Here is a 47,629-nt window from a genome sequence, read left to right on the forward strand (position 1 = left end):
TTGAGGATGTCTGTATCGTTCTTGCTAAGAAGGGCAAGAAAGGACCTTGACGTAAGTGTTTCTGAGGCGAGGTGCCTTCTAGATTCATGTCGGTCTTGGAAGCGCTTAGTTGGTGTCCACTATCGACCTATATTGAAAAGTCATGTATGTGATTTGGCAGCTTTGTCATTCTTTAAAATTCACCTCGCGTGGGAAGAGTTTTTAGAGGAGGCCTTCATAACTCTCCTGGTTGGAGCGAAAAAGGGCACTAGGGGAGCGAGGTCTTTACTTGATGTGCAGACCAGAAGGCAAGCTTTTGAAATCTTGAAGGGAGAACGTAATTCATTCGTCGAATGGTCTGTTGCGGATGCCATAAGAAACAGGGCCAAAAGGTTTTTCTGCGATGGAAGGCCATTTGAAGGGCCGCTTACAGCAGGCTCAGTGTACATTGAGCAGATGAGGAAAATCCGGAACCGTATAGCACATAGATCGAGCCATGCGGAGGCGCAATTCCGGATCCTTATTAGAGACCTGTACGGCGCGTACAAGCCTGAGACGCCCGGCGGTTTTTTGCTTCGCAAAATACCTTCAAACTTTTCCATAGTCAGCCAGACAACACCGATTACTTTATTAGACGCGTATAGTGAAATAGTTAGGGCAATGGCGGACAATATTTCACGATAAAGCTTCAAAATTCGCATTAATCTCAGCATGCCCGTATCAACTGAAAACGTCATCGCCAGGCACAATCTGACGGACGACAAGTACAAAAAGATCGTCGAGATTCTCGGGTGCAAGGCGGTACCTCTGTTGCTGAAAGGGCTGACTGATGAAGCCGATTGAATTCGATGCCATTATCTTCCAAGAAGGCAAGTCTTATATAGCGTATTGTCCGGAATTGGATGTCTCAAGTTGCGGGAAGGACGTCGATGAAGCGCGGCGAAATCTAAAGACCGCCGTGCGGCTCTTCATCGAAGAGGCTGATAAGTTGGGAACGTTGGACGACATCTTAAAAGAAGCAGGATATCAACGTGCTGCTGATGGCGGATGGAAGTCCCCCCGCATTGTATCAACCGAAGTGATGTCCTTATCGGCATAAGGCGATGCCGCGGATCATTTCGATACCGGCATCGAGACTTCGTAAGGTATTCGAGAAAGCAGGATTCAAACTTGTGAGAACCATCACTTCTGTACGTAAAGTTCGGCATCCCGAGGCCCGTCGTAATGCCCGATTGAGATGAAGTGCCTGTGTTCATCATCAAGAACAATTTGCGCACGGCTAGCCTTTCGCGAGACCAATACTTCTTGCTGCTGGATCAGGTGTGAAGAGCGTGCGTATCCGAGCCTTTGGCCAAAGAAGCCGCAATGTAACTGCTCGGTGAGTATGGGGAATATACAGAAATGATCCAAGATTGTAGCGCGCAGCCTGATCAAGAGGACGACGAGCTGACGGAAGAAGAAGAAAATGGAATTCTGGCAGCCCTGGCAGAGGTAGATGCAGGGAGAGGTCTTCCACTCTCTCATGTGATCGAAATGATCGAGGGTGGCAGCAGGAGGAGCTAACCATGGAGATCTATCCGGGAATCTCGATGGATCCTCACATTAGATTCGGGAAGCCATGCTTAACCGGGACACGAATCGATGTGGCAACGGTGATCGGGGCGCTTGCCGTGGATGAAACGCTTGAAACAGTAGAAGAGGCCTATCAAATCAGCCGCGATCAGATACTCACTGCGCTCCGGTATGATAGGAGGACGTTATGAGCAAAGCCACGGTCAAAGAAGAAATGAGAAAGATGCTAGAGGCGCTTCCTGAGGACTGCACCTGGGAGGATATTCAGTATCACATCTATGTGAGAGAGAAGATCGAGCGGGGAATGGCAGCTGCGGATGCCGGTGACATCATTTCCCAGGAAGAGGCGGAAAAGAGGGTTGATCAGTGGCTAAAGTCGTCTGGACCGGGCCAGCATTAAAGGATTTAGAAGTCATCGTCAGATACATTGCCATGGATTCTCCGCGCTATGCGGAGCGGTTTTCAAAGCGATTGGTCCAGGCACCGCGAGTTTTAAAGGAATATCCGTCTCTTGGCAGAGTTGTTCCAGAGTACGAGATGCCCAACCTGCGCGAACTCATTCACGGCGCCTATCGGATCATTTACGAAATTCGTCAGGACACGTGCTATATCGAGGCCATCATTCATGCAAGTCGTGACCTCATGATGCATTACAAGCCCGGCCAATGGGACGTAACGGAATGATTATCACCAAAGACCTCATCGCGCAGCACAATCTGACGGATGAGGAATACCAGAAGATTCTCGACATTCTCGGGCGTGAGCCGAATCTGACGGAGCTCGGCATGTTCTCCGTCATGTGGTCGGAGCATTGCTCCTATAAGAGCTCGCGCGTTCATTTGAAGAAGCTGCCGACGACGGGGCCGCGGGTCGTGCAGGGGCCCGGCGAGAACGCGGGCGCGGTGGATATCGGCGACGGGCTCTGCGTCGTCTTCAAGATGGAGTCGCACAACCATCCGTCGTTTATTGAACCGTATCAAGGCGCGGCGACGGGGGTGGGCGGTATCCTGCGGGATATTTTTACGATGGGCGCGCGGCCGATCGCGTTGCTGGATTCGCTCCGGTTCGGCGGCCTCGATACGCCGAAGAACCGGCATTTGATGAAAGGCGTCGTGGCCGGCATCGCCGGTTACGGGAACTGCATGGGGGTGCCGACGGTGGGCGGCGAGGTCGTGTTCAACGACATCTATTCGTTGAATCCGCTGGTGAACGTCTTTTGCCTCGGCATCGCGCACAAGGACAAGATCTTCCGCGGGACGGCTGCCGGTGTCGGCAACCCGGTCATCTATTTCGGCTCGAAGACGGGACGCGACGGCATCCATGGCGCGACGATGGCGTCCGACTCGTTCGACGATGAATCCGAACAGAAGCGGCCGACGGTCCAGGTGGGCGATCCCTTTACCGAAAAGCTGCTGCTGGAAGCGACGCTCGAATTGATGGCGAACGATTTGCTGGTCGGTATTCAGGACATGGGGGCCGCCGGCTTGACGAGCTCCTCCTGCGAAATGGCGTCGCGCGCCGGCAATGGCATCGAGCTGGATCTCACCCACGTGCCGCGCCGGGAGCCCGGCATGACGCCCTATGAGCTCATGCTGTCCGAATCACAGGAACGGATGTTGATGGTGGCCAAGGCGGGCAAGGAAGACGAATGTATCCGGATCTGCAAGAAGTGGGACCTCGATGTGGCGGTTGTGGGCCGCGTGACGAGCGACGGTCTGTTGCGTGTCAAGGACCAAGGGAAGGTCGTCGCCGGGATTCCGGCGAAAGCGTTGGCCGACGACGGCCCGCGCTATGAACGGCCCTATTCTCCTCCGGCCTACCAAGACATGTTGACCGCCTTGAACTATGACGCCCTGCCGGACGTGAAAGATGCAAATCAGGCGTTGCTCGCCTTGTTGGAGTCGCCGACGATCGCGAGCAAGCGGTGGGTCTATGAACAATACGACCATATGGTGCGCACGAATACGATGGTCCGGCCGGGATCGGATGCCGCGGTGGTCCGCATCAAAGGCACGAACAAGGCCGTCGCGATGACGGTGGATTGCAACAGCCGGTACTGCCTCCTGCATCCCTATGAAGGCGCGCGCCTGGCTGTGGCGGAGGCGGCGCGGAATCTGGTGTGCTCGGGAGCCGAGCCGATCGGGCTGACGGATTGCCTGAACTTCGGCAATCCGGAGCGGCCCGACATCATGTGGCAGTTCGTGCTCGTGATCGAGGGGCTGAAAGACGCCTGCGAATCTTTCTCTGTCCCGATCGTGAGCGGCAACGTGAGCTTCTACAACGAGACGAACGGACTGTCGATCTATCCGACGCCGATGCTCGGCATGGTCGGATTGATCGAGGAAGCCGATCGCGCCATGACGCAATGGTTCAAGCAGGAGGGCGACGATATCATTCTGCTCGGCACGACGCGCGAAGACTTGGGAGGGACTGAATACCTCAAGGTCATGCATGCCAGAGAGCAGGGTTCGCCGCCCTTCCTCAATATGGACACGGAGAAAGCGCTGCAGGCCTGCGTCTTAGCCCTGATCCGCGGCGGGCTGATCCGCTCCGCGCACGACTGCTCGGACGGCGGGCTGACCGTCGCCTTGGCGGAAAGCTGCTGCTCCGGACCGAGTGGAATGCGCGGCGCTGTGATAAGATTAGCGCCTGGGCGGCTGCGAAGAGACGCGCTGCTGTTCGGTGAAAGCGCATCCCGGGTGGTGGTGTCAGCCGATCCGGGCGGGCGACAAGCGATCCTCGACGCGGCGTCGAGGGCCGGGGTCCCAGCCGCTGTGATCGGGACGGTGACGGGCGAGCGGTTCGTGATTTCGATCGCAGACGGAGCACCGAACCCGGCCGTCGATCTGCCTGTCGCGACGCTGTATGACCGATGGGCGTACTCGCTCGAACGAACGCTCAACCAAGAATAGCCGGCTGCCGATAGAGTGACATGAAGAAAGAGCTGCCGATCATCACGTCCGATAAATTCCACGACGAATGCGCCGTCTTCGGGATCTACAACCATGAAGAGGCCGCGAACCTGACCTACCTCGGCCTCTACGCCCTCCAGCATCGGGGGCAGGAGGCCTCCGGCATCGTCTCGGGCGACGGCGATCAGTTTTTCGTGCACAAGGGGATGGGGTTGGTCGCCGACATTTATAACAAGACCGTGCTGGACAAGCTGCCCGGTCACATGGCGATCGGTCACAACCGGTATTCCACGGCCGGCGGGAACGATCTGAAAAACGTCCAGCCGCTCACCGTCAATTTCGCGTTCGGCAATCTCGCGCTCGCGCACAACGGCAATCTCATCAATGCGCAGGTGCTCCGCAACGAGCTGGAAGCCTACGGGGCGATTTTCCAATCCACCTCGGACAGTGAGGTCATCATCCACCTGATCGCCCATTCGCGGGCCGACACCTTTCTTGCCCGCGTGGTGGACGCGCTCAGTCAGGTGCGCGGCGCCTTCTCGGTCGTGCTGATGACCGACAACGGCCTGATCGCCGCCCGCGATCCACACGGTTTGCGGCCCCTGTGCCTCGGCCGCGTGCGCAGCAGTTGGATCGTGGCCTCCGAGACCTGCGCGTTCGATCTGTTGGATGCGGAATATGTGCGTGAGATCGAGCCGGGGGAGCTCGTCGTCATCAGCGATCAAGGGCTCGACAGCCACCGGCCGTTCGCCAAAACGCATCCCGCCATGTGCGTCTTCGAGTACGTCTATTTCGCCCGGCCCGACAGCCGCATCTTCGGCGCGAACGCCGTCTACGCGATCCGCAAGGCGCTGGGGCGGCAGCTGGCCCACGAATCCTGGGTGCCGGCCGATATCGTCATTCCCGTGCCGGACTCCGGCGTGCCGGCCGCGCTGGGCTATGCGGAGGGCGGCGGCATCCGGTTCGAGACCGGCTTGATCCGCAACCATTACGTCGGGCGGACGTTCATCGAGCCGGAACAGTCGATCCGGCACTTCGGCGTCAAGGTGAAGCTGAACGCCGTGCCCGAAGTGCTGGAAGGGAAGCGGGTGGTGGTCGTGGACGATTCGCTCGTCCGCGGGACGACCAGCCGGAAGATCGTGAAGATGATCCGGCAGGCCGGCGCCAAGGAAGTGCACATGCGCATCAGCTCGCCGCCAATCGTCTCGCCCTGTTTCTACGGCATCGATACTCCCACGAAGAAAGAACTGATCGCGTCCAATCATTCCGCAGAGGAGATCCGCAAATACATCACCGCCGACTCGTTGGCCTATCTCAGCCTCGACGGCATGCTCAAGGCTGCGCCCGGAACACCCGATCAATACTGTAATGCCTGTTTCACCGAAAAGTATCCCATTCCCTTTACGCGCGCGGAAGAGCTCCAACTCGGGCTCTTCGAGTCCGCGCATTGAGCAGTCGGCAGTGCACGTGCGTCTCATGAGGCGGTGACAGCATGCACCCACGGATCCGGCCGCGCGTCGGCGTCGATTACGCCGTGACCTTTACCAGCGATCACTTGTCGGGCGGCGGCACGCTCACGAATCTCACGATCGCGGGAGCGGAGATCCGCAGCGCGGTCGACTGTCCGATCGATGCGCACCTCTGCCTGCGCATCCAGTCGTCCGGCGCCCGTCCGCCCATCGTCGTGACCCTGGCTGTGGTGCGGTGGAAGCGGGACGACCGATTCGGCGTGGAATTCGTCCGGTTCGAAGGCCAATCGAAACAGCAACTCGAAGATATGCTGAATCCCCACGACTCCTCCGCCTTGGAATAGAGGCGGGAGCCGGTGGCCTGCTCGCCTCCGCCGGCGCCGCTGTTGCCCCTGTAAAAATCTGCGTGTTAGGATATCGCCAGTCTTTGTCTCACCATCAAGGAGGCCGCGATGAAAGTTTCACTCGCACTCGGCGCACTCATCCTTCCCTTGATCGTCGTTCCCGGTGTGCTCACCGTCTGGCTGGCCGCAGCCGGTATCCAGGCCGGCCGCCGCTACGCGTTCACACGCCGATAGTATCGGCTTCAGCTCGTCGCAGACGGAGGAATGGCCATGAAACGACTGTCCGTGGCGCTCGTCGCCCTGATGCTTCCGTTGTGGTTCGTGCCGCTGCTCCTGGCCGCTGGATTCTTCAAAGTCGGTGAAAAGGCGCCGACGTTCACGCTGACGTCGATCACCGGCGACACGGTGTCGCTGGATGCCCATAAAGGCAAGGTCGTGGTCTTGGGCCTGTTCCACATTTGCGATCCCTGCATGATGCAGGGGACCAATCTGCAGAAAGTCTATGAGGCCACGCAGGGCAAGAACGTGGCCGTGATCGGCGTCAACTCGGCGGGGAATTCGAAGAAAGACGTGGGAGAGTTTCTCTCCGCGTTTCCGGTGAAAGTCACCTATCCCTACCTCCTGGACCCCGGCAAGGTGACGGACAAGCTGTACGGCGGCGGAAAATTCATCCCGAACGTGTACGTTATCGATCAGCACGGCGTCATCCGCTGGCAGCGCGTGGGCAATATGGATCTGGCCGGCGCCGACGTGATCGTCGCCGAGGTGGAAAAGCTGCTCGCAGGCGGTTCCAGCAACATGTAGCTCGGCTCATCCGACGCAGGGGCGCACGATCATGGACGAGATGGAAGAGGGCAAGCAAAAGTTCCTTGAGGTCGTACAATCGGTGGATGGAGCCGTGCAGGTCGTGATTCCGGTGACGCCGTCCAACAGCATGTTTTTGATCTCCCTCACGAAGGGTCCGAACCGCAAGTTCATCACGGTGCCGGAAGACGACATCATCGACCTGCCCAACGACGCCGGCATTCTGACCAAAGTCACGAAGACCGTGAAAGACGCCGTGGCGGCGCTCTAAGAGCCGTTCAAGGTTCGAGGGTCAGGACAATGCCGCTGGTTCCAACTGCGAACGTCGAACTTCGAACCGATAGCTGTCGATGAAACAAATCCTTCCCGGCATGTGGCAGTGGTCGTGGTTTTCGGAAGAGAAGCAGCTCGACTTCAACGGCCTGTTTCTCATGGTGGGCGAGCACAAGGTGCTGGTCGATCCGCCTCCCATGACGCCGGAGGCCGGCACGTTCATTCGCCGCAACGGTCCGGTGGATTACATCATCGTGACGAATCGGGATCACACCCGTGAAGCGGCGACGTATCAGGCCGAGTTCAAGTGCCACCTGTACGTCCCGGACGCCGACGCATCCCAGATGGATGTCAACCCCACGAAAACGTACAAGGATGGAGAACTGCTGCCCGGCGGGATATGGGTCATCCAGCTCAAGGATCAGAAATCGCCGGGTGAGTCGGCCCTCTTCATCCAGCAAGGGCGCGGCGTCTTGATCGTGGGGGACGCATTGATCGGAAAGCCTCCCGGGTCGGTCGGCATGCTGCCGGCGGAGAAGTATGCGGATGCGGGCAAGGCCAAAGAAGGCTTGCGGCGCCTGTTGAAATACAATTTCGAAAGCCTGCTCGTCGGAGACGGTACCTCCATCCTGGCCGGCGCCAAACAGCCGGTCGAACAACTCCTGCAAGCCTGACCATGCCCCTGCGCCACGGATTGTCGGAAGAGCTCAATCGCCAGGGCAACGAGCATTTTTCGCGCGGCCATTACACCGACGCCTACGCCTGCTATGCCAAGGCGCTGGAGTGCGACCGGCTCACCGGGGATCAGCGCGCGTTGGTCGCCACGCTGGGCAACCTGGGCAATATTTGCGCGGTCAGCGGGCGCCGTGAGGCGGCGCAGGCCCATTACCAGGAAGTGTTGGAGCTTCAGAAGATTCTGGGCGACGAAAAGGGGATCGGGACCACGCTGGCAAATCTGGGCAACCTCCGGGCGGACGCCGGCGAGTGGGACCGCGCGCGGGCCTACTACTTGGAAGCCCTGGACCTCATGACCAAGACCCATGACGAGGCCGCCAAGGCGGTGCTCTATTCCGATCTCGGGTTGGTCGCCCGCGAAACCGGCCAGTTCGACGAAGCGATCCAGTGCTACGAGCGGTCGTTGGTGCTGATGCGCCGGTTGGGCAATCACGGAGGTGTGGCCGACGCCTGGCGGATGATCGGCCGAACCTTCTTGATGCAAAAGCGGTACGACGAGGCGGTGGCCTGCTGCCAAACCAGTCAATCCATCGCAGAACGGTGGCGGGACGAGCTTCGCGCGGGCGGCGCCCGTTACGTGCTGGCCGACTGCTATGAGGCCATGGGCCGACTGCGTGAGGCGGCGGATCTGCTGGAGCAGGTCGTGTACATGGACCGCAAATACCAGTTGCCCAAGCTGGAGGAAAATCTCCGCCGGCTTCAGCACCTGCGCCAACGATTGTCGGTCGCCGAGCATCAGTCGGCCATCCGTGAGTCCAACCTATGAACGAGCCTGTTTCCCCGCAGTGGCCGGAGGCGAAGGCCGCGCTGTCCCAATCCTTTCCGCAGTTCTACGAGCTCGAGCCGGGCGGCCCGCTGGTGCTGGATCTGAACGACGACGGCTGGCTGCTGGAGGTGAAACCGGACGGGACGGTGCTGTGCCAGTACGGCGTCGCCATGGACGACGTCATGAGCCTCATGTCGGACGGGACTCCGGAGGATCTCGGCACGGATGAAGTGGCCAAGCAGGCCAAGTATTTCATCCAACCGGCGGTGTCCAAGTTTCGGCCGCTGCTCCTGCAATCCGGTTTCACCGAGCAGACGGAGATGAACGAGTCCTTCGTAGCCGCGACCTTTTCGCGGCCGGCGGACTTCGGGCAGGTGTCCAAGCTGCTGGATCTGATCCGCTGGTGCCGCCGTCACATCGGAGGCGGCGGGGCGGGATGAGTTCGGCGATCACCACGTTCGAAGAATTTCGCGACGCCGTCGCCGGCTATCGGTTGCCGCGCGTGCTGCTGGCCGCGCTGGAACTGGACCTGTTCACGACCGTCGGCGACCGAACCTGGACGATCCCTGCATTGGCGCACGAGATGAAGGTGAGCGAGCGCGGGCTTGCCATCCTCTGCCGGAACGTGGCGATGGCCGGGCTGTTGCGGAAGAAGGGCGACCGGTACAGCAACAGCCGCCTCGGCGCGACGATGTTGAATGCCCGGCATCCGGCCTATCGTGGCGGCTATCTGGATCTGATCAAGAGCCATTGGACGGATTGGATCAGGTTGCCGGAATCGGTGAAATCCGGGTTGCCGATCGATCACGACACGGCGGACGATCCGGATTGGCGGCGGCGCTTCACCTGGGCCATGCATCACCGCACGTTGGACAAGGCGCCCGCTATTGCGGCGCAGGTCGATCTCCATGGCGCGGCTTCTCTGCTCGATCTGGGCGGCGGTCCCGGCACCTATGCCCGGGCTTTTCTCGCGAAGAACCCGAAACTGCACGCCACGGTCTGCGATCGTGAGGCGGCCTTGGAGGTCGCCCGGGAGATCGCGGCGGGAGATCCGGCCGGGCGGCGTCTGTCCTACCTCCCGTTGGATTTTGCCAAGGATCCCGTTCCTGGAACCTACGATGTCATCTGGTACTCGAACGTGCTCCATATCTATTCACCGGCCGACAATCAGGCGATCTTCCGCCGCGCCTTGGCGGCCTTGAATCCCGGCGGGCGGCTGATTATCCAAGACGCGTTGCTTCACGACCGCGAAGGGTTATTTCCGGCCGACGCGAGCCTCTTCGCCGTGTCCATGTTGCTGTTCACGGAAGGCGGCGACACCTACTCGGCAAGGGAAACCGCTCGCTGGCTGAAGGCAGCCGGTTTTCGGCTGGTCCGATCGCTGACGATCAAGGGAAAGACGGCGGATTGGGAGGACGGACTCCTGGAGGCGCGGGCGCCTGGGCCACGTCCAGAAAAGCCTGCCCGGCGATCGCGACCACGAGAAAGTTCAAGACGCCGCTGATGCCGCTCGTCACCAGCGAGGAAGACCGATCGGCCTGTGCGGTGAGGATCTGCACAACGGTCGCCAGATCCAACGCCAACCCCACGGTCCCGTAAATCACGCAGGCCATGGCCGCCCCTCGGAGGCGCAGACCCACCACGACGGCCAGTCCGACCGGAATCAGCACGAGGAAGCCGATCCACATCGCGTCCGAAATCGGCGACGGCTCGGCGCCCAGCCGCAAGAGAAACGTGCCGAGCTGAACCAGGACCAGACCGGCCAGGACGGCCAGCAACGCATTCCGTCTCATGAGCGAACTATAAACGTTGCCCCGAGCCGGCGGCAATGACTCCTTGTTCGCCCGCGAGCCGCGGTGGTACGCTTCCGTCATGGCTCACGAGGCACGAGCGCAGGACGACGTCGCTCCCCCCTGCCTGCTGATTTACGACGGAGACTGCCGGCTCTGCGTGGCGACCAAGGAAAAGCTGGAAGAATCGGCAAGGGCCGATCATGCGGGCGTTGCTTTCATCCCCTATCAGAGTGAGCAGGCGAAACGGGCCTTGGGCAGTCTGTATCAAGCCGGACGGCCCGATATGGCGTTTCTCGTCGAACCTTCCGGCGCGGTGCGGCAGGGGTTGGACGCGTTCTTGCCCCTTGCGCCCGGCTTGCGCGGCGGGCGGTTCCTGATCTCGTTGCTGCGGCTACCCCTCGCGAAACGCGCTGCCGAGTGGGCGTATCGAATGGTCGCACGCCATCGATATAGGTGGTTTGGATTCGTCCGACATCGGTAAGACCCGCCTCAACTCCTCGGCCCCCTCTTTCGGGGGGACTCTTCCTACAGTGGGGAATTGAGCCGATTCTCCAGCCTCCAGCACAATGCGGCATCTTCATTACGGAGGAGCTATGCCGCCGACCTACTCGAACTCGTTCAGACGCTCTCTTCTGTTGCTGGGAGGCGCCGCCTGGGCCATCGGGTTGTTCTCTCCTCCGGTCTTCAGCGCAGCCCTCGAAGATCAGGACGAGGCAAAGGGCACCATGGTCGCGGCCGGGTTCGGATACCAGATCGGGGACGTCTCGACGATCACCGTGAAGGTCTACGATGCCGCGAGCGGCGACGTGTTGTCCGACGACACGTTCGAATTGAATGTCAAGGACGGTGAAACAGGCAGCGCACAAGAGCGGATCTTCGCCGGGGGCGTGGGGCTTGGCGCGACCGATCTCTCCCATTTCATGTTGCGGGTCTATGATGCCAGGACGGGGCGGTTTCAATGGGAAGGCGAGCTGAATCTGCGGCCGAACGGCGGTAACGGGGGGACGCAGACGGTGTCCACCGTCGTTCCCCGACGCGCGACGGTGACCAAGGTCCATGCCGTCGAGACGCCGGCACGCCACCCGCTGTTCGTGCTGCGCGCGCTGGATCCCGCGACGGGCGGATTGGTCTGGCAAGACGAGTTCTCCGCCGATTCCACCCGCTTCCCGACTATCGAGCGAATCGTCCATCGTCCGAGGCCGGTCGCCGGCGATTCAGCCGATGTCTCGCGTACCTTCGACTTCCGGATACGGATGCTCGACGGCGGGAGCGTGCTCTGGGAGGATCTGTTCGCTCAGGAGGAGGCGGAGGAGGAGTCCCATGAGGCGGCGGATGATCACGCGTCCATGCTGCCGGTCTGGCCGCGGCTGCTCGAGCCGGAATCCGCTCCGCAGCACCTGTAATTACGTGCGTCTCTGCTGAAACGTATCCAACCACCGGCTGTGGAACTGTTCGTAGGACACGAAGAGTTTCGCCTGCAGGGCCGCCGCGACCGACTCCCGCGCCTTGAAGGACGTCAGCAGCTCATCGACCCGCGACATCCCCCACCGTTCGATCAGGAAATGCGTGGCGGAGTTCGCCTCCAGGTAGGCGAGCGTCGCCACGTTGTGCGGGAGCTGGACCCACGAGCCTTCCAGGTATTGCAACGGAATGACCTGCATCTCTCCGCGCATCACCTGATCCAGGTCCGGCCATTCGTTGCCGGCGAGTTGCATCGCCAGTCCCTCGTTCAGCCAGGTGGGCACGAATCCGCCGCTGCCGCCCACCCGATCGTGCAAGAGCGCGTGCACATATTCGTGACGCAGCACGTTGGTCAGCCAGTTCACGTTCGTCGTGGCGCCTTGCGTGGGAATCTGAATCCGTCCCAGGACCGAGTCGAACAGGCCGTCCGCCCAGGCCGGACTGCCGGTCGCGCTCTGGAACGTGTCCTTCGTATGGAGGACGACCGTGATGGGTTTGGAAGGGAAATGGCCGATCCGCTGGCCGATGTCGCGATAGGCGTCCTCAAGGATGCCCAGTACGGTAGTCCAGGTGGCCTGATCTTCTCCGCCGTCGAACTTCACGATGAAGTGGGTGCTGTTTCTGGCCGCCATGCGGGATTCGGCCTGGTCTGCGCGGCGCACTTTGGCGGTGACCATCTGATAGTAGGACTGCAGGCCGGGATCCTGTTTCATCCGTTCGGTGGCCTGCGTCAGATGGGCGGCCGCCTGGTCCAGCTTGTCCTGCTCGTAGAGAAGATCGGCCATGGCGAGATGCGGAAAGGGCTCGTTCGGCGCCAGCGTCGCGAGTCTCGACAGGAAGTCGATAGTCAAGGCAGGATCCCGTTGCTCCCAATAGGCATGCGCCAGATTGAGTTGGATCACCGCGTTCTGTTCATCCAAGGCCGCCGCTTTCTTGAACGGCTTGAGCGATGCCGCCGTGCCGTTGAGACGCTCCTGCTGCAGACCGAGGTTGTTCCACAGGATGGCCACGAAGGGCTTGGCCGCCGGATCGGCCAGCAAGCCCGGCGGGAGGGTCATGAGTTTCGATTCTGCGACCGCGAGGTTGCCCGTTTCGATGGCATCGCGAATCGTTTCCAAGAAGGCCGTATCCTGCGTCGCCGGCACGGCAGTCTGATCCAGCGCACGGACCGGTTTGGCGTCCTCCCCCGCCGGCATGGGGTGCGTAGGCGCGGGCTGTTCGGGAGCCGGCTCCGAAGCGGATTCCGCTGAGATCGAGTCGGGAGACGTCGCCCGCACCAGCGGCTTGACGAAGTGGTGGTAGGTGACGAACAGCGTCAGGGCCACCCCCAACGGCAGAAGGATATGGGTAATGTTCCGTCGATACATAGGGAGCCTCGACGTGTGAGTGTAGCACCCTAGGCAAAGCCGGCAAAGCGATCGCAGGTTTTACGCCGGGCGCCGGATGCCGCGTCCGGCGTCGGCCGTCATTGAGGAGGCCCGGCCCCTATGCTACGATCGGCGCCGGTATGCGGACTCCTGTCGAGTCGGGCCCGGCGACGCCGTTTCAGGATTGGGTGGAGCGTCTTGCGCGCCCGATCGAATTCGCGAGCCGGGACCACTACGCCCACCTGGGAGCCGTCAAGAATCTCAGTTCTTTCGTCGCCACCCAGGTCCTTTCCGCACTGGCGCAACAAGTCTATCCCAAAGGAATCGAGGCGCGGCTGCTCTCGCTCCGGGATCTCTTCATCGATTTTCACCCGGCATTGTCCGCCGACGAACAGCGCCGCCGGCTTCAGGCCGCCGCGAGCATCGTGACGTCGTTGCGCGAGTCGGCGAGCGCGATGGCGCGATCAGGTCCGGCTGGGGGCGACCGGTCATCGGCCGCGCGCGAGCTCTGGAGTATTCCGATCCGCTACGTTAAAGGGGTCGGGCCCAAGCGGACCGGTCTCTTGCAGCGTGTGGGGATCGAGACGGTCGAAGATGCGCTCTGGACCGTGCCCTGGCGCTACGAAGATCGGTCCGTGATGACCCCCATCGGCAAACTGGTGCCCGGCATGACGGCCTCGATCAGCGGCACGATCGCCAAATGCGAAGCCAAGCGGACGAAGAATCGGCGGCTGACCGTGGTGGAAGTCGGGGTCGAGGATCCGACCGGCCGCATGCAGGTGGTCTTTTTCAATCAGGGCTATCTCGAAGACGTGCTGTCGGTCGGGAAGCGCGTGCTGATGAGCGGGCGGGTGATCGCCGGGCGGCAAGGCTGGATGGCGCCGCGCATGGACGTGGCGCAGTACGAAGTCCTGGGAGAAGACACCGAAGCCACCCTGCACGTCGGCCGCATCGTCCCGATCTATCACGAGACCAAAGGATGGACATCGCGACAGATGCGGGTGCTGATTCATCTTTTGCTGGCCGAGCACGCGCCGGCTTTGCGCGACCACCTGCCGGTGCAGATTCGGGCCAGGCAGCGATTAGTCCCCATCCAAGCGGCGCTTCAGGAGGTGCATTTTCCTTCGTCCGGGACCGATCCGCGGGCCATGGAGCGGGGGAAGACGGCCGCGCATCGTCGCCTGGCGTTCGAGGAGTTTTTCCTGCTGCAATTGGCCCTGGCCGCCCGGCAACGATCCGTGCAGGAGGAGCCGAAGACCCTCCGTTTCAATCCCCGAAATCCGCTGTTGGAGCGATTGGCCAAGCGGCTGCCGTTCCGGCTCACGCCGGCGCAAGACCAGGTGATCCGGGAAATCTTCCGCGACATGATTTCGCCGAAGCCTATGAACCGCCTGGTGCAAGGGGATGTCGGGTCGGGAAAAACCGTGGTCGCGCTGCATGCCATCGTGATGGCCTGCGGCTCCGGCTACCAAGCCGCGCTCATGGCACCGACGGAGATCCTCGCCGAACAGCATTTCCGCAACCTCTCCGGGCAACTGGCCGCGCTCGGGATCAAAGCGCTGCTCCTACGGGGCAGCGACAAGGCGACGCTCAAGAAGGCCCAGGCGGCTCAGCTGGCATCCGGCGAGGCCCAGGTGGCGATCGGCACCCATGCGTTGATCCAAAAGGGCATCGCGTTCAAGAATCTGGGGCTGGCGGTCGTGGATGAACAGCACAAGTTCGGCGTGCTGCAGCGGAAGCAGCTCATCGACAAGGGGTACCGGCCGGATGTCCTCGTGCTGACCGCGACGCCGATTCCTCGCACGCTCGCGATGACGATCTACGGGGATCTCGACGTGTCGGTCATCGACATGCTGCCGCCCGGCCGGCAGCCGGTGCGGACGTTTCTCTTCGGCGAATCGCAGCGGCGGCGGGCTTATCAGATCCTGCTCGACGAGCTGCGGCGCAAGCGGCAAGCCTACATCGTCTATCCGCTGGTGGAGGAATCGGAAAAGAGCGATTTGCAGGCGGCTATCCAGGCGGCCGAGCAGTTGCAGCAGAACCAGCTCGCGGAGTTCCGCGTAGGGCTGCTGCACGGGCGGCTGAAGGCGGCGGAGAAGGAGGCCGTCATGGCCGACTTCAAGTCGGGCGCGGTCCATGTGCTCGTCGCCACGACGGTCATCGAAGTCGGCGTCGATGTCCCGAACGCCACCGTCATGATGATCGAGCATGCCGAGCGGTTCGGCCTGGCGCAATTGCATCAGCTGCGGGGACGCGTGGGCCGCGGCGCCGATCAATCCTATTGCCTGCTGATGACTTCAGGAATAGGCAGGGGTAAAGGGATAGCGGGGCAGGGGGGTAACGGCGCGTCCCATGAACGGTTGGAGGCCTTGGTGCGGTCGAACGACGGCTTCGTCATCGCCGAGGAAGACTTACGGATCCGAGGACCAGGAGAGTTCTTCGGTCTCCGCCAGTGGGGCTTGCCGGAGTTTCGCGTGGCCAACATCGTACGAGACGTCGACGTGTTGCAGCAGGCCCGGCTGGAAGCCTTTTCCCTCGTGAAGCAGGATCCCGGATTGAAAGCGCCGGCGCATCACGCTCTCCGCGACGCCATGCTGCGGAAGTGGGAAAAGAAACTCGCACTCGGCTCAATCAGTTGAAGCAGTGATGAGTGATGGGAAATGACCAATGACTCTTCAGTCGCCTTTCCTCATCACTGATCACTCATCACCGCTCACTTGAGGATGATGGGACTCTTACAGCGGCTCAAGCATGACCTGCGAACGGGGTTGGCGACCCTGCGCTTAGGCACGGCGCATGCCGCCAGCCGCGCGCTCGAAGAAACCGAGTTGCTGCGGATGCGTCTGGAGATGCGCAAGCTCGAGCAGCAACTCTCGGATCTGTACAAGGACATCGGAGAGCGGGCGGTCGATATGAAAGAGCGCGGCGAACCGGCCGAACGGGTGCTCTATGACACCGAGATCGGGCGCATGGTGCGGGATGTCCAAGTGCTCAAAGAAGCCCGCAAGAAGCTGGAAAGCGAAATGGATGAGATCCGCAACGAACAATGACCGGCGCACCTGTTCGACCCCTCCGTTTGGCCGGCATCGATATCGGGACCTTGACCTGCCGTCTGCTGATCGCTGATCTCACGCCGGGAAGGCCTCTGAGAGAACTGAAGTCGGATCGCCGCATCCTCCGGTTGGGCGAGGGTGTTGATCGGACGAAACAGCTCGGTGCGGCTGCCATGACGCGCGTGATCGAATGTCTCCGTGACTGGCGCGGAATGATCGACTCGTATCATGTCGACGCCGCGACGGCGGTGGCGACCAGCGCGGTGCGGGATGCGGCGAACCGCGACGAGTTCCTGGAGCGTGTGGCACGGGAAACGGGCTTTGAGGTCGAAGTCATTACCGGGGAAGAAGAAGCGCGGCGCACGCTGCTTGGCATCCGCTCCGGTTTGCCTGAAGACGTGACCGCGATCCTGGCGTTGGACATCGGCGGCGGCAGTACGGAATTTATTCTCGATCGGCCGGGACAGCCGCCGGTTGTGCGATCCCTCGACATCGGCGTCGTCCGGCTGTGCGAGCGGATCCTCCACCACGATCCTCCGGCGGCCGAAGAGATCCGGGAGGCGCGCGAGTGGGTACGGCGGGAGACTGAGGCCATGGTTGCCGATATGCCGCGTTCAACGGGAACGACATTCGTCGGCACCGCCGGGACGATTACCTCGCTCGCGGCAATGGCTCAGCAGCTGCCCGCCTACGAACCGTCCAGAATCCATAACTACCGGCTCACGCTGACCACCGTTCGGGAACTGGAGGATACGCTTCTCAGCCGAACCAAAGCCCGGCGGGTCGGCTTACCGGGCCTGGAAAAAAACCGCGAAGAAGTCATCGCCGCCGGGGCGATCCTCATCCGTACGATCATGGAAACGCTCGGTGAACAAGAATGCCAGGTAAGTGATTTAGGCTTGCGGGAGGGGGTGCTGATTCACTTAGCTGATCGCGGCTTGGGTTGCTCCTGATTGACGGAGTCTTGTACAGTCTGACGTGTCCTTCTGGCTGAAGATGTCGTGATCGATCAGAAAACCGAGATCTCCGCCGACCCAGCGGCTCCGCTCACCGGCACCGTCCGGGAGCAGGTGCTCGCCTATTTTGGTCCGTCGGCTGTCGGTAACGATACCCGGCAAGCGCTTGCGGAACACCTGGAGCGGTTTGTCGGCGCGCAGACGTTGGGGGATCGGCTCGACGCCTGGCTTCGGCTGATCCACTGGACGCGCGTCGGCACCAGCCGTTCTCTGCAGGTTTTGGCGGCCCGCATGCGGTGGCGGGAGGCCTTTCTCTACTGGGAACTGCTGCTCGACGTGTTGGAGCAGGTATCCGCCGTTCGGGCCGCCGTGCAGGCCGCCGTCGGGCGGATCATCGAGGAAACCGATGCGGTGACGCTGATCGGCGAGGCCGGCGTTCCCTGCGACCGTGGTTTTCTGGGCGAGTGCGGGGATCGTATCCTCCACAAGCTGCTGCCCGCCGTGCGGAACGATCGGGATCTGACGCATTTGCTCCAGCGCCAGTATCGCAGCTGGGTCGAAGTGCGGTGGTTCGCGCAACTCTCGCCGCGTCTGTTTGCTCGAATCGTCGAGGCCTTGTTTCCTCGCCTGGATCCCTCCTTCAGTCCCCTCAGCCGCGCGTTCGCGGACGGATTTCGTCTCCTGGCGATCCGCGTTCAGGCGCAAGGCTTGTCGGAAAAACTTCGGGCCCGCAGTCGCCGTCCCTCCTCCATCCTTGAGTCCGCATTCTATCGGCTGGCGCAACTGAGCGAGCGGCTGGTCGATCAGTGGCAAGCCGGTCTGGCCGTGGCGGACCTGGCCGCGGCGTGGCGGGTGGAAGCGGCGGATTGCCAGAACGAGATCCGTTGGATTCGCCGGCAGCTCGAAACGGCCGGAGTCAGTGTCGACATCGTGTACGGGTTAGAGGTGCTGCAGCATTGCCTGCGGCGCATGGGCGCCATGGTGGACGTCATGGCGGCCCGCGATCCATTGGAACAGGCGGCCGCCGTGCACGCGTTTCTCTCGATTCTGATCGAAGCCAGCCTCCACGAGGGAAGCCTGGCGCATTTGGTGGAGGCCAATACCCGGCTGCTGCACCGCAAGATCGTGGATCGGTCCGGGGTGGCGGGGGAACATTACATCGCGCGGGATCTCCTGGAGTACCGCCACATTTGGGTCGCGGCGGCGGGCGGCGGGGTGCTCACGGCGTTTACGGCCGCCGGTAAGATGTTCATTTACGCATTGGGATTGGCGCCGTTTCTAGCCGGATTCGGGTATGGTCTCAACTACGCCGCGAGCTTCGTGCTCATGCAGACCTTCGGCCTCATGCTGGCCACGAAACAGCCGGCGATGACCGCGGCCACCCTGGCGACCATCATGCGCGAGCAGCCGGGCTCTGCCCGTTTGGACGATATCGTCGAATTGATCACCAAGATTTCCCATTCTCAAATCGCGGCGGCCGTCAGCAACGTCGTCGTCGTATCGGTGGCCGCCTACGCACTCGACGCAGGATGGCGCTTGGTGACGGGGCGGCCGATTCTCAACCTTCAGGACGCCGCACACGTCTACGAGACGCTCAGCCCGTTGGACAGCGGGACGGTGATCTTCGCCGCATTGACCGGAGTCATCCTCTGGCTTTCAAGTTTGGCGGGCGGGTGGATCGAAAACTGGGCCGTCTATCACCGGCTTCCATCGGCGCTGGCGGAGCACGCCTGGGGCGGCAGGGTGTTCGGCCCCGAGCGGGTGCGCCGATGGGCCGACGGGGTGGCGCGCAATATCGCCGGTTGGGGCACCAATGTATCGCTCGGGATGATGTTGGGCATGACTCCGGCGATCGGTGCGTTCTTCGGCCTTCCCCTCGACGTGCGGCACGTGACCCTCTCCAGCGGCACCCTGGCGCTTGCCAGCGCCTCGCTGGACGTCGAATGGTATCGGGAGGGATGGTTTCTGAAAGCCGTGGCCGGCGTGTGCGTGATGTTCGTGCTGAATCTCGGTGTCAGCTTCGTGCTCTCGCTCATCACCGCGCTCCGCGCGTACGAGTTTCCCCGGTCGGAAGCGGTGGAGCTGCTGAAACGCTTGCTCCGGCGGCTCCTCCTGTCGCCGAGGGACTTCATCCTTCCCCCTCGGGCGCCGAAGGTGGCGGCGGACACTCCCGCGGAACCGGTGGGCTAGCCCTTCGAACGGCGCCCGAGCGTCTTACCGTTGCGAATACCACCGATAGCCCTTGTTCTCCGTGAACTGGGCTTTCGGGGCGCCGCCGGGTTTTTCGAGCAGCAGGACTTTGAAATCCAACAGTCCGAACCACGCCGGGTCGGCCACGTCGTGGTAGTGACAGCCGTGGAGCTTGGGCAGCATGTCGCCGAGGACCTGTTGCAGTTCCTTTTCGGTGTAGGCTCGGACGGCGAAGGGTTTGTGGACCGCTTCACAGAGCCGCTGAATGGTATAAGCCGCGCCCGTACAGAGGACTTTGGTGTCGGGTTTGAGCGCCAGAAATTGCGGCAGGGAGAGGTAGCGCTCTTGGAAGCCCAGCCAGCGGACCGCCTGGCGCAGATGGCTGTATTGCACTTCGTATTCGGTATGCCCCGGCAGTTTCACGGGCGCGGGCCAGCCTTCTTCGATGCCGAATTCGGTGAGAAATGCCCGCCCTCCCGGCTTCAGCACCCGCCACAGTTCGGCGACGAAGCGAATCGGGCCCAGGTTGAAGATGACTTCATCCGGCGGATCGGCGTCGACCGGCAGGCGCAGCCGCCTGATCCAATCCAGCGCCTCTTGATGCTGGGCGGAGTCGCCCGTTCCGGAAGTCAGTTCCTTTCGGGAGAGCTGCACGGGCGTCATGTCCGCCATGTTCTCGTTGTCGATCACCAGATCGATGGTATGGTCGGCGAACGGCAGCCACTCGCCGTTGGCACGGGTGCCGGCGACGTGCCAGCCGCCGGCTTTGGCCCGGTCCACTTGGAGCGTGAGAAACGGCTGGGTGATGTCGAGCGACAGGTATTTGATGCTCTGCTTTTCGAAGGGCAACAGGTCTTTGCCGAGTTCCCGCGCCACGTAGCCGAGCCCGCCGCCCACTTCCAGAATCACCTTGGGCTTGGGATTGAACCACCCGAGTTGCCGGAGCTGCCGCATGAGCAGCCGGCCGTAGGTCAAACCGTTCAGCGCTTCGTTCGGTTCCCGGAAGAGGTGCGAGACAGTGGTTTCGATGAGATCAAAATGGCCGTCGTCGCCGGCCGACTCGGTCAACTCGTGGTGATGGAAGTCTTCGAGGTGCTCTTCGCCCTCGAATCCTTCCCGGCCCGACCAGCCTTCGCGGATCTGCTGCAAGAGGATGTCCCACTTGGCCTTGTGGCGGTGGCCGCCGGGGGGTTCGGCGCCGAAGTAACAGAGGGAATAGTTCGGCGTGGCCCACCGTTCCAGGTGCCATCGGCCCGGCTGCCCGTCGGGACCGCAGACTTTCGTGCCGTACTTTTCGAGCAGCGCCCCCACGGTAATGTGGCCGTTCATCGCGCGCAGCATTTCGACGCCGGTGCGGTTGAGGCGTACCAACGGCAGGTGGTCGTCGAGTGGCGCGAACCAGTATTCGTCCTCCGTATGTTGATAGGCCACCAGATCCGGGATGCGCCAGGCGAGCAGAGACAAGGTGTCCCCGGTTAACGTGAGGGGTTCTTGAACGACGGCGACGGGTTTCATAGCTGACGAAAGTTGCCGGGAAGGCGCAGCCTACAGGACGAACCGGCTGTCCCGCAAGTCGGACCGATGCCGGGCGGACGCTTACAGTTGAGAGGGCAGCGCCGCGTCGGTGACGGTCAGCACGCCGCGCATGATGGGGTGGATGCGGCAGTGGTACGGATAGCGTCCAGGCGGGAGGCCGGGGAGCGTATACGTATCTCCGGGGGCCACGGTGCCCGAATCGAAGGCGCAAGGCCCGCTCTCGTCCACGCAAGCGTTATGCGTCACGGTATGATGAGTCGGGGTGGGGTTATCCCACCGGATCGGGCTCCCGCTGGCGATCGTCGCGGTCACCGGGACGAAGTAGGGCGATCCGTCTTCCATGATGATCTGCGTGTAGGGCGGGGTGGCCTCCGTCGGCCAAGCCAGCCCGCTCAGGATGCCGACGGTAGCCACGGCCAGGATGGTCGACTTTGCCGGCACAGGACTCCTCATGCTTCTCGACATTCTACGAAATTTAGACTCTCGACGCTGTGAAAGGATTCATGCTGGCTTCATCTTATCACGGCCGTGGCCGTCCTTGACGCGGGGGGCGATTTATACGATGCTCCGCCGACTTATGCAGATCGACTGTTCCGAGGTCCCTTCTGCCGCCCGATGGTTGCCGGCGATCGGTCTGGTCTTCTGCGCGGCCGCCAGCGCCCAGGCGCTGAGTTTGACGGCGCCGCGCGATGGCGCGCACGTCCGCTCGGGCGCCGAGATCCGTGTCTCCGTTGGGAGGGACGACGCCGCCAACCTGCGGCACGTCCGGTACTTCTGGCTTCGCCTTGGCGAAGAATCGGTCGCCGCTCATCAGGCCGATCCGGCCGAGTTTCATCCGGTGAACGGAGAGGGGCAGCTGGAGGGCACGGTGACGGTTCCGCGCGAGGCGATCGGTGATATGCGGCTCCTGGCCGTCGGCGATGTCGTCAGGGGGCGGCTCGCCGGCCATCAGGACTTTGACGAAGTTGTCATTCATGTCGAGCCTCAGGCTCGGCTCAGCACGATCGAATTCGCCGTGGACAAACCCTGGCGACTGGATACCCTCGGTAAGCGGCTGTCGGTCCCTGTGTTCGGCCAATTTGAAGACGGCCTGGCCAGACCTCTCCAAGGTCAAGGCACCGGCAGCACGTTTCACTCGTCCGATGAGCGGATTGTCCGCGTCACCCCACAAGGAGAGATTCAAGTGGCCGGCAATGGGAAGGCCGCCATTACGGTCTTAAGCCGCGGCCAGGAAGGGAGGCTGGCGGTGGTGGTCGAGGCGGAGGACACGGCCAATCGCCCGCCTGAAGCGGTCGCGCCCACGTCGCTCATAGCCAAGCCGGGCGCCGTGGTGACGCTGAATGGATTGAAGAGCCGGGATCCCGACGGCGATCCGCTCCTGTTTCGATGGAAACAAGTGCGGGGCAACAAGGTGGATTTGACCGCGCCGAACGAGGCGACGACGTCGTTTGTCGCGCCGCACGTGGCGGAGCGCCGGCTGCTGCAGTTTCACCTGGTCGTGACCGACCTCTACGGTCCGGATACCGTCAAGGGAGCGGACAGCGAGCCGGCGGTGGTGGATGTCTGGATCACTCCCTGATGCGGGACGGTCGCGCTGCAACGGCGGAACAGGCGGCGGTTGCAACAACCTATGGGTTCATGCTAGATGGAGGCCGCAGCGTGCGAGCCAGCGTCGCTGACCGCAGAGGAGGATGGTGATGGCGAAGACGAAGAAGAAGGCCGCGAAGAAATCATCGGGGAGGAAGAAAGCCGGCAAGCCTCCGAAAAGAAAGACGGCGGCGAAAAAGACCGTGAAGAAACGGACGGCGGTCAAGCGCGCAAAACCCGCCGCAAAAAAACAGGCTCCGAAGAAAGCGGCCAAAAAGAAGGCGGCTCCCAAGAAGACGGCGGCGAAAGTGAGCCGGCCTGTTGCGCCTATCCGAAAGGCTGCGGAGGAAGAGGGCGCTCCGAAGCCGGCCAGCGCGAAGGCCGCCGCGCCCGTCGAGCCGAAGGAGGCGGATCTCGCCGAAGACGTGGCTGAGGACGAGTTGGAGATGGAAGGCGAGATCGAGGAAGAGATGCAGGAAGAGCTGGATCTCGACGGCGAGGACGACAACGACGATTTCATCGAAAAATCCGAGGACCTGTTGGACGATCACGACGATTATCGCAACAACTAGCATTCCTGCACTTAGGATTGTGCGGGCGAACCGTGTCTGCGGTTCGCCTGAGTTCCCCTCCGTACCTCCCGTTCATTTCTCCGTCGCATGAGCCATTTTCTCTTCACCGCCGCGACGCTGAGGGAGCGCAGTTCGCTCGACAGCGCGGAGCTGCAGCTGAGCCATCGTCTCTGGGGCTGCTGCACCGCGCTCATTCAGCACAACCTCGCCGCCTATCTCACGGCGGAGTCCCACGGCCTCGTCTACGTACTGAAAGCGGGATTGTGCGCGGAGTTCCGCATCGTTTCTCCCGTGCTGCGTCTCCAAGATATGGACGACTTGCTGCGGGAGGACTTGCGGACCGAAGCGCGATACGGATTCATCCGCGTCGAGCCGATCCGCCGATGGCGCTCCACCCCTCAGGAGAGCCATGCCCTGCTGCAGGAGATTTTGCAGATCCCCGATCAAGCGGAGTTGACCAGGCGTCTGAGTCTCGGCATGCACCGGCTGACGGATGCGGAATACCAGGCCATCGTGCAGCGGCTGGGACCCGGCATTCCGGTGGCCTCATGAGGCGCTGGTCTTTTCCCATCGCCGTCGCCTGCCTCGGTGCGGCGGTGCTGTGCTCCGCCGGCGCGGAGGCTGCGTGCCGTGTGGAGTCGTCGGTCGACGCGGGCCAGAGCCGCTTCACCAAACGCCTGTCCGCGGACTGTCCACCGGCCGAGCGTGAAGCCCACGCCGTGAGCGGCGCCGAGCTCATAAAGGCCATCACGAGGGGCTGGACCGTCGACTTGGCGAATGTCATCGTCCATGGCGAGCTGTCGTTCGACGGCGTTCCGGTGCAAACCACGCAGACGCCGAAAGGCTTGACCGCCGAGCAGCAGGCCGCGCTGGCCCAGTTGAATGCGGAGGAGCTTCGCGTGGTGCCGGCCGCGTTCATCATGCGGGACTCGCTCGTGACCGGCCCCCTGCGGCACCGCTCGGCTAAAGGTACGCTGCAATTCGAAGGGGCGGTCGACCTCCAGGGAACGACGTTCCGCGAAGGGGTGGATCTGTCGCGGTCCGTCTTTCAGGCCGCCGTCGACCTGACCGGCGCCCGGTTCGAGAAAGAAGCCTATTTCGTGCAGAGTCAGTTCACGCATGGGTTGCGGTGCAGGGACGCGAAGTTCGGGCCCCATACCCGCTTCCATCGGTCGGCGTTCCGTGGGCCGGTGGACTGTGCCGGCGCCTTGTTCGACGGCATGGCGGAATTTCTGGAGGTCGGCTTCGAGCAGCCGGTGACAATGGAGCGGGCGCGCTTCGGATCGGGGTCCGGCTTTTCCGGAAGCCGGTTTTCCCGCCATGCCAATTTTTCAGAAGCGATCTTCAGCCGGGATGCGTTCTTCGCGTTTACCGTTTTCGAGGGGGACGTGACCTTCGGCGGAGCACAGTTCCTGGGCCATGCCGATTTTTCCGATGCGGTGTTCAAGCGACCGGACGATCTGACGAAGGCCCGGTTCGATCAGAAGCCGCTGCTCACGAGGGCCGCGCGGGTGACGGACGACCGGCCAACCGGCCTCCTGTCCTCACCGAGCGCCCAGTACGCCGTGACGCTCTTTTTTCTGCTCATGGCGGCCCTGCTGGTCGCCTACGCGCTGAAACTCAAGTAAGCCGCTGCATCGTGAATCACCCCAATATATAGAAACGCGCTTGCCCCGGTCCCCAATAATTGGTATAAGGACGCCCGTGGATCGCCAAGTCGACGGTTACCAGCAGACCGAGCTCCCGTACCAGGTCCGGATCGAAAACTTCGAAGGACCCCTCGATCTGTTGCTCCATTTGATCAAGAAAAACGAGATCAACATTTACGATATTCCGATCGCGATGATCGCGCAGCAATACCTCGAGTATATCGAGGCGATGAAGGAATTGAACCTCACCGTGGCGGGCGAATTTCTCGTCATGGCGGCGACGCTGCTCCAGATCAAGTCCAAGATGCTTCTCCCGGCCGATGAGACGGCGGAGGACGAAGAGGACGGACCCGATCCCCGCGAAGAGCTCGTCCGCCGGTTACTGGAATACAAGGCCTACAAAGAAGCGGCGCGGCAGTTGGACGGGCAGGAAAAGATGTGGCGAGAGATCTTCAGCCGGGAGCAGCCGCCGCCGGAGCCGGTGGAAGCGGACGAAACGCTGTTGAACAACGTGACGCTGTTCGATCTCGTGGATGCCTTGCAAAGCATCATGGATCGAAACCCGGGCAAGAAATTGATCGAGATCATTCCGGACAATCTCACCGTTCGGGAGCGCATGAACGTGATCCTCGAGATGTTGGAAGGCAAGGAGTCGGTGTCGTTTGTCTCGCTCTTCGAATCGTCCTGTCATCGGTTGGTGATCATCGTGACCTTCCTCGCCATGTTGGAATTGATCCGTTTACGGGTGGCGCGTGTCTTTCAGGCGGAGACGTTCGGACCGATTCTCGTGTCGCGGGCCTTCTCCCTGGTGCCGGACCCGGCGGAGCTGGATGATTCGGATTCGGAATGGAGGGGGACATGACACCCATGACGGCGGACATGATCGACGAGACCTCGGCGGTTGAACAGAATCACATCGAGCAGACGAACGGCCATGCCAACGGCCATGATCCGGAGGCTGCGCCGAGCGTGGCGCAGGCCGTCGCGGAGCGGGAGTTGAAAGCCATTCTGGAAGCGATGTTGTTCGTGTCCTCGGAGCCCTTGTCGCTGACGCGCTTCGCGGCGGTGCTCGGAGACGTGACGAAGGCCGAAATCGAGCGGATGCTGAAGAGCCTCGGCGAGGATCTGGAGCAGGAGGGGCGCGGCGTCCGGCTTGTAGAGATCGCCGGCGGCTATCGCCTGGTGACCAAGCAGGAGTACGCGCCCTGGATCAAGCGGTTGGACAAAGCCAAATCGACGGCGAAATTGTCGCGGTCGGCGCTCGAATCACTGGCCATCATTGCCTACAAACAACCGATCGTCCGCTCCGAGATCGAAGAGATCCGCGGGGTGGAAACCTCCGGCGTCGTCCGGACGTTGCTGGAGCGGAAGCTGGTCCGCATCGTGGGGCGCAAGGAAGTGCCCGGCCGGCCGATCATGTACGGGACCACCAAGTACTTCCTGGAGCACTTCGGGTTGAACGATCTGTCCCAGTTGCCCCCGTTGCGGGAGTTCAAAGAGCTGGGCGAGGCGGAACAGGCGCTCCTGCCGATGGAGTCGGAGCCGACGCCGGCTGGGCCGGACGAGACCTCGGCGATAGGATCGGATGCTGAACAGCGGGGCAGTGAGGGCGACGTGTCGGCGGTGTCCGATCAGTTGGACGCGGGCGCAGTGGAGCGGGAAGCGGACCTCCTGGAAGCCCCGGTCGAGCAGGCCTGAGCGGCCTTCGCTGGCTCCCTTCGACGGGCTCCCTTCGACAGGCTCAGGGCGAACGAATCACCCTGGACCAACTAGAAGGGAATGCGCACCCCCATCTGAAATTCGTTGGGCGTCAGGCCCTGTCCAAACTGGTTCCACTGGTTTCGGATGCCGGGGTCCTGCCCCTGCGCCGCGGGACTCAACGCTCGGTCACGATCCGTGCTATAGCCGCCGCCGAACCCGGCGCCGATATACGGCAGCAGCGCCGTTCCTCCGACGGAATAGTACCCGCTGATCGCCGGCACATCACGGAACAAGGTCCACGAACCGGGCTGGTTGTCTGATGTCACCGCTTCGCCGCTTGACGAAGCGCCAAGGCGAGGACTGCTCGGTTTGGTCTCAGGGCTTATCTCCAGCGGGTTGGCACCCGCTTGGGCCGGTTCCTGCTCCGGCCCCGGCAATTGTTCTTCGCCGGCACGCGCCATATTCCCGCCGAGAAGACCGAGGCAGAGACATACCGCGATCAAAGAGACTCTCATAACACCTCCTGTTCTCAGGCTACCGCAATGAATTCCGCTGTTCAATAACCCCTGGCCCGCCCCCGCGCCTTGACTCTTTTTCCGACGCTTTGTTAGACTCGCCAATCCAATTCTAAGTCCTTGAAACATCCTTGGTTCTTGGCGTTTGATCCGCTTTAGCAACACGAGGCACCTATGATCAAAGCATGGCTTCTCGAGGAAATGTTCCGGTTCGATCGGCGGATGTTGGCGGCCGAAGGCTCGCAAGGCGAATGGGGCGCCGGCGATTCGGTCGCGGAAGAAGAAGAGCTGCCACCGCCGCCGCAGAATGTGCAAGCGAAGCCGGGGAACGGCCGTGTCACGATCACATGGGATCCGGTCCCGGACGCCATGTATTACAACCTCTACTTCCAAACTACGAAGGGCGTGCAGATCAAGTTCTCCGAGCTGACCCGCCCGATCGCGAGCCCCGAGGACTTCAAGACCGTCATCGGTGTGAAGAAAGAGAAGGCCACCTGTTTGGAAGGCGCGACCTCGCCGTTCCTGCATGACGATCTGGCGAACGGGACCTGCTACCACTATGTCGTGACCGTCGTCACCCCGAAGGGGGAAAGCCCGGAGTCGCAGGAAGTGATGGCGATTCCCTCGCCCTATCTTCTCTCCATGTGCATCGGCCGGGAAGGCGTGGATGACGGCGAGTTCAGCTCGCCGACCGGCATCGCGCTCGACAAGGACGGCAACATCTACGTCGCGGATACGGACAACCATTCGATCCAAAAATTCGACAAGACGGGCAAGTTTCTCGCGCGCTGGGGCGGCGAGCCGAGCTCGCAGGAAGGCCAGTTCTATTATCCGCGCGGCCTCGCCGTGGGACCGGAGGACGTGCTCTACGTGGCCGACAGCGGCAACAACCGTGTGCAGAAATTCGACCTCGAGGGCAACGTCCAAAAGGCCTGGGGTAAGTTCGGCTTCGCGTGGCGCGGCGCCGACATGGGCCGCTTCGATGTGCCCTGGGGCATCACGACGGATCAAGAGGGCAACGTCTACGTATCCGACACCAGCAATGCCCGCATCCAGAAGTTCCAGGCGGACGGGCAGCCGCTCTTAAAATGGGGCCGGGACGGCAGCTTCGACGGGGCCTTCTTTTTTCCGCGCGGCGTCGCCGTCGACTTCGTCGGCAACATCTACGTCGCCGACGAGAGCAACAACCGCATTCAGAAATTCGACGCGCGCGGCAGCTTCCTGACGAAGTGGGGCCGCGAGGGCGGCGGGCCGGGCCAGTTCAAGTCGCCGTGGGGCGTCGCCTGCGACGCGCTGGGCAACGTCTACGTGGTCGACAGCGGCAACCACCGCATCCAAAAGTTCGACGGCAACGGCACGTTCCTGTGCGCCTTCGGTAACCGCGGTAAAACGGAAGGCCAGCTCAACTTCCCCTACGGCATCGCCGTGGATAAGGAAGGCTGTGTGTACGTGGTCGACAGCGGCAACAACCGCGTGCTCAAGTACGTGCCGACGGAAGAAGAGATGAACCGCGGCAAGCAGGAGCCGACGCAGGCCGCTGAAGCCGGCTCGGTCCAACCCCCGCGGAGCGTGGCCGTGAAGGCGGGCGATACGGAAGTGTTCCTGAGCTGGATGGAAGTGCCGGGCGCCGTCTCCTACAACTTGTATTTCGGCACGTCTCCGGGGTTGACCCTGCAAGGCGCGACGAAGATCGAAGGCGTCACGAATCCCTATACCCACACGGGGTTGACCAACGACACGCCCTATTTCTATGCCGTCACCGCCGCGTTCGAAGACGGGACGGAGAGCGGCTTGTCGGAAGAAGTGACGGCGACGCCGGTGCTCATCGACATCACGGCGCCCCAGAACCCCTATGCGGTCATCAACCACGGCGCGTTCATGACCAACTCGCCCGAAGTCGTCGTGACGATTTCGGCGACCGACTTGGATACGGGCGTGGGCGCCTATTTCATCTCGGAAAGCCCGCTGACGCCGATGGCCGGTACGCCGGGCTGGGTCGACGTCACGCCGGCCGTGAAGTTCGGCGCGACGATTCCCTTCATCCTGTCTCCGAACGACGGCCAGAAGACCATTTACGTCTGGTTCAAGGACGTGGGAAACAACGTTTCCACGCCGGCCAGCGCGACGATCTTGGTCAACACCTCGGGCTATCTTTGCGTCTCCAAGTGGGGCAAGCCAGGCCGCGGCGCCTCGTTGCTGCACGGCGGCGAATTCATGGCGCCGATGTACGGGCTGTGCGTCGATCAGCAAGGGTCGCTCTTCGTGGTGGACAACGGCAACAACCGCGTACAGAAGTTCGACAATGCCGGCAACTTCATCATCCTGTGGGGCAACTTCGGGGCGGCCAACGCCAACTTCCATAATCCCACCGGCATCGCCTGCGACGGCAAGGGCGACGTCTGGGTGGTGGACACGAACAACCATCGCGTGCAGAAGTTCGACGGCAAGCTGGGCGGCTATCTGATGAAGTTCGGCTCGCGGGGCAACGGAGAAGGCCAGTTCAACGCCCCCTGGGGCATTGCAATCGATCGGGTGCGCGGGTTCGTGTATGTGGTGGACAGCGCGAACTTCCGCGTCCAGAAGTTCGACATGGCCGGCGAGTTCATCATGGCTTGGGGTAGCTTCGGGAACGGCGACGGCCAGTTTTACTTCCCCCGCGGGATCGCCGTGGATCAGAACGATGGATCCGTCTACGTCGTCGACATGGGCAACCATCGCATTCAGAAGTTCGACACCAGCACCAACGTGCTCCCGCAGTTGCTGACCAAGTGGGGCGGCAGCGCGGAGGCCGGTCATGCCAGCAGCCCGCTGGCGCAGGAAGCGGGACAGCTCCGCTCGCCCTGGGGCATCGCGGTCGACGGCGCCGGCGACGTGTATGTCACGGACACCGGCAACCACCGCATCGAGAAGTTCGACCGGGAAGGCAACTTCATCACGCAGTGGGGCGGCTTCGGGAACGGGGACGGCCAGTTCAACTTCCCGTACGGCATCGCGGTGGATGCGAAGGGCAGCGTGTTCGTCGTCGACAGCGGGAACACCCGCGTGCAGCAGTTCATGCCGGCTGAAGAGGGCAGCGAGCGGCTACAGGAAGACGCCGAAGCACTGGCCGAGCTGGATAAGGCGCAACAGACACAGAAGGCGTAGCCACGGACCGGAGCGACGAGGACGACCTCATGCTGGACCAAGAGCCGAGACTCGGATTGACCTACGACGACGTCGTGTTGGTTCCCTCCAAGTCGCAGGTGCTGCCCAACGAAGTCGAGACCGCGACGTTCGTCTCACGGAACATCCGCATCAACATCCCGTTGATCAGCGCCGCGATGGATACCGTGACCGAGGCCCGTTTGGCGATCGCCATGGCCCGCGAAGGCGGAATCGGGATCATCCATCGCGTGCTTGCTCCGGCGGATCAGGCCACGGAAGTCGATAAGGTCAAAAAATCGGAAAGCGGAATGATCCTCGACCCCGTGACGATTTCACCGGACGAGACGATCCGCGACGCCCATCAGCTGATGGCGAAGTACCGCATTTCCGGCATTCCCGTGACCAAGAACAAGAAGCTCGTGGGGATTCTGACGAACCGGGATCTGCGGTTCGAGAACCGGATGGACTTGAAGGTCTCCCAGGTGATGAAGCGTGAAAAGCTCATCACCGCGCCGGAGGGGACCAGTCTCGAAAAAGCCCGCGAGATTCTGCACGAGCATCGGATCGAAAAGCTGCCGGTCGTCAACAAGCATTTCGAGCTCAAAGGGCTCATCACGATCAAAGACATCGAGAAGCGCATCAAGTATCCCAACGCCTGCAAGGATGCCCATGGCCGGCTGCGGGTCGGCGCGGCCGTGGGAGTGGGGGCGGACACCGACGAGCGGGTGAGCCTGCTCAAGAAGGCGGGCGTCGATCTGGTGGTGGTCGATACGGCGCACGGCCATTCGCAGCAGGTCCTCGACACGGTGAAGCGGATCAAGAAGCAGCATCCGGATCTGGAGCTGGTGGCGGGCAACATTGCCACGGCCGAAGCGGCGAAGGATCTGCTCAAGATGGGCGCCGACGCCGTGAAAGTCGGTGTGGGGCCCGGGTCCATCTGCACGACCCGGATCGTGTCCGGCGCGGGCATGCCGCAGCTGACCGCCATTGCCGATTGCGCCAAGGTGTTGCGCGGGACCGGCGTGCCCATCATCGCCGACGGCGGCATCAAGTTTTCGGGCGACGTGACCAAAGCACTGGCGGCCGGGGCGTCCGCCGTGATGCTCGGCGGATTGTTGGCGGGCACCGAGGAATCCCCCGGTGAAACCGTGTTGTATCAGGCCCGGACGTACAAGGTGTATCGCGGCATGGGGTCCATCGGCGCGATGGAACGCGGCGGCGGCGACCGCTATGGGCAGGGAGGCCGTCCGGCGCAGAAGCTGGTTCCCGAAGGCATCGAAGGGCGAGTGCCGTACAAAGGTCCGCTGGCCGCGGTCGTTTACCAGTTGGTCGGCGGCGTGAAATCCGGCATGGGCTACTGCGGCTGCAAGACGATCCCCGACCTCCAGCAGAACGCCGCCTTTATTCGTCAAACCGTCGCCGGGCTGCGGGAAAGCCACGTCCACGACGTCATCATCACCAAAGAAGCGCCGAACTACCGGATGGATTGGGAATAACCCCTCGTGAATCGTCTCTCGTGAAGCGTATCTCGCAATCGGACGCCGGTTTCGCTCACTAAACGAACGACGCTTCACGCTTCACGAACGACGCCTCATGGAACTCTGGCACGATAGAATCCTGGTTCTCGACTTCGGGTCCCAGTACACGCAGCTCATCGCCCGCCGCATCCGCGAAGCGCAGGTCTATTCCCAGATTCTGCCTTGCACCGTGCCGCTTGCGACGATCTTGGCCTATCGTCCGCAAGGCATCGTGCTGTCCGGCGGGCCGTCCAGCGTCTATGAGAAGAAGGCGCCGAGCGTCCCCAAGGACCTGTTCGATCAAGGCATCCCCATCCTTGGGATCTGCTACGGCATGCAGCTCGTCACGCACCTGTCGGGCGGCGATGTCGTCAAAGCGCCGCACCGCGAATATGGGCGGGCCGAGCTGGTCATTGACGACCGCAGCGACCTCTTCAAAGGCGTGGGCGAGGGCGGATCGACCGTTGTCTGGATGTCTCACGGGGACCGGATCGAGCGCATGCCGCCCGGGTTCCGCTCGATCGCGCACACGGGCAATTCGCCGGTCGCCGCGATGAAGCGCGACGACCACAAGCGCCGCCTCTATTGCCTCCAATTCCATCCCGAAGTGGCGCATACGCCGGAAGGCTCCACGATTCTTCGCAACTTCGTCTACGAGATTTGCGGCTGCAAGCCGACGTGGACGATGCAGTCCTATGTCGACACGGCCGTCAAACAGATCCGCGACCAGGTGGGGAAAGACCGGGTCATTTGTGCGTTGAGCGGCGGCGTCGATTCCTCCGTGGCGGCGGCCCTGACGCATCGGGCCATCGGCGATCAACTGACCTGCCTCTTCGTGGACAACGGCGTGCTGCGGGTGGGGGAGCGTGATCAGGTGCAGAAGACCTTCGCGTCGCAGCTGCATCTCAATCTGCGCATCCTGGACCGGACGAATCAGTTTCTGGATCGCCTCAAGAACGTGATCGATCCCGAGCGCAAGCGGAAGATCATCGGCCGCCAGTTCATTGCGCACTTCGAGGAGGAATCGAAGAAGCTCAAGGGCGTCAAGTATCTGGTGCAGGGGACGCTGTATCCCGACGTGATCGAAAGCGTGAGCTTCAGAGGACCGTCCGCCACGATCAAGACGCATCACAACGTCGGCGGATTGCCGGCGCGGATGCGGCTCAAGCTGATCGAGCCGCTGCGGGAGTTGTTCAAAGACGAAGTCCGCGTACTCGGGAAAGAGCTGGGCTTGCCCGACGAGATCGTCTGGCGGCAGCCCTTTCCCGGCCCAGGCCTGGCGATCCGGGTGTTAGGATCGGTGACGAAGGAGCGGCTCGCCATCTTGCGGGCGGCCGAGACCATCGTCGAGCAGGAAATCCGCGCCGCCGGCCTCTATCGCGACATCTGGCAAGCCTTCGCCGTACTGCTGCCGATCCGCACTGTCGGCGTGATGGGTGACCAGCGGACGTACGAGAACGTCATCGCCATCCGGGCCGTAACGAGCCTCGACGGCATGACGGCGGACTGGGCCAAGATTCCGAACGACGTGCTCGGGCGCATGTCGAACCGCATCATCAATGAAGTGAAGGGCGTCAACCGGGTCGTCTACGACATCAGCTCGAAGCCGCCGAGCACGATCGAATGGGAGTGAAATGCAGTGACGAGTGATGCGTGATGAGTGATCGGTTCGGAAGCTCTCCGAGCCATGACTCATCACCCATCACTGATCACCCATCACTGTTATGGAAGTCCGATTGCAAAAAATGATCGCCGGCACCGGGCTCGCCTCGCGCCGAAAGGCCGAGCAACTGATCGCCGCCGGCCGCGTCACGGTGAACGGCAAAGTCGTGACGGAGCTGGGGACCAAGGTCGATTCCGAACGCGATCATGTAAAGGTCGACGGGAAACATCTCACCGCCGCGCAGCCCTATGTGTATCTCATGCTCAACAAGCCGAAGAACGTCATGTCCACGCTCGATGATCCGGGCGGCAGGACTACGGTCAAAGATTTCCTGCGCGGCGTCTCCGTGCGGGTGTTCCCCGTCGGCCGGTTGGACTTCGACAGCGAAGGCCTGATGCTGCTGACGAACAATGGGGATTTGGCCCAGGCGCTGCTCCATCCGCGGTACCATGTGCCGAAGACCTACCTGATCAAGGTCAAAGGGGTGTTGACCGACGGCGAAATCGCCGAACTGGAGCGGGGCGTCAAGCTGGAGGACGGCATGACGAGTCCCGCGCAGGTGAAGAAAGTCCGCAAGGTCGAAGCCAACTCCTGGGTGGAAATCACGATTCATGAGGGGCGCAAACACCAAGTGAAGCGCATGCTCGAAACCGTCGGCCATCCGGTCATCAAACTGCTGCGAATTAAAATGGGCCCGCTGGTACTGGGCAATTTGGGGCCGGGCGAGTTCCGGTTCCTCACGGATCGCGAAGCGAATGCGTTGCGCAGCGTCGTCGAGCAGCGACGGGTGCTGGAGCAGGACGGGAAAGACCCCGGCACCCGGCCGCCTCGGCCCGCCAGGCAGGCGGGCTGGGCGAGACCGGCGCAGAGAAAACGACAGCCGGTGAAGAAAGCGAGAGTGGCATGAAGTTGCGGACGCACACATGTGGGGAGTTGAACAAGAGCCACGTCGGCCGGACGGTCGTGCTGAACGGCTGGGTGCAGCGCCGGCGTGATCATGGGACGGTCATCTTTATCGACTTGCGGGATCGGACCGGCCTCACGCAGGTCGTGTTCAATGCCGAGCGGAATGCCGCTGTACATAAATCCGCCCATGCCTTGCGCAGCGAGTGTGTCGTCTCGGTCACCGGGCAGGTCATGGCCCGGCCGGAGGAGTCCCGCAATCCCAACCTCTCTACGGGAGAGATCGAAGTCTTTGCCGACGCGGTGGAGATATTGAACGAGTCCAAAACGCCGCCGTTCTTGATCGAAGACGACGCCGAGATCACGGAAGCCATCCGGCTCAAGTATCGCTATCTCGATCTGCGCCGCCCGCGCATGCAGCGCTTGCTGAGCTTGCGCCATGCCATCATGCAGGCTACGCGGAGCTTTTTGAATAGCGCGGACTTCCTGGAAATCGAAACGCCGGTGTTGACCAAGAGCACACCGGAAGGCGCGAGGGACTATTTGGTGCCCAGCCGCGTCAATCCGGGACAGTTCTTCGCGCTGCCGCAATCACCGCAATTGTTCAAGCAGATCCTCATGGTGAGCGGCTTCGACCGCTATTATCAGATCGCCCGCTGTTTCCGCGACGAAGATCTGCGCAACGATCGCCAGCCGGAGTTCACGCAGATCGACCTCGAGATGTCCTTCGTCGATCGGCTGCACGTGATGGACCTCATGGAGCGGATGATCGTGACGATCTTCCGCGAGGCGGGGGGCGTGCAACTCCCCACGCCGTTCCCTAGGATGACGTACGCCGAGGCGATGGGCCGCTACGGCTCCGACAAGCCGGATTTGCGGTTCGACATGCCCCTGCATGAGGTGACGGCGTTCGGCGCGGCGAGCGAGTTCAAAGTCTTCAAGGACGCGGCGACGAAGGGCGGCATCGTCAAAGCCTTGATCGTGAAGGGCGGCGCCACGATGGCGCGGAGCCGGATCGACGCGCTGGGCGAAACCGCGAAGAGCTTTGGGGCAAAAGGGTTGGCGTGGCTCAAGATCACCGCCGAAGGCCAGTTGGAGTCCGTGATCGCCAAGTTTCTCGATGCCAAGGCCTTTGCCGCAGCCTTGCCGGAGGCCAAGCCCGGCGACCTCGTCCTTTTTGGCGCGGACAAACCGGCCGTCGTGCATGACGTCCTGGGACGCATTCGCCTGCTGCTGGGCGAAGAGCTGAACCTGATCGACAAGCAGGCCTGGAAGCCGCTGTGGGTGACCGAATTCCCGCTGCTCGATTATTCGCCGGAAGAAAAGCGCTATGTCTTCATGCACAATCCCTTCGCCGGACCGATGGACGAGGATCTGCCCTTGCTGGACTCGGAGCCGCTCAAAGTCCGCGCGAAAGCCTATGACATGGTGCTGAACGGCAACGAAATCGGCGGCGGCAGCATCCGCAATCACCGCAGCGATATTCAATTGCGGATTCTGGACTTGCTCGGCATCGACAAGGATCAGGCCCATGCGAAGTTCGGTTTTTTGCTGGATGCCCTGGAATACGGCGCGCCGCCTCACGGGGGCATCGCATTCGGATTGGACCGGATCGTCATGCTGCTGGGCAACGCCGATTCGATCCGCGACGTCATCGCATTTCCGAAGACGCAGCGCGCGCAGGATCCCATGACGGAAGCCCCCTCGGCCGTCAGTCCGGAACAGCTCAAAGAGCTCCGCATCAAACTGGATCTTGTCGAATAGGCAGGAGCCATTCCATGGCCGGCAATACGTTCGGTCATCTCTTCACCGTCACCTCTTTCGGCGAAAGCCATGGGCCGGCCCTCGGGTGCGTGGTGGACGGTTGTCCGCCCGGTTTGGCGCTGTCGGCTGAAGACATTCAGAAAGATTTGGACCGCCGCAAGCCCGGCACCTCCCGCCACGTCACCCAGCGGCAGGAATCCGATACCGTTGAGATCCTCTCCGGCGTGTTTGAAGGCCGGACGACAGGCGCGCCGATCGCCTTGCTGATCCGGAATGAAGACCAGCGGAGCCGCGACTACGGCAACCTCATCGACACCTTCCGCCCGGGTCACGCCGACTACACCTACTGGCAGAAGTACGGAATTCGGGACCATCGTGGCGGAGGACGTGCGTCCGCGCGTGAAACGGCCGTGCGCGTCGCGGCAGGAGCGATTGCAAGAAAGTGGCTGCGTGAGAAGTACGGCGTGTTGATCCGGGGATTTCTCAGCCAGCTGGGGCCGATCGAGGTGTCGTTCAAGAGATGGGACGTCGTGGAAGCCAATCCCTTCTTTGCCGCAAACGCCGACGTGGTGCCGAAGCTCGAATCATTCATGGACGAGTTGCGGAAAGCCGGCGATTCGGTAGGGGCCAAAATCACGACCGTGGCCGAGCATGTGCCCGTCGGATGGGGCGCGCCGGTGTACGCGAAGTTGGACGCGGAACTGGCGGCCGCCATGATGAGCGTCAATGCGGTGAAGGCGGTGGAGATCGGGTCCGGCTTTGCGTCGGTCGCTCAGCGCGGCTCCGAGCACGGCGATGAGTTGACCCCGGAGGGCTTCGTCACGAACCATGCCGGGGGGATCCTCGGCGGGATTTCTACGGGGCAGGACATCGTGGTGACGATCGGTATTAAACCGACGTCCAGCATCCGCGTTCCGCGCCGGTCCATTGATAAGAGCGGCAATCCCGTCACAGTCGAAACGACCGGCCGCCACGATCCCTGTGTCGGCATCCGGGCCACGCCGATCGCCGAAGCCATGATGGCGCTCGTGCTCATGGACCACGCGCTGCTCCATCGTGCGCAGAATGCCGACGTCACGACAAAGACTCCGAAGATCGCCGGCTCAGTGAAGAAGGGCGCAAAGGCGAAGTCCGCCTCTTCCGTTCACAACAACCCCGAGCCTTCAGAAGCCTGAGAAGCTGCAGACGGGGTGCGGCGGCGCAGCGGGACGCCGCCGCACTTTTAGAAGAACCTTACCGGTCGCGTTCGACGATGCGGCCGCTCTCTGCGTCCACCCAGACCGTTTGGGTGTTGTTCCCGTTGTCCACCAATTCGACTTCGTACACCGTTCTCCCGCGCTCTTGTTCCAAGTGCGTCTCCTTCGCTCGTCCGCCGGGGACCGAGTTTTCCGCGATCCGTGCCGCTTCGCTCGTCGAGATGCGGGCGTTTTTCGCCATGGTTTCCTGGCTGGCACAACCCGCTAACGTACACAGCGCGATCGCACAAGGTACGAGAAGAAATCGCATGGCACGCTCCTTTGTTAAGAGATCGTCCGGTACACGTATGAAGTCGAGGCTGGTGCAAACGATGGACCAGTCGAGGACGGTCCACTTTCGTAAGAAGACGTGACTGCACGAGGCGCGGCGTCGTTACGGTGACCGCCGCCAGGAACAACTTGTCCCGCCGGAAGACATCGTGTGCCTTCTTCCGGCGCCCTGGTTCAGTCGTGCCCCTGGAAGTAGAGGATCTGGTTCATGCGGAAGTAGTCGCGGAATTGGTTCGGGGCGATATGTTGGGAGTGGAACGTGCGGCCGTCGAAGATGACGAGGCGGTTGGGCTTCATCTCGATCTTGTAGAGTAATTCCCAATAGTCGTTTCCGTCGTTGATATAGTGATTCTCCTTCACGGCGTATTCAGGGCGAAAGAAGACCGTATTCATGAACTCCGCATAGCCGTCCTGCGTCCGCAGCGCCTGCGCGGAAAGGCCATGTTGTTGTCCCAACCGGATGAGCTCCGGCGTCAGCCCGATGGGTACACGGGAGAGTCCGGTGGGCCGATGTCGATACAGCCCGGTGCCTCCGCTGCACATCTCCTCCGGATTCAGATAGACCATCGCCGTGACGCCTTGATCGATATGCGGCTGCCGCTGCCAGGGCGTCAGCGTGTAATCACGGTTCTGGATGGCCGAAAAAATGACGGGATGGTATTCGGCATGGAAGGGCCGCAGCGGTTCACCCCACAATTTGCTCAAGGTCTGAATGAGCGGCGTCGTGTCGAGCGTGATCATGGCTCGCGAACCGGGATAACTGCCGACGACGGCGCGCGATTCCGTGTAGTATAGGCCCAACGCCAACTCGGCGATCTTTTCGGGATAGCGGTAGAAGCGGTCGGCGAGCAGGACTTTCTGGTTGGCCGGTCTGAGCCGGTGGACCGTCACGTCGCAGGCGGGGTTGACTTCCAGGACCTCGGCGCTCCACATCAGGGAGGCCTCCCGGTGAGCAGCGTCTGAGGGGGAGGAGTGTGAACCGGTCGAGGGATGAAATCAACCTGGAAAATTTACGAGGCGGTCTCAGGGCCGGTCCAAATCGTTCTATCCCCCGCCTAACGTGACCGTAAACGTCAAATCCGCGTCTACGCGCCGTACTTTGACGGCGACTTTCTGGCCCGGCGTCGTACGCTCGATCAGATAGTTCTTTAAGTGTTTGGCGTCGTCGATTTCGGTGTCGTCGACCGCGATGATGATGTCGTGCTTTTGGATGCCGGCGGATTTGGCCGGCTCCGACACATCCCTCACCGCCATGCGCCACTTGGTTCCGTCCCGGACGGGCATCATGTGGATGCCCATTTTGGAAAAGGTCAACGGCTTGCCGGCCACGGCGGCATTCACGATCCGTTCGGCGAGGATCGCCGGTATGGCAAAGGCCATGCGGCTGCAGTGGGCCGTGGAATCGTCGCGTTCGGTTTGGATGATGGCGTGCATGATGCCGACGATCTCACCCTTGTCGTTGAAGAGCCCGCCGCCGGAGTTGCCGCTGCAAGCCGCGACATCGGCTTGAATCAGTCTGGTGTCCACCGTTTGGAGAAAGGTGTCGGTGTTGCCCAGGTGTCCGAACGCCATCGTGGGACCCCAGCCCATCGGATAGCCGACGGTGAAGACTTCCTGGCCGGGTTGCGGGTCGCCGGAGGCGAAGGAGGCGCCGGCACGAAGCTTGGCGCGGTGCGGTTCGACGACACGATACACGACGACATCCATGAACGCGCTGTCTCCGACCAAGTCGGCCGGAAGCTCGTGCAGATCGGTCGTCAGGATGCGGATCTGCTTGGGGATGACGGTTCCTGTCGCGGCATCGTGTTTTTCCGCCGCGTGCCGGGCCGTGACGACGTAGCCGTCGCGGAGGTGAAAACCGGTCCCGCGAACCAGGAGCTTGCCCGGTTTGTCGGGGGTGCGTTGATCTTGGGTTTCTTCCAGCACGCCGACGGTGGCGAATTTGGCCTGGAGCAATGCATCGTGAGCCGTCGTGGCATAGGCGGGAATCGACGTGGTGCAGAGGGTAGTGCCTGCGAAAAACGCGCACCAGAGAGATGAGGGCAGTGGGGCCATGTGAAATCCTTTCGAGGGACGGCGTGTATGGGTTCCAGTATAATGGGACGTGATCGTTTCCGAAAGAGCGGGGCAGGTCGAGACGGCAACGCAGCAAGTAAAGAGAGGGGCTCCATGAAACGCAAGCTTGTCGGAATGGCAGGGGGTCTGTGTCTGCTGCTGGGGTGCATCGAGGGGGGATGGGCCGGCGAAGAAAAAAGTAAAGACCAGGGAGTGGCCGATCAGATCGGCGCCTCGGTCAAGAACCTGGCGACGAAGATTGAAAAGGAAGTCACCGGCGTCGTCAAAAAACTGGAAGAGAGCGAGACGCCCAAGAAAGTCGGGGCCGAATTGAAGCGATCGGCGGAATCTCTGGGAGAAAAAGTCGAACAGGCCGGGAAAAAGGTGAAAGAAAGCCTCAAATCGGAGTAACGGTTCAGCAGTCGAAAACGGACTCGCGCGAGCGGCGCCGCATGCGGCGCCGCTCGGTGCATGGCTGCGCAGCTAGTTGACGGGCGCGCCGCCGTCCAACTTGCCGGTGATCTGCTGCAGGTCTTTGGGATAGAGAACGATCTCGATTCTGCGGTTCGAGCTTCGCCCTTCTTCGGTATCGTTCGACGCAATCGGATGGGTTTCCGCGTAGCCCACTGCCAACAACGACTGCCGGTCTACCCCGCCGTGGTCGATCAAATACCGCACGACGGTCGTGGCCCGGGCTGTCGAGAGCTCCCAATTCGTCTTGAACTTATCTTGCAGTTTCACGCTGATGGGCACGTTGTCCGTATGGCCTTCGATGCGGATCTGCTTGTCCGTGACGTTTTTCAGAACATCGCCTACCTGCTTCAAGACCTTAACGCCGGCCGGTTTGATGACGGCCTGGCCGGAATCGAACAGCACGCGGTCCACCATGTTGATGGTGAGCCGATCGCGAACCTGCTGGATCGTAATGTTGCCCTTCTCGATTTCGTCCCTCAAGGAACGTGAGAGCTCTTCCTGTGTCCTCGTCAGGCGCTTGATTTCTTCTTCCTTGGCCGCCCGCTCTTTTTCGAGCCGAGCTTTTTCGGCTGCTTCCGCCTTCAATCGCTGCCGTTCCTGTTCGAGGCTCGCCGCCAGTTGCTCTTGCTCTCTCGCCAAACGGGCCTTCTCGGCCTCCTCGGCCCTCAGGCGCTCCCGTTCCCGTTCCAGGCTGGCGGCCAATTGCTCCTGCTCCTTGGCGAGGCGCGCCTTGTCCGCTTCCTCGGCCTTGAGGCGCTGGCGCTCCGCTTCCAGTGCCGCGGCTACGCGGGCGGATTCGGACTCCAACTCCTTGGCCCGGCCTTGGAGTTTGGCGATCTCGCTCTGTGCAGTCGCGCTCCCGCTGGCCAGCTTGTCCTCCAGATCTTTGATCTGGTTTCGCACGTCTCCCAGTTCGCCGTTGAGTTGGCTCTTCTCCCGTTCCAGTCCGTCCAGCTTCGCCTGCAGGTCCTCGGATCGGGTTTTCAGCGCCTCGCGTTCGCGAGCCAAGGCGTCCGCCTGCTGCTGGAGTTGTTGGATCTCGCTCCGCAATTGTGACAGAGAGGATTCGGCCGCTTTCCGCTGGCTTGCTTCCTGGTCGAGGTTCTGCTGGAGGCCGGCGAGTTGCTGCTTGAGCTGTTGGGCTTGGGCTTCCGATTGCTTCCGAAGCGCCTCCAGTTCGGCCGCCTGTTGGGCGGCTTTCTTGTTCGCGGCGCTCAGCTCGGTGAGAGTCTTGGTATGCGTCTCGGTACTGACACATCCGATGGGCGCCAGCCCGCAAAGGGCGAGCAGGATCGGAGTCCGCAAGGCCCGCACACCGTTCATGACGCGTCGTCGCATAGGGTCCTCCTTGGAAGACATGGAAGATGGGAGAGAAATGACAAACGAAACGAGCTACTAAAGGCGAGCAAGGCCGGTGCCGAAGCAGACAGCCGGCACTGCTTCAAAAAGAATCGGTGGGTCAACAGCTTGCAGAAGAGATCCCGCTGCGCTTGAGAGCGCTCTGTAGTGAACTGCCACCAATGAGGCACGGAACTGTAGGGGCAATCCTACAACCGCTGTGAAAGGGGAGGGACGCAGGATGCCCTGCGTCCCACTACGATTACTTGCCGCCCATCTCCTGCTTCTCGTCTTTTTTCTTTTCGTCGGCGGCCTTCGGCCCATTCATGTCTTTCTTCTCCTTCTGCTCGGACGGGCTGGGTTCACTGGCAAACGACCCCGTCGCGCCGATTCCAAATGTCAGAAACGCGGCGAGCACGATGAAGCTGGCATAACGGATCATGGGAACCTCCTTCGTACAAGAGTCCGGATCAAGCCGGTACCGGACATGTGGGTGACTGTTATGAGAGTGGCGAGGCTCTCGAGAAAAGAGAGAGCAAGTGGGGTGCCGGGTGTTCTTTTTAAGGGAGAATCAAGAAGCCGTCTCTTTCTCAACCGGTTAAGACGGGCGCTCTATCGATTCCACTGGGCGAGCCACGAAGCTGTCCTGAAGGTTTGAAGGGGAAGCCCTGCACGGACCGGATCGATCAGGGGGCAAATGGAACCGCTCCGGATCTTCCCTTATTCTGCCGTTTCCGGCATGCCTCCGTTTTCACCATCGGACCATCTATGAGACACTGTGCCGCCATGCGAGGCGGCCGCACCATTACCATTCTGTTCAATAAACCCTATGGCGTCTTACCGTGCTTCACGGATCCGGAGGGACGGCCGACCTTGGCGGAGTATATCGATCTGCCCGGAGTCTATGCCGCGGGCCGGTTGGATCAGGACAGCGAAGGCCTGATGATTCTGACCTCGGATGGATCGCTGGCCCACCGGATTACCGATCCCGAGCATAAGCTGCCGAAAGTCTATTGGATCCAAGTCGAACGCGTGCCCAGCGAGGAGGCGCTGGCGCAACTCCGGCGTGGCGTGACGTTGAGTGGCCGGAAAACGAGGCCGGCCACGGTTCGCGTTTTGGCCGATGTCCCTCCGTTGCCGGAACGGCCTGTGCCGATCCGGTTTCGCAAGACGGTGCCGACGGTCTGGCTCGAGCTGACCCTCTATGAAGGCATGAACCGGCAAGTGCGCCGCATGACGGCGGCCGTCGGGCACCCCACGGTGCGGCTTATGCGGGTCGCCATCGGTCTGCTTCGACTGGGAGACCTGAAGCCGGGAGAGTGGCGGGAGGCAACTGAACGGGAGCTGGCGGCTTTACGCGGTTAGTGTCAGCCGTGTGTCTTGACCATGCGCCCGACGATGCCGATGCCGATGCCGAGGAACAGATAGCCGACGATGACGTTGAGCATCACCACCGCCTGGCAGATCGGATGGACGGGCTGGTATTCCACGAGCGCCAACGATGACGTGACGTTGATGGCGTAGTAGAAACCGGACCACAGCGGGATCCACTCCGACGGCGTGGTGTTCCCCATCGGCTCCAGCCAGTGCAGGCGGAAGAAAAGTTCATAGGACAGGCTGAAGACGATGAGTGTGCCGGCTATCCACGCGGTCCAGCGTGGAATGCTGGTACCGAAGTTGCTCGTGGCCTTCCAGGTGAGGAGGGCGAGCGGATGCTTGCCCTGCATCTGCGCCCAGGCGACGCGGGCATTCCGCTCATTAAGATATTCCGCTTCCGATGCGTCCAGTTCTCCCGCTTCGGCGAAGGAGTGGTTGGCTCGCGAATAGGCCCGCACGGCGAGATGTTGCAAACGATGCTGGTCAGGGCCGGGCGGGCCTGACCGAGCGACCTCTTCGGCCACCTTCCCGGCATTGGAAAAGGCCCGCGCGGCCTGAGTGAATTGCTGTAAGCGATGGAGTTGCTGGCCCGCGCTGTGATAGGCGTGCGCCGCTTTCGCCCGGTCCCGGCTTTCGAGAAAATGCGCGGCCGCCAGGTAATAGAACGCCGACTGCATGATGTCGGTGCGGTCGTCCTTCAGCTCGCAGGCCGCCGCCTTCAGCAGGACCGCATCGGCGGACTGACCCGTCTCCAACTCGGTCACACTCTGATGGTAGTACTGCTCGGCGAGGGGGTCGGTGAACGTTTCGTCCGCCATATGGCGGCGTATGTTACTCCAAGCTGTAGAAATGGGGAAGATGTGCGAAGGCGTTCAGCCCGCGCTTTCACGAGCGGGATCTGAAAGTCTAAATCTGCTCCACTTCTGCAATGATCGTGTGGTACCCACTCGCGCCGGCCGGCTGAGGTCTCACGATCTCCGCAATCTGCAGTTGGCCCTTCGTGTCCCAGGCTCGCACGACGGTCTGGTACTTGCCGGGCTTCGGCGGCTTCCAGGTGTAGTTCCAGATGACCCACGAGTAGGGCGACATCGGGGGTTCGAGCGAGCACTCGTTCCACGTACGGCCCGCGTCGAAGCTCAGTTCCACTTTGCTGATAGAATGCGGTCCGCCGAAGGCGATGCCGCGGAACTTCTGCTCCGGCCCGCGGAGCGACTGGTAATGTCCCGGCGAATCGATGCGTGAAAAGATCTTGATGGTGCCGTCGTCCGTCCAGCCTTTGCGCTGCCAGTAACCCTGGTAGTCTCCGGGATAGACTTCGATTTCGTGGATCCACTTGACGTTCTTGATGCCGTAGAGACCCGGGACGATCAGGCGCAATGGGTAGCCGTGTTCTTTGGGAAGCTTCTCGCCGTTCATGAGGAAAGCCAGCATGACGTCGTCTTCCATGGCTCGCTTGAACGGGATGCTGTCGTCGTAACCGTCGATGCCGCGAAAGACGACGTCGCGGGCCAGTTCTTCATCGGCGCCGGCCTCCTGCAGCAATTTCTTCAGCGAGATGCCGCGCCATGTCGCGTTGCCCAAGCTGTCGCCGCCGGGCAGGGTGTCGATGCACATCAGTGTGGAAACCTGATCGTAGGAGTCGCGGTTCAAAATGTCGCGCCAGCTCAGGGTCATCGGCTTCTTCACTTCGCCCTTGATGGCGACGCGCCATTGCTCGATGTTGATCTCGCGGGCGACTGAGACGGCCGAATCGGCATAGTTCACGACATAGAACTTGGAATTGGGCGTAAAATAGCTGGTCTCGCGCGGCGGGACGGCGAACATGCGGCCGAAGACGCCGCCCATGGCATCGCACCCGCCGGTCAGGCCGGCTACGGCTCCCAGGCCCAGGGCTTTCAAGATCGTGCGGCGCCGCATCCCGAGCGGCGATTCGAAGGCCGACATAATTTTGCATTATACACGGAAATGAGACTTGACTCTTGGTGGAGGCCTTGTTATCTTACCCCTCGTTCGTTGCGTTCCTGCCTGTTGACCGCGCCTGACGGCGAGTCACGGTGCGGTCGATAAAGGGAAACTACCCGAAAATTTTTCGAGCGGGTCCCTTGACACGTGATGGCGCGCGGTTGTATAGTGCGCGGCTCGCGTGAGGAACGCGGTCGTTCTTTGACAACTGAATAGAGGAAGTTGAGCAAGGTGTAAGGTGTATTGAAGTGGTGGCCCTTGGTCCAATTTCTTGAACAACACCTATATGAGAGTTTGATCCTGGCTCAGAACGAACGCTGGCGGCGCGCCTAATACATGCAAGTCGAGCGAGAAGGCGTAGCAATACGCTTGTAAAGCGGCGAACGGGTGAGGAATACATGGGTAACCTACCCTCGAGTGGGGAATAACCAGCCGAAAGGTTGGCTAATACCGCATACGATTCCCGGACTGCGGTTCGGGAAAGAAAGCGTTACCGTGGGTAGCGCGCTCTTGGATGGGCTCATGTCCTATCAGCTTGTTGGTGAGGTAACGGCTCACCAAGGCTTCGACGGGTAGCTGGTCTGAGAGGACGATCAGCCACACTGGCACTGCGACACGGGCCAGACTCCTACGGGAGGCAGCAGTAAGGAATATTGCGCAATGGGCGAAAGCCTGACGCAGCGACGCCGCGTGGGGGATGAAGGTCTTCGGATTGTAAACCCCTTTCGGGAGGGAAGATGGAACGGGTAACCGTTCGGACGGTACCTCCAGAAGCAGCCACGGCTAACTTCGTGCCAGCAGCCGCGGTAATACGAAGGTGGCAAGCGTTGTTCGGATTCACTGGGCGTACAGGGAGCGTAGGCGGTTGGGTAAGCCCTCCGTGAAATCTCCGGGCCTAACCCGGAAAGTGCAGAGGGGACTGCTCGGCTTGAGGATGGGAGAGGAGCGCGGAATTCCCGGTGTAGCGGTGAAATGCGTAGAGATCGGGAGGAAGGCCGGTGGCGAAGGCGGCGCTCTGGAACATTTCTGACGCTGAGGCTCGAAAGCGTGGGGAGCAAACAGGATTAGATACCCTGGTAGTCCACGCCTTAAACTATGGATACTAAGTGTCGGCGGGTTACCGCCGGTGCCGCAGCTAACGCAGTAAGTATCCCGCCTGGGAAGTACGGCCGCAAGGTTGAAACTCAAAGGAATTGACGGGGGCCCGCACAAGCGGTGGAGCATGTGGTTTAATTCGACGCAACGCGAAGAACCTTACCCAGGCTGGACATGCACGTAGTAGGAGGATGAAAGTCCGACGAGGTAGCAATACCAGCGTGCTCAGGTGCTGCATGGCTGTCGTCAGCTCGTGCCGTGAGGTGTTGGGTTAAGTCCCGCAACGAGCGCAACCCCTGTCTTCAGTTACCACCGGGTCATGCCGGGAACTCTGGAGAGACTGCCCAGGAGAACGGGGAGGAAGGTGGGGATGACGTCAAGTCAGCATGGCCTTTATGCCTGGGGCCACACACGTGCTACAATGGCCGGCACAAAGAGCTGCAAACCCGTGAGGGGGAGCCAATCTCAAAAAACCGGCCTCAGTTCAGATTGAGGTCTGCAACTCGACCTCATGAAGGCGGAATCGCTAGTAATCGCGGATCAGCACGCCGCGGTGAATACGTTCCCGGGCCTTGTACACACCGCCCGTCACACCACGAAAGTTTGTTGTACCTGAAGTCGTCGACGCCAACCGCAAGGGGGCAGGCGCCCACGGTATGACCGATGATTGGGGTGAAGTCGTAACAAGGTAGCCGTAGGGGAACCTGCGGCTGGATCACCTCCTTTCTAAGGAGTCACTGACTCTAAAGAAAAATCCAGGGCCGAGGGCCACCTCTTCAATACACATACACCGATCAAACGCGAGGGTTCAGGCAGCGATCTGATGTGCGCTGATGTCGGGAGACGCTGCTCACGATGTCGGGCCCTGATGGGATTATGACTCAGCTGGGCCTGTAGCTCAGTTGGTTAGAGCACGCGCTTGATAAGCGCGGGGTCGATAGTTCAACTCTATCCAGGCCCACCATCTGAGTTGTCGTCGCAGGCTCCCTCGAGGACGATTCGAGCGGACGATCCCTCACAGACGTGCGGGGCTGTAGCTCAGTTGGGAGAGCACCTGCTTTGCAAGCAGGGGGTCGCTGGTTCGATTCCAGTCAGCTCCACCAAACCAAACTTCGTTTGACCCGTTCGCCACCTTAGTTTGCTGTCTAAGAGTGATGGGCGAACGGAGAGCTGGTTGGGTTCTCTTGGCGGTTTATTGTTCGACTTCCTCTATTCAGTCTCGGATGATGGTTCGCCATCGTCCCTGTTCTTTGACAATTGAATAGGTCTTGATGAAAGACCATGTGTATCAGGAGCAAAGTGATTGTTAAGCTACTAAGGGTGTACGGTGAATGCCCTGGCATCAGCAGGCGAAGAAGGACGTAGCTAGCTGCGATAAGCCTCGGGAAGCCGCAAGCAGGCCGTGATCCGAGGATCTCCGAATGGGGAAACCCAGGCGATGAATGCCGCCTATCCTCCACTGAATCCATAGGTGGAGAGAAGCCCACGCAGGGAAGTGAAACATCTCAGTACCTGCAGGAAAAGAAATCAATCGAGATTCCCCAAGTAGTGGCGAGCGAAAAGGGAATAGCCCAAAC

48 protein-coding genes, 2 tRNA genes and 2 rRNA genes (1 of these 52 cut by a window edge) are annotated in these 47,629 nt (G+C 61.5%); 40 read left to right on the forward strand and 12 right to left on the reverse strand.

Annotation, left to right across the window (positions count from 1 at the left end):
- Positions 1-6: 6 nt before the first annotated feature.
- The 16 genes from NITMOv2_RS23285 (at position 7) to NITMOv2_RS06120 (ending at position 10,358) form a co-directional block, all read left to right on the forward strand.
- Complete coding sequence (locus NITMOv2_RS23285; protein WP_145976187.1) at positions 7-663, forward strand: hypothetical protein; 657 nt, start codon at positions 7-9, stop codon at positions 661-663.
- Positions 664-690: 27 nt separating this feature from the next.
- Positions 691-822 carry a hypothetical protein gene (locus tag NITMOv2_RS24610; RefSeq protein WP_274519504.1) on the forward strand — a complete coding sequence of 44 codons (132 nt, stop codon included), beginning with the start codon at positions 691-693 and terminating at the stop codon, positions 820-822.
- Positions 809-1,078: a type II toxin-antitoxin system HicB family antitoxin gene (locus NITMOv2_RS06060; RefSeq protein ID WP_053379018.1), complete on the forward strand. Its 270-nt coding sequence runs from the start codon at positions 809-811 to the stop codon at positions 1,076-1,078. The genes NITMOv2_RS24610 and NITMOv2_RS06060 overlap by 14 nt, the downstream gene beginning before the upstream one ends.
- A 466-nt stretch (positions 1,079-1,544) precedes the next feature.
- Entirely contained in the window at positions 1,545-1,742 is a 198-nt protein-coding gene (locus NITMOv2_RS06070) for a DUF433 domain-containing protein (RefSeq protein ID WP_053379020.1), read from the forward strand.
- A complete protein-coding gene (locus NITMOv2_RS06075) occupies positions 1,739-1,951 on the forward strand; it encodes a hypothetical protein (RefSeq protein ID WP_053379021.1) in 213 nt (70 codons plus the stop codon). The genes NITMOv2_RS06070 and NITMOv2_RS06075 overlap by 4 nt, the downstream gene beginning before the upstream one ends.
- Positions 1,918-2,235, forward strand: a complete 318-nt coding sequence (locus tag NITMOv2_RS22535) for a type II toxin-antitoxin system RelE/ParE family toxin (protein WP_083447795.1) — start codon at positions 1,918-1,920, stop codon at positions 2,233-2,235. Before NITMOv2_RS06075 ends, NITMOv2_RS22535 begins: the two co-directional genes overlap by 34 nt.
- Positions 2,232-4,463 (forward strand): phosphoribosylformylglycinamidine synthase subunit PurL, encoded by a 2,232-nt coding sequence (gene purL, locus NITMOv2_RS06080; RefSeq protein ID WP_053379022.1) that lies wholly within the window; start codon positions 2,232-2,234, stop codon positions 4,461-4,463. Before NITMOv2_RS22535 ends, purL begins: the two co-directional genes overlap by 4 nt.
- Before the next feature lie 20 nt (positions 4,464-4,483).
- The gene (gene purF, locus NITMOv2_RS06085) at positions 4,484-5,914 is read left to right on the forward strand and encodes an amidophosphoribosyltransferase (RefSeq protein ID WP_053379023.1); all 1,431 of its coding nucleotides are present in this window, start codon (positions 4,484-4,486) and stop codon (positions 5,912-5,914) included.
- 41 nt (positions 5,915-5,955) lie between these two features.
- Complete coding sequence (locus NITMOv2_RS06090) at positions 5,956-6,276, forward strand: PilZ domain-containing protein (RefSeq protein ID WP_053379024.1); 321 nt, start codon at positions 5,956-5,958, stop codon at positions 6,274-6,276.
- A 108-nt stretch (positions 6,277-6,384) separates the two neighbouring features.
- Positions 6,385-6,510 carry a hypothetical protein gene (locus NITMOv2_RS24615; RefSeq protein ID WP_274519505.1) on the forward strand — a complete coding sequence of 42 codons (126 nt, stop codon included), beginning with the start codon at positions 6,385-6,387 and terminating at the stop codon, positions 6,508-6,510.
- A 36-nt stretch (positions 6,511-6,546) separates the two neighbouring features.
- Positions 6,547-7,080, forward strand: coding sequence for a peroxiredoxin family protein (locus NITMOv2_RS06095; RefSeq protein ID WP_053382015.1), 534 nt, complete (start codon positions 6,547-6,549; stop codon positions 7,078-7,080).
- 31 nt (positions 7,081-7,111) lie between these two features.
- Positions 7,112-7,351: a hypothetical protein gene (locus tag NITMOv2_RS06100; RefSeq protein WP_053379025.1), complete on the forward strand. Its 240-nt coding sequence runs from the start codon at positions 7,112-7,114 to the stop codon at positions 7,349-7,351.
- A 79-nt stretch (positions 7,352-7,430) separates the two neighbouring features.
- Positions 7,431-8,027, forward strand: coding sequence for an MBL fold metallo-hydrolase (locus NITMOv2_RS06105; RefSeq protein WP_053379026.1), 597 nt, complete (start codon positions 7,431-7,433; stop codon positions 8,025-8,027).
- Positions 8,028-8,029: 2 nt separating this feature from the next.
- Entirely contained in the window at positions 8,030-8,854 is an 825-nt protein-coding gene (locus NITMOv2_RS06110; RefSeq protein WP_053379027.1) for a tetratricopeptide repeat protein, read from the forward strand.
- Positions 8,851-9,294: a hypothetical protein gene (locus NITMOv2_RS06115; protein WP_053379028.1), complete on the forward strand. Its 444-nt coding sequence runs from the start codon at positions 8,851-8,853 to the stop codon at positions 9,292-9,294. The genes NITMOv2_RS06110 and NITMOv2_RS06115 overlap by 4 nt, the downstream gene beginning before the upstream one ends.
- Positions 9,291-10,358: a methyltransferase gene (locus NITMOv2_RS06120; RefSeq protein ID WP_053379029.1), complete on the forward strand. Its 1,068-nt coding sequence runs from the start codon at positions 9,291-9,293 to the stop codon at positions 10,356-10,358. The genes NITMOv2_RS06115 and NITMOv2_RS06120 overlap by 4 nt, the downstream gene beginning before the upstream one ends.
- Here the strand turns inward: NITMOv2_RS06120 and NITMOv2_RS23295 are convergent.
- The gene (locus tag NITMOv2_RS23295; RefSeq protein ID WP_145976188.1) at positions 10,243-10,728 is read right to left on the reverse strand and encodes a hypothetical protein; all 486 of its coding nucleotides are present in this window, start codon (positions 10,726-10,728) and stop codon (positions 10,243-10,245) included. The genes NITMOv2_RS06120 and NITMOv2_RS23295 overlap by 116 nt on opposite strands.
- On the opposite strand from NITMOv2_RS23295, the gene NITMOv2_RS06125 reads away from it, so the two are divergent.
- Together NITMOv2_RS06125 and NITMOv2_RS06130 are read left to right on the forward strand one after the other, a co-directional pair.
- Positions 10,727-11,128, forward strand: coding sequence for a thiol-disulfide oxidoreductase DCC family protein (locus NITMOv2_RS06125; protein WP_145976189.1), 402 nt, complete (start codon positions 10,727-10,729; stop codon positions 11,126-11,128). The genes NITMOv2_RS23295 and NITMOv2_RS06125 overlap by 2 nt on opposite strands.
- A gap of 112 nt (positions 11,129-11,240) precedes the next feature.
- Entirely contained in the window at positions 11,241-12,050 is an 810-nt protein-coding gene (locus NITMOv2_RS06130; protein WP_053379031.1) for a hypothetical protein, read from the forward strand.
- On the opposite strand, the gene NITMOv2_RS06135 is transcribed toward NITMOv2_RS06130, so the two are convergent.
- Positions 12,051-13,475 (reverse strand): peptidase MA family metallohydrolase, encoded by a 1,425-nt coding sequence (locus tag NITMOv2_RS06135; protein WP_053379032.1) that lies wholly within the window; start codon positions 13,473-13,475, stop codon positions 12,051-12,053.
- A 140-nt stretch (positions 13,476-13,615) separates the two neighbouring features.
- On the opposite strand from NITMOv2_RS06135, the gene recG reads away from it, so the two are divergent.
- From recG to NITMOv2_RS06155, 4 genes are all read left to right on the forward strand, one after another.
- Entirely contained in the window at positions 13,616-16,114 is a 2,499-nt protein-coding gene (gene recG / locus NITMOv2_RS06140) for an ATP-dependent DNA helicase RecG (protein ID WP_053379033.1), read from the forward strand.
- An 84-nt stretch (positions 16,115-16,198) separates the two neighbouring features.
- A complete protein-coding gene (locus NITMOv2_RS06145) occupies positions 16,199-16,525 on the forward strand; it encodes a hypothetical protein (protein WP_145976190.1) in 327 nt (108 codons plus the stop codon).
- A complete protein-coding gene (locus tag NITMOv2_RS06150; RefSeq protein ID WP_083447796.1) occupies positions 16,522-17,481 on the forward strand; it encodes a Ppx/GppA phosphatase family protein in 960 nt (319 codons plus the stop codon). Before NITMOv2_RS06145 ends, NITMOv2_RS06150 begins: the two co-directional genes overlap by 4 nt.
- A gap of 48 nt (positions 17,482-17,529) precedes the next feature.
- Positions 17,530-19,674, forward strand: coding sequence for a hypothetical protein (locus tag NITMOv2_RS06155; protein WP_053379036.1), 2,145 nt, complete (start codon positions 17,530-17,532; stop codon positions 19,672-19,674).
- Positions 19,675-19,698: 24 nt separating this feature from the next.
- On the opposite strand, the gene NITMOv2_RS06160 is transcribed toward NITMOv2_RS06155, so the two are convergent.
- Positions 19,699-21,189, reverse strand: a complete 1,491-nt coding sequence (locus NITMOv2_RS06160) for a class I SAM-dependent methyltransferase (protein WP_053379037.1) — start codon at positions 21,187-21,189, stop codon at positions 19,699-19,701.
- A gap of 81 nt (positions 21,190-21,270) precedes the next feature.
- A complete protein-coding gene (locus tag NITMOv2_RS06165) occupies positions 21,271-21,651 on the reverse strand; it encodes a cupredoxin domain-containing protein (RefSeq protein ID WP_053379038.1) in 381 nt (126 codons plus the stop codon).
- 121 nt (positions 21,652-21,772) lie between these two features.
- Between NITMOv2_RS06165 and NITMOv2_RS06170 the strand changes: the two genes are divergently transcribed.
- From NITMOv2_RS06170 to scpB, 6 genes are all read left to right on the forward strand, one after another.
- Complete coding sequence (locus NITMOv2_RS06170) at positions 21,773-22,789, forward strand: PKD domain-containing protein (protein ID WP_145976191.1); 1,017 nt, start codon at positions 21,773-21,775, stop codon at positions 22,787-22,789.
- Positions 22,790-22,907: 118 nt separating this feature from the next.
- Positions 22,908-23,369, forward strand: coding sequence for a histone (locus NITMOv2_RS23300; RefSeq protein WP_145976192.1), 462 nt, complete (start codon positions 22,908-22,910; stop codon positions 23,367-23,369).
- Positions 23,370-23,456: 87 nt separating this feature from the next.
- Positions 23,457-23,921 carry a hypothetical protein gene (locus NITMOv2_RS23805; protein ID WP_053379040.1) on the forward strand — a complete coding sequence of 155 codons (465 nt, stop codon included), beginning with the start codon at positions 23,457-23,459 and terminating at the stop codon, positions 23,919-23,921.
- Positions 23,918-24,997, forward strand: a complete 1,080-nt coding sequence (locus NITMOv2_RS06185; RefSeq protein WP_053379041.1) for a pentapeptide repeat-containing protein — start codon at positions 23,918-23,920, stop codon at positions 24,995-24,997. The genes NITMOv2_RS23805 and NITMOv2_RS06185 overlap by 4 nt, the downstream gene beginning before the upstream one ends.
- Positions 24,998-25,073: 76 nt before the next feature.
- Entirely contained in the window at positions 25,074-25,880 is an 807-nt protein-coding gene (locus NITMOv2_RS06190; RefSeq protein ID WP_053379042.1) for a segregation and condensation protein A, read from the forward strand.
- Entirely contained in the window at positions 25,877-26,716 is an 840-nt protein-coding gene (gene scpB, locus NITMOv2_RS22550; RefSeq protein ID WP_202967320.1) for an SMC-Scp complex subunit ScpB, read from the forward strand. Before NITMOv2_RS06190 ends, scpB begins: the two co-directional genes overlap by 4 nt.
- 71 nt (positions 26,717-26,787) lie before the next feature.
- Here scpB and NITMOv2_RS06200 read toward each other — a convergent pair whose 3' ends face one another.
- The gene (locus NITMOv2_RS06200) at positions 26,788-27,234 is read right to left on the reverse strand and encodes a hypothetical protein (RefSeq protein ID WP_053379043.1); all 447 of its coding nucleotides are present in this window, start codon (positions 27,232-27,234) and stop codon (positions 26,788-26,790) included.
- Between the two features lie 174 nt (positions 27,235-27,408).
- On the opposite strand from NITMOv2_RS06200, the gene NITMOv2_RS06205 reads away from it, so the two are divergent.
- From NITMOv2_RS06205 to aroC, 6 genes are all read left to right on the forward strand, one after another.
- On the forward strand, positions 27,409-30,378 hold the full coding sequence (locus NITMOv2_RS06205; RefSeq protein ID WP_053379044.1) for a 6-bladed beta-propeller: 2,970 nt from the start codon (positions 27,409-27,411) through the stop codon (positions 30,376-30,378).
- A 29-nt stretch (positions 30,379-30,407) separates the two neighbouring features.
- Positions 30,408-31,874: an IMP dehydrogenase gene (gene guaB, locus NITMOv2_RS06210; protein WP_053379045.1), complete on the forward strand. Its 1,467-nt coding sequence runs from the start codon at positions 30,408-30,410 to the stop codon at positions 31,872-31,874.
- Positions 31,875-31,971: 97 nt separating this feature from the next.
- Positions 31,972-33,528, forward strand: a complete 1,557-nt coding sequence (guaA, locus tag NITMOv2_RS06215; protein ID WP_053379046.1) for a glutamine-hydrolyzing GMP synthase — start codon at positions 31,972-31,974, stop codon at positions 33,526-33,528.
- Positions 33,529-33,619: 91 nt separating this feature from the next.
- Positions 33,620-34,465, forward strand: a complete 846-nt coding sequence (locus tag NITMOv2_RS06220; protein WP_083447801.1) for a pseudouridine synthase — start codon at positions 33,620-33,622, stop codon at positions 34,463-34,465.
- On the forward strand, positions 34,462-36,225 hold the full coding sequence (aspS, locus tag NITMOv2_RS06225) for an aspartate--tRNA ligase (RefSeq protein ID WP_053379047.1): 1,764 nt from the start codon (positions 34,462-34,464) through the stop codon (positions 36,223-36,225). The genes NITMOv2_RS06220 and aspS overlap by 4 nt, the downstream gene beginning before the upstream one ends.
- 14 nt (positions 36,226-36,239) lie before the next feature.
- The gene (gene aroC / locus NITMOv2_RS06230; protein ID WP_053379048.1) at positions 36,240-37,400 is read left to right on the forward strand and encodes a chorismate synthase; all 1,161 of its coding nucleotides are present in this window, start codon (positions 36,240-36,242) and stop codon (positions 37,398-37,400) included.
- A gap of 58 nt (positions 37,401-37,458) precedes the next feature.
- Here the strand turns inward: aroC and NITMOv2_RS06235 are convergent, their stop codons facing one another.
- The 3 genes from NITMOv2_RS06235 to NITMOv2_RS06245 form a co-directional block, all read right to left on the reverse strand.
- Positions 37,459-37,731 (reverse strand): PepSY domain-containing protein, encoded by a 273-nt coding sequence (locus NITMOv2_RS06235; protein WP_053379049.1) that lies wholly within the window; start codon positions 37,729-37,731, stop codon positions 37,459-37,461.
- A gap of 194 nt (positions 37,732-37,925) precedes the next feature.
- Positions 37,926-38,684 carry a DUF6445 family protein gene (locus tag NITMOv2_RS06240; RefSeq protein WP_053379050.1) on the reverse strand — a complete coding sequence of 253 codons (759 nt, stop codon included), beginning with the start codon at positions 38,682-38,684 and terminating at the stop codon, positions 37,926-37,928.
- A 111-nt stretch (positions 38,685-38,795) separates the two neighbouring features.
- A complete protein-coding gene (locus tag NITMOv2_RS06245) occupies positions 38,796-39,806 on the reverse strand; it encodes a S1C family serine protease (protein WP_053379051.1) in 1,011 nt (336 codons plus the stop codon).
- Between the two features lie 114 nt (positions 39,807-39,920).
- Between NITMOv2_RS06245 and NITMOv2_RS06250 the strand changes: the two genes are divergently transcribed.
- On the forward strand, positions 39,921-40,217 hold the full coding sequence (locus tag NITMOv2_RS06250) for a hypothetical protein (RefSeq protein WP_053379052.1): 297 nt from the start codon (positions 39,921-39,923) through the stop codon (positions 40,215-40,217).
- A 72-nt stretch (positions 40,218-40,289) separates the two neighbouring features.
- Here NITMOv2_RS06250 and NITMOv2_RS06255 read toward each other — a convergent pair whose 3' ends face one another.
- Both NITMOv2_RS06255 and NITMOv2_RS06260 read right to left on the reverse strand, forming a co-directional pair.
- Positions 40,290-41,618 (reverse strand): OmpA family protein, encoded by a 1,329-nt coding sequence (locus tag NITMOv2_RS06255; protein WP_053379053.1) that lies wholly within the window; start codon positions 41,616-41,618, stop codon positions 40,290-40,292.
- A 262-nt stretch (positions 41,619-41,880) separates the two neighbouring features.
- On the reverse strand, positions 41,881-42,060 hold the full coding sequence (locus NITMOv2_RS06260) for a hypothetical protein (RefSeq protein WP_053379054.1): 180 nt from the start codon (positions 42,058-42,060) through the stop codon (positions 41,881-41,883).
- A 326-nt stretch (positions 42,061-42,386) separates the two neighbouring features.
- Between NITMOv2_RS06260 and NITMOv2_RS06265 the strand changes: the two genes are divergently transcribed.
- On the forward strand, positions 42,387-42,983 hold the full coding sequence (locus NITMOv2_RS06265; protein WP_238590480.1) for a pseudouridine synthase: 597 nt from the start codon (positions 42,387-42,389) through the stop codon (positions 42,981-42,983).
- Between the two features lie 2 nt (positions 42,984-42,985).
- Here the strand turns inward: NITMOv2_RS06265 and NITMOv2_RS06270 are convergent, their stop codons facing one another.
- Together NITMOv2_RS06270 and NITMOv2_RS06275 are read right to left on the reverse strand one after the other, a co-directional pair.
- Positions 42,986-43,813 (reverse strand): hypothetical protein, encoded by an 828-nt coding sequence (locus NITMOv2_RS06270; RefSeq protein ID WP_053379056.1) that lies wholly within the window; start codon positions 43,811-43,813, stop codon positions 42,986-42,988.
- An 88-nt stretch (positions 43,814-43,901) separates the two neighbouring features.
- Positions 43,902-44,939, reverse strand: coding sequence for a molybdopterin-dependent oxidoreductase (locus tag NITMOv2_RS06275; protein WP_053379057.1), 1,038 nt, complete (start codon positions 44,937-44,939; stop codon positions 43,902-43,904).
- A gap of 300 nt (positions 44,940-45,239) precedes the next feature.
- Here NITMOv2_RS06275 and NITMOv2_RS06280 point away from each other — a divergent pair.
- The 4 genes from NITMOv2_RS06280 to NITMOv2_RS06295 all read left to right on the forward strand — a co-directional run.
- Positions 45,240-46,778, forward strand: a 16S ribosomal RNA gene (locus NITMOv2_RS06280).
- Between the two features lie 161 nt (positions 46,779-46,939).
- Positions 46,940-47,016 (forward strand) — tRNA-Ile (locus NITMOv2_RS06285).
- A 63-nt stretch (positions 47,017-47,079) separates the two neighbouring features.
- Positions 47,080-47,155: transfer RNA gene (locus NITMOv2_RS06290), tRNA-Ala, on the forward strand.
- A 201-nt stretch (positions 47,156-47,356) separates the two neighbouring features.
- A 23S ribosomal RNA gene (locus NITMOv2_RS06295) occupies positions 47,357-47,629 on the forward strand (it continues 2,734 nt past the right edge of the window).
- Together the 16S and 23S rRNA genes with 2 tRNA genes alongside form the textbook arrangement of a ribosomal RNA operon.

It is taken from the genome of Nitrospira moscoviensis (genome assembly GCF_001273775.1).
GTDB lineage: Bacteria > Nitrospirota > Nitrospiria > Nitrospirales > Nitrospiraceae > Nitrospira_D > Nitrospira_D moscoviensis.

Excerpts from the sequence above, each read along its gene's own strand:
- NITMOv2_RS06275 (WP_053379057.1), bottom strand. The coding sequence starts at position 44,939 with ATGTCGGCCTTCGAATCGCCGCTCGGGATGCGGCGCCGCACGATCTTG.
- NITMOv2_RS06220 (WP_083447801.1), top strand. The coding sequence starts at position 33,620 with ATGGAAGTCCGATTGCAAAAAATGATCGCCGGCACCGGGCTCGCCTCG.
- NITMOv2_RS06250 (WP_053379052.1), top strand. The coding sequence starts at position 39,921 with ATGAAACGCAAGCTTGTCGGAATGGCAGGGGGTCTGTGTCTGCTGCTG.
- NITMOv2_RS06235 (WP_053379049.1), bottom strand. The coding sequence starts at position 37,731 with ATGCGATTTCTTCTCGTACCTTGTGCGATCGCGCTGTGTACGTTAGCG.
- recG (WP_053379033.1), top strand. The coding sequence starts at position 13,616 with ATGCGGACTCCTGTCGAGTCGGGCCCGGCGACGCCGTTTCAGGATTGG.
- NITMOv2_RS06105 (WP_053379026.1), top strand. The coding sequence starts at position 7,431 with ATGAAACAAATCCTTCCCGGCATGTGGCAGTGGTCGTGGTTTTCGGAA.
- NITMOv2_RS06135 (WP_053379032.1), bottom strand. The coding sequence starts at position 13,475 with ATGTATCGACGGAACATTACCCATATCCTTCTGCCGTTGGGGGTGGCC.
- NITMOv2_RS06095 (WP_053382015.1), top strand. The coding sequence starts at position 6,547 with ATGAAACGACTGTCCGTGGCGCTCGTCGCCCTGATGCTTCCGTTGTGG.
- scpB (WP_202967320.1), top strand. The coding sequence starts at position 25,877 with ATGACACCCATGACGGCGGACATGATCGACGAGACCTCGGCGGTTGAA.
- NITMOv2_RS06240 (WP_053379050.1), bottom strand. The coding sequence starts at position 38,684 with ATGTGGAGCGCCGAGGTCCTGGAAGTCAACCCCGCCTGCGACGTGACG.
- NITMOv2_RS06070 (WP_053379020.1), top strand. The coding sequence starts at position 1,545 with ATGGAGATCTATCCGGGAATCTCGATGGATCCTCACATTAGATTCGGG.
- NITMOv2_RS06205 (WP_053379044.1), top strand. The coding sequence starts at position 27,409 with ATGATCAAAGCATGGCTTCTCGAGGAAATGTTCCGGTTCGATCGGCGG.
- NITMOv2_RS06090 (WP_053379024.1), top strand. The coding sequence starts at position 5,956 with ATGCACCCACGGATCCGGCCGCGCGTCGGCGTCGATTACGCCGTGACC.
- NITMOv2_RS06145 (WP_145976190.1), top strand. The coding sequence starts at position 16,199 with ATGATGGGACTCTTACAGCGGCTCAAGCATGACCTGCGAACGGGGTTG.
- NITMOv2_RS24615 (WP_274519505.1), top strand. The coding sequence starts at position 6,385 with ATGAAAGTTTCACTCGCACTCGGCGCACTCATCCTTCCCTTGATCGTC.
- purL (WP_053379022.1), top strand. The coding sequence starts at position 2,232 with ATGATTATCACCAAAGACCTCATCGCGCAGCACAATCTGACGGATGAG.
- NITMOv2_RS06110 (WP_053379027.1), top strand. The coding sequence starts at position 8,030 with ATGCCCCTGCGCCACGGATTGTCGGAAGAGCTCAATCGCCAGGGCAAC.
- NITMOv2_RS06185 (WP_053379041.1), top strand. The coding sequence starts at position 23,918 with ATGAGGCGCTGGTCTTTTCCCATCGCCGTCGCCTGCCTCGGTGCGGCG.
- NITMOv2_RS06130 (WP_053379031.1), top strand. The coding sequence starts at position 11,241 with ATGCCGCCGACCTACTCGAACTCGTTCAGACGCTCTCTTCTGTTGCTG.
- NITMOv2_RS23300 (WP_145976192.1), top strand. The coding sequence starts at position 22,908 with ATGGCGAAGACGAAGAAGAAGGCCGCGAAGAAATCATCGGGGAGGAAG.
- NITMOv2_RS06075 (WP_053379021.1), top strand. The coding sequence starts at position 1,739 with ATGAGCAAAGCCACGGTCAAAGAAGAAATGAGAAAGATGCTAGAGGCG.
- NITMOv2_RS23285 (WP_145976187.1), top strand. The coding sequence starts at position 7 with ATGTCTGTATCGTTCTTGCTAAGAAGGGCAAGAAAGGACCTTGACGTA.
- NITMOv2_RS06200 (WP_053379043.1), bottom strand. The coding sequence starts at position 27,234 with ATGAGAGTCTCTTTGATCGCGGTATGTCTCTGCCTCGGTCTTCTCGGC.
- NITMOv2_RS06270 (WP_053379056.1), bottom strand. The coding sequence starts at position 43,813 with ATGGCGGACGAAACGTTCACCGACCCCCTCGCCGAGCAGTACTACCAT.
- NITMOv2_RS06115 (WP_053379028.1), top strand. The coding sequence starts at position 8,851 with ATGAACGAGCCTGTTTCCCCGCAGTGGCCGGAGGCGAAGGCCGCGCTG.
- NITMOv2_RS06245 (WP_053379051.1), bottom strand. The coding sequence starts at position 39,806 with ATGGCCCCACTGCCCTCATCTCTCTGGTGCGCGTTTTTCGCAGGCACT.
- NITMOv2_RS06120 (WP_053379029.1), top strand. The coding sequence starts at position 9,291 with ATGAGTTCGGCGATCACCACGTTCGAAGAATTTCGCGACGCCGTCGCC.
- NITMOv2_RS06100 (WP_053379025.1), top strand. The coding sequence starts at position 7,112 with ATGGACGAGATGGAAGAGGGCAAGCAAAAGTTCCTTGAGGTCGTACAA.
- guaB (WP_053379045.1), top strand. The coding sequence starts at position 30,408 with ATGCTGGACCAAGAGCCGAGACTCGGATTGACCTACGACGACGTCGTG.
- NITMOv2_RS06160 (WP_053379037.1), bottom strand. The coding sequence starts at position 21,189 with ATGAAACCCGTCGCCGTCGTTCAAGAACCCCTCACGTTAACCGGGGAC.
- aspS (WP_053379047.1), top strand. The coding sequence starts at position 34,462 with ATGAAGTTGCGGACGCACACATGTGGGGAGTTGAACAAGAGCCACGTC.
- NITMOv2_RS06260 (WP_053379054.1), bottom strand. The coding sequence starts at position 42,060 with ATGATCCGTTATGCCAGCTTCATCGTGCTCGCCGCGTTTCTGACATTT.
- NITMOv2_RS06125 (WP_145976189.1), top strand. The coding sequence starts at position 10,727 with ATGGCTCACGAGGCACGAGCGCAGGACGACGTCGCTCCCCCCTGCCTG.
- NITMOv2_RS06150 (WP_083447796.1), top strand. The coding sequence starts at position 16,522 with ATGACCGGCGCACCTGTTCGACCCCTCCGTTTGGCCGGCATCGATATC.
- NITMOv2_RS23805 (WP_053379040.1), top strand. The coding sequence starts at position 23,457 with ATGAGCCATTTTCTCTTCACCGCCGCGACGCTGAGGGAGCGCAGTTCG.
- NITMOv2_RS23295 (WP_145976188.1), bottom strand. The coding sequence starts at position 10,728 with ATGACGGAAGCGTACCACCGCGGCTCGCGGGCGAACAAGGAGTCATTG.
- NITMOv2_RS06255 (WP_053379053.1), bottom strand. The coding sequence starts at position 41,618 with ATGCGACGACGCGTCATGAACGGTGTGCGGGCCTTGCGGACTCCGATC.
- NITMOv2_RS06170 (WP_145976191.1), top strand. The coding sequence starts at position 21,773 with ATGCTCCGCCGACTTATGCAGATCGACTGTTCCGAGGTCCCTTCTGCC.
- guaA (WP_053379046.1), top strand. The coding sequence starts at position 31,972 with ATGGAACTCTGGCACGATAGAATCCTGGTTCTCGACTTCGGGTCCCAG.
- aroC (WP_053379048.1), top strand. The coding sequence starts at position 36,240 with ATGGCCGGCAATACGTTCGGTCATCTCTTCACCGTCACCTCTTTCGGC.
- NITMOv2_RS06060 (WP_053379018.1), top strand. The coding sequence starts at position 809 with ATGAAGCCGATTGAATTCGATGCCATTATCTTCCAAGAAGGCAAGTCT.
- NITMOv2_RS24610 (WP_274519504.1), top strand. The coding sequence starts at position 691 with ATGCCCGTATCAACTGAAAACGTCATCGCCAGGCACAATCTGACGGAC.
- NITMOv2_RS06265 (WP_238590480.1), top strand. The coding sequence starts at position 42,387 with ATGAGACACTGTGCCGCCATGCGAGGCGGCCGCACCATTACCATTCTG.
- purF (WP_053379023.1), top strand. The coding sequence starts at position 4,484 with ATGAAGAAAGAGCTGCCGATCATCACGTCCGATAAATTCCACGACGAA.